Below are 55,766 nucleotides of genomic sequence, written 5' to 3'. Positions count from 1 at the left end.
ATTTAGAGCGTTTCAAATAAAACTGTAGCTATTTTCTCTGGGATCTGGTAGTGGGTAGTGATGAAAACGCTATCGTTGGATTTGAGACGGCGGCTCGTGGAGAGCTACGATGAAGGCAAGTGCACGCAGGCCGAGGTGGCTCAGCGTTTCCGGGTGTCGTTGGGGATGGTGAAGAAGCTGATCCAGCAACGGCGCCGGACTGGCCTGATCGAAGCCCGGCATCGGTTTTCGGGCCGCAAGGCACGCTTATTGCCTGATCATGGGCCGGAACTGAAGGCATTGGTGGGGCAGCATCCGGACTTGACCTTGGCCGAAATCAAGGAGCGTCTGGACTTAGGCTATACGGTCGGAGCGATCCATTGGGCTCTGGACAAGCTGGGGCTGACATATAAAAAAAGACGCTCCATGCCTCCGAGCAAAACCGCCCCGATATCGCGCAAGCCCGCCGCCGCTGGAAGCGCAGCCAAGGCGGCCTCGACCCGGCGCGGCTCGTGTTCATCGACGAGTCGGCGGCCAAGACCAACCTGACCCGGTTACGGGGTCGCGCCCCTCGGGCGCCAACGTCTGCTCTGCCATGCTCCGCATGGACACTGGCACACCACCACGATGATCTCCTCGGGCGCCTGGACGGCACCACCGCCTGCATGAGTGTTGAGGGCGCGGCTAACACCGAGGTCTTTCAAGCCTATGTGCTCCAGATCCTCGTCCCCTCCCTGCGTCCCGGAGACATCGTCATCATGGACAACTTGCGCGCCCATAAAAACGAGGACACCCTCAATCTGATCCGGCAGGCCAAGGCCCAAGTCCGCTTCCTGCCGGCTTACTCCCCGGACCTCAATCCCATCGAAATGATGTGGAGCAAGCTCAAGGCAATCCTGCGAAAGATCCAGGCACGAAACTATCCCCATTTACTCGACGCCATCGCTAACGCATTGGCGGACGTATCCACCAACTGTAAGGCCCGGTCGGCTTTGGGAAAAAATTTGGTAGGTTTGGGAAAACGCCCCTGCTGGAGGGAACCAGGCAGGGGCGTGAGAAGATGGCCTGAAAGGGCAGTTCAGTCAGGCTGCACGGTTATTTCCGAGATCGGGAAGAGGGAGTAACCGGTCTGTGGCGGCGGCGAGGGATGGGTGGAGGATGAGCAGTTCGCCGGAGACTTTTCCACCGGAGTTTTTGTTCAGGGAGTAGCGGATGGACATCTCGCGGTAAGGCAGTCCGGCAAATATCTCACGGCAAGCCGGTGAGTCATCGCAGGTCAGGAGCCAGGTGCCGCGAAGGCGATCGAGGCACCGGCGCACGCGGGCCATGTCCTCCGGCTGGAAAGGATGGTAGGCGGTCTTTCCGCACTGCACATAGGGCGGGTCGAGGAAAACAAAAGTATCCGGGCCGTCATAGAAGGCCACTACCTCTTCGAAATCCCGGGACTCGATCATGACATGACTGAGGCGCCGGGCAAGCCGGTCGATCAGCTTGCCGTGGCGCACCGGGTCGAAGCCGTGATAGGAGTTGCGGTCGCGGCCCCATGTTTTCCCCTGTGCCCCGAAAGAAGCCACCTTCAGCCAATACCAGCGGGCTGCCCGCTGCAGGTCCGTGTAGCCGGGGTTCATCAGCAGGTCGGCGAAGTCGCGGCGGGCGTTGCCTGGCCAACTGGCCAGCTCGGCCAGGAGGGCATTCCGGTGCCAGCGCACATAGCGGTAGAAAGTCACCATTTCGCCATCGAGGTCGTTGATAACCTCACACCGGGCTGGCTCCTTGGCCAGGAGGACAGCGGCCGCGCCGCAGAACGGCTCCACATAGACGCGGTGAGGCGGGATTGCCGGGAGAATGTGTTTAAGCAGGCGGGTTTTTCCGCCTGGATGCGGGAATGCGGGTTTGATTGGAGTGGGTTGGCTCATGAAGGGATCGGGTCAAGAGTGGCGGCGGCGATGAAGGCGGTGTCCAGGTCGGCCTCGGTCATCTCGAGGGCTGCGGCCAGCATCAGCACGAGCGGATCGGCCCGAAAGATGACGGTCGCGCCGCTCCAGCGGGCCTGCGCGACCTTGCGCTCGGTCTCCTCGGGGATCGCGGCCAGGAGCGCGTCGATGTCGATCCCCATCGCGAGGCACTGGAGGGCGAATTGAATCTTGCGCACCGAGGTCGGGACGACGGGCGGCTCCACCACGGGGGCGGCGGCAACGGCGGCGATGTCGGCGGCGCTGAGAGCGATCACCTCGCTCGAGCCGTCCTCCAGGGTGGCGGTCAGCTCGCCGGCGTCCAGGTCGAGGGCGATGGCCACGGCGGTGGCGGGTGGGCGCTGGCCCTCGGGCAGGGGACGGTCGGTCTCGCCCCCGGGAACGGTGAAGATGAGTCGGGCGTCACCCGGGGCGAGCAGGTCAATGCGGTCGAAGGTCATGTTAATCGAGTTGGATGTTCAGGAGGAGGTCCACGTCGGCCAGGCTGGCCGGGGTGACGGTGGCAAGGGTTGCGTGGGTGGTGCCGTCCGAGCGCTGCACGAGCAGGTCGGCCCCGCTGGGGGCGAGCCGGATGCGGCGCAGGGCGGCGTTTTGCGCCCCGCTCAGGGCAACGGGAGCGCCGTCCACCACGAGCGCGGTGACGACGCAGGCGGCGGGCAGGATGTCCCCGGCCCGCAAGAGGTACATGCTGGACGAGGCATCGACCGCGCGCGCGCGGATCGCGTCCCGCCCGGTCAGCGCGGTCCAGGTGCAGCCGCTGGCAGCGAGCAGGCCGTCGTAACGGTGCGGGCTGCGGTCCCGCAGTTGCGGGCCAAGGCGACCGGCCTGGGAAGCGCTCCAGGAGCCGATGGCCCCGATCTCCCACACCCGAAAATTAGCCACGGCGAATTCCAGTTCCACGCCTTCGCTATACTGCCCGAAGCCCACTGCTAAGGTATTCGTACCCGCACCCGAGGCTAGGCTGATATACGGCCCCTCCAACACTACATGTACCCAATTCCCCGGTGACGGGTGTGTGTAATAGTAGGTACCTCCTATTGACGTACCGATCCCATCTTGGTAGAACTGAATTCTGCTTTGCTGCGTGGAAGTCTGTGAGGCCGGGACGTAGAAGTCGAATTCGACCCTCCATTGTTTCGTGCTGGTGTTTGGGGCAAAAGACAGGGAGTTTAGACGCAGGCGGACGGCAGAAGCTGGCGCTGACGAATACTTAGTAATCTTGAGGACATTATCATGGGCAACGGTTCCGTCAGACACGCCATTCTCCACGGAATATTCACCGTAGGTCGGGGTGTAGTCGTAAAACGTTTCTGTCGAAAAATCCGATACGTACCGGGGCAGAGGGTTACCCCACCGATACACTGGGGGCACTCTCGGCAGGGTTGGCTGTGGTGCCGTGATGGCGGCGATTTCTGCCGCCGTAAGTGCGACATTGTAAACGCATCCTTCCGAGACGTACATGCGCAGGAAGTAGCCAATCGTGCCGCCATTATTCATCGCGCCGATGGCCGGGGCGAGCCACGGGGTGTTCGCCAGATCGACACCGGATATGTCGGCGGTGCCGAGCAGGGTGGCGTCCCGGTACAGGCTCATCAGGTTGCTGGAAATATCCACTGTCACCGAGAGCCACATCCAGCCCGAAGGTTCGACCGGGATATAGCCTGTGGGTGTGGATATGATCGCGCCATTGACACCGTCACCGAGGGATATCGTGATCTGACCGGAGGACTGGAGCGACCAGTGGTAGGCTGATAACCCGTCCTCGCGGCTGCCAAAGATGCGGCTGCCCGCGCTCGGGCGGCCGGGGAAAAAGACCCGCCACATCACGGTGGAATTTCCCCGAAAAGTGTCAGCAAGTCCTGCGGGCAGAGCTACTGCGGCGCTCACGCCGTCCAGGTGCAGCGCCGACCCAAACGGCCGCGCCGCAATCTCGGCGGCGCGGGCGTCGCTCACACCGTCGAAGGCATCGCGCCAGGTGCCGGCGGCCCAGGTGCGTTTCTTGGCCAGCGAGGTGTCGTAGTACTCGACGCCCTCCTGCAGCGGATTACCCGAGTTATCGGTGGTGGGGGCGGCAGCGTACGCGCCCAGGTAACGGGTGTTAAAGTCCGCCCGGACGCTCTCCACGGCGACGCGATCGGTCTCCACCTGAGTGACCATCCCGGCGACATCGGTCTTGTCGGCCGCGACGGCGGCCGTGTTGGTGGCCACCTCCTGGCGCTTGTCTTCGACCTCGGTGAGCATCCCGGCCACGGTGGTCTTGTCCCCGGCAACGGTGACGGCGTTGGCTGCGACCTCCTGACGCTTGGTCTCCACCTCGGTGGCGATCCCGGTGACATCGGTTTTGTCGGTCGCGACGGCGGCCGTGTTGGTAGCCACCTCCTGGCGCTTGTCTTCGACCTCGGTAAGCATCCCGGCCACGGTGGTCTTGTCCCCGGCAACGGTGACGGCGTTGGCCTCGACCTCCTGCCGCTTGGTCTCCACCTGAGCGGCCATCCCGGCGACATCGGTCTTGTCGGCCGCGACGGCGGCCGTGTTGGTAGCCACTTCCTGCCGCTTGTCTTCGACCTCGGCTTCAGCGGTTTCGGCGCGGGTGGCGGCACCCTCGGCCCGGTCGGCGGCGTCCACCGCAGTGGAGATACCTTCGGCGGCCTCCTGTGTCTGCGCGAGCAGCTCGGCCGCTTCATCGCGCAGGGCCTGCCCGGCGTTCTGAATAGCCGCATCGGCCTGGTCGGCCGTGTAGTAGTTTACGCCGGGGGTCTGCTCAATAACGGAGGCGAGCCCGCCGCCGTCTTCACGCACCTGCATGTCGGTCACGAGGAAGGTGACCAGTTGGCTGGGGTTGTCGATCGTGAGCGCGGAAATGATGAGCCGGTACGTGTTCGCGGGGAACTGTGTGTCGGCCTTGTCCAGGTCGAAGGCGACGTGCTGCTGGGCGCCCGAGGCCCAGGTGTCGCCGGTCAGGGTATCGTCAAACACGTCCACCGTGCGTGCGTAGACCGGGGGCGTGTTTTCCGTGGGCGGGTTCTTGCCCTGGTAGGGCTTAATCTCGTAGGTGAGCGAGGCGAGGTTGGCCACGGAGAGCAGGGCCGCGCCGTCGGCGAGGCCGAGCTGCACGCGCAGGGTGCTCCCGCGCCAGAGGTACAGGATGGGGCGAGTCTGGTACGGGCGGCTCTTGTCCAGCCGCAGGCGGTGAAGGGAGGGTGTGACGGTTTGCATGGTGCGTTAACGGGTGACGGTTTGATCGCTCCGGCCGGTCTGGCCGGTGCTGTCGGTACCGACAGCGGACAGGGTCCAGGTGCCGGTGGACGGAAAGTTGACGGTGCCGCTCCACTCATGCGTGGCGCGGGGCGAGAGGCTCTGGCGCAGGACTTCGGCATAGCCGGTGCCGTCGCTCTTGATGATGGTCAGAAGCACTTCGGAGAGATTGCCGGTGCCGTCGAGCCAGCGCAGGTGGACGGCGAGGTCGCCGCCGCTGGCCGTGGCCGGGAAGCTCGCGGGCGAGATCCACTCGACGCGCGGGGCCGTATTGAGCCCGGCCGGGATAGCGTAGGCGGCCTGTGGCACGTAGGTGGTCGCATCCGGCTGGAGCGCGAGTTCAGCCAGCGACTGCGCGGCGGCGGTGCGGCGTTGGCGTTCCTCCCAGGCAGCCACGGGAGCGTAGCCTTTGCGGGCGGTGTAGGCACCGAGCCGGAACCAGCCCGGGGTGCCGGTCGCCAGCATTCCGGCGAAGTCGTTATGAGCCAGCCGGGCCATGAGGTAGCGCGGAATCACCCAGCCCTCGACTTCTTCCCAGGACGCGGGGAACGGGCCGTCCGTGAAGGCGAGCGCGGCAGTACCGAGACGGCCGCGCAGGACGCTGGCCTGGAACGTATCGGTGGAGACGAGCGCGGGGGCCGAGGCGATGGAGAGCACCTCCAGATACTCCAGGCTATCTTCGTCGCCGTGGCGGAGGATGTCACCGGCCTCGTCTTTTTTCAGCAGGATGAGGAGCAGTTCGTCGTTGCGGCCCTCGGTGGCGCCTCCGGCCCAGGCGCGCAGGTACTGCTCATCGCGGCGCGGATCAGCCCCGTCCACCGGATCGAGCAGGCGCACGCGCACGGTGGACGAGCCGGAGCCGAAAGAGGCGGCCAGGCGCACCGGCAGGGCGAAGCCGCTTTGGCGGGCCACGGTGGGAAAGTCTCCGCCCGCGCCGCTGTCGTAGGCCACCTCCAGCCCGAGGGCGAGGCTGTGCGGCCGCGCCGCCAGGGCAATGACCGGCGGGGCCGAGATCGGGTCCAGCGGCGGGAGCGCGAGCAAGCGCGACCACATGACCGGCGGCACCACATCGGGCGTGCCCGGATCGGCGCTTTCGGCGGCGGCAGCCGTCTCGAGCACGCGGGCACCGGGGTCCAGTTCACCCTCGATCTCGACGGCTGAGGTGGCGTCCTTGGGGCGACGCACCTTGAGCACGCGCAGGATGGCTGCATCCTCCGTGCCGGGCAGGCCGAGCGGGACGCTCAGATAGTCCCCCGGCTGCACGAGGTCGCCGGAAGGCTTGAGCGCGCGGGGGTAGCGCACCGAGCCCGACCAGGAGACCACGCGGCCCACGCGGGCGAGTTCATCCAGGCCGGAGCGGATCGCCTGGTCCGCCGTGATCAGCCAGGGTCGCTTGACCGTGGTGCGGCGCAGCACACCGGCCTCGGCAATCGCTCCGGCATCATCCACGCTGAGGGTCGCCCCTTTGTGCAGCGCCTCGGAATCGGTAAACTCGACGGCCACGGAGTTGGGGGCGTCTTCCTGATCCTCAAAGTTCACCACGGGCGGCTCGGTCAGGTCATCCAGGGTGAGTTCCATCACGCCGGTCAACGCCTCGGCATCGCGCACCCACCGGCCTGCCTGGACGAGCCCGGCGGCGGTGACGCGCAGCCAGGCACCCAGCGGCGTCAGCAGGTCACTGAGCAACGCGCGGGTCTCGGTCGCATCCGTCACGAGCGGAGAAACCGCCGCGAGCGATCGTCCGGCCGGGGCGCCGGTGATCTGTTCGGCCTGCAGGGCATTGGCCAGCGCCTGGAAGCTCGGCTGATCCAGCTCGGAAGCGGCCCGACCGAGCCAGCTCTCGGAAGTGATGACCTCGGCGGCGAAGACCGCCGCGTTGCAGGTGCGGCACTCGTCCAGGGACGCGGACGCCGGGGTGCCGGTAACCAGGCTCTGCGCGGGCGCGGCCAGACAGATGAACTCGGCGTTGTAGGCGTTGGTGGCCGCGCCGTGGTCGAAGTTGATGAAGACGCAGTAGGCCACGCCGGGGTACGGCGGATGGTAGGCGTACTGGTTCAGCGTGGGGTCGGCGGGCTGGTCGTCCGTCCCCCAGTAGATGCGGAGGGTACCGTGGGCGGTGGAGATCGTCAGCGGACCGGTGGAAGAGCCGCGCAGGACCGGCCCAGTCCAGACAGCCTCGCCGTTGAGCAGGATCGCCTGCAGGCCGTAGAGCGGCCCCCGGCTGATCACACAGGCGATGGTGCCCATGTAGTGCGGCACGCCCTGGTCATAGCCTTTGCTCGATCCCATTACTTTTTCCCTCCCCCGGTGCTGGTCGGTTCATACCAGACAGACTGCCCGTAGAAGGGGCAGATGACATAGCGGCCCGCGACCTTGAACTGGCCCCGGCCCAGCGGCAGCGGGCGACCATCCTCGGAGACGGCGAAGGCTTCGTCGTAGGCCGAGACCGTTTCGGTGCGCGAGGGCTCCGGCGTCTGGTCATTACGCTTACTGCCCATCGCAGCCTCCTTCCAGCGGGCGCCAGGCCGCGCGGACGCGCCCCTGCAGTTGCGGGTCCAGCAGGCTGGCCAGGTGGGTGGCTCCGCGCAGGAGCACCTGCAGCACGGCCCGCTGCTCACCGCCGAGGTAGAGGGCGATGTGCCCGATCCCGAAATCGCACAGCAGGATGTCTCCAGGGCAGAGCGGCTCGTCAGGGCCGACCGGGGCGAAGCGGGCGGGCCGGGATTCCAGCCAGCCGCGCATGGCCTGCGCGAACTGGCGGCGGCCGGTGTCTCCGCGCTCGGGCACATCGTCCATCGCCACCCCCGCCTCAGAGAGGACGGCGGCGGCCAGGCGATGGCAACTGACGCCGCAGCCCTTGACCGCGCCCGATTGCACATAAGGGGTGTCGAGCCAGGAGGCGGCGATGGTCATGAGTTTGCCGATGCGCTCGGCGCTTGAGAAATAAGGTTGCGCGGTCATTTTTTACCGGAGGACGAAGTGGTCTGGCTGACGGCCACGAGGGCCGGGTTGGATTTGGGCAGGTGGGGAAAGCCCCGGAAGCGGTGGCGGTTCGCGTAGGCGGCGCAGGCCGTGAGGGATTTGTCGCAGCCGGGGACGATGCGCCAGCCGGGCGCCGGAAAGACGGCGGGCAGCGCGGGCACCCGCACGGCGGGGGTCACACTCAGGCGGCGGCTGGGCGCTCCGGACCGGCCGGTCGGTACCATCAGGGCGGCTTCGAGCACATCGTGCAGCTCGGCCGCTTCGGCCGCGCTGACCTGGCCGCTCGTTACATAGGAAACGCCGAGTTGCTCGGAGGATTCAACAGAACCTCCAAAGAGATAATGCTGATCGTGCCATTGCCCATTGTCCTGCGTGCCGGTGCGCGGGGCCGTAGCGAAGAGCTGGCCGCCGTGAAAGAGCTCGCCGTAGGGGGAAGAGAGCGAGGCGGTGCCATACCAGTGGCCAAGGCGGGCGGCGGCGGGCGAGAGTGTGCCCGAGGCGTAGACACTGAAGCCCCCGTAAGTAAACGTGACCGCGCCCGTACTGCGCACATAAAGGTAGGCCCCGCTGCTGTCTCCGATCAAAGACACGGCCCCGGCCAGCCGCCACATCCCCACCCCGATGTTACGCGGGCGCAGGGCGGCGGGCAGGTCAATGCGGAGATAGCCGGAGGTGGTCAGCTTGCGGATGCCGAGGGCGTCTCCGACGTCGTTATCGGTCAGGTTATACATCGTGGGCCGGGGCCAGCCCAGCCGGTTGACGAGCGGGGTGCTGGCGGCGGCCAGGTTGGTCCCGAGGAAGGGGGCCAGGTAGATGATCTTGCTCCAGGCCGAGGTGCCCCGCAGGGAGGCTGCGAGCTGGTTGCAAATCGCCAGGGTATCGGTGCCGAGCGTGCCGCCGTAGGCGAGCGCTTCGCTCTGCCAGGCGCTGGCGGCCGGGTCGAGGGTGCCGACCGGGGGGATTGTTTCATCGCGCACGGCCTCGGAGGCGGCAATGCGGATGCGGCGGAAAGTCCCGTCCGCCAGCGTGCGCTCGATGTAGCCGTGGCGGTAGTAGTCCCGGGGGCGGACCGGCCACGTGGACGTGCCCGCCGCCACGAAGTGCAGCTTGCCATCCGCCGAGGCTTCAGCCAGGTCCGCCTCGGTGGAGACACTGGCCAGGTCCACCCCGCAGGCGGAGCCGCCGAAGGGCGCCCAGCAGCGCTTGGAGACGATGGCGACCGGCCCCTTCAGGTCGAAGAGCGCCGAGGGGCCGCGCACGGGCACGGTGGCCGTGGCGCCGGAGTAGCGGGCCGTGCGGGCGCGGCCGGAGAAAATGAGCCGGGCCGCCGAGGGGGCGGCGGTGTTACCCTCGAATATCTGCACGAGCAGTTGGGGGGCCGAACGGTCGGTGCGCCAGCGCTCGAAGGGAGACCCGTCCCAGGAGCCGAGCGCGAGGGACACATCGTGGCGGGCGAGGTTGAGCTCCTGCTCGATGTCGCCGTGGTCGATCGGACGCGGCTCAAAGGTGCCCAGCGCACCGGCGTCGATCGCGCTGTCGTGCGAGGTGAAACGCCAGGTGACCACGCCGTCGCTGACGAGGTATCCCCACCAGACCCCGCCCAGATCGCCCACGGTGGAGCCCTGGGTCTCGCCGTCGGGCAAGGCGGCCTCGGCAGGCAGCTCGACCAGCTCGATGGTGGAGGTCGCCACGGCGGGCGTTTCCCAGGCCACGCGCAGGACATCCCCGGAGAAGCGGCACAGCCACAAGGCGCTGACCGGCGTACCGGCGGCGAAGGCGCCCGGCGCCCCGGCCAGGGTGAGCGTCTGGCCGGAGCGGGACTGGATGCGCCGGGCGACGCTGTGTGAGCCGTCCGAGATCCAGACCGCCGTTTCGCTGTCCAGCGGCGCGGCCTCATCGAGCGTCACCACCTGTGAGCCGGAGGAGGATGCCAGGGCGAGGGCGGCCTCGTGCCACTGGCCGGGTGCCCACAGCAGCCCGGCGCTTCCGCCCCGGTCCTGGAAGAGAGCGACCAGCCGGGCGGTCTCCTCTCCGAGCGGAGTCAGGGACGCCTTGAGGCGGCGGGCCGGGGTATGGGCGACGAAGTACTCCACCTCGGCCCGACCGTAGCCGACCCGGTCACGCTCGATGCGCAGCTCGACGCCGCCGGAGGCGACGGCGCCGCCCCAGTCCGGCTCCAGTTCGAGCAGGCGCGGCGTAGCGGTGCCCAGAGACGGGCCGCTGGCCAGCGTGGCCACGGCACGGATGGCGGTCTCGGCCGGGCCGCTCTCGGTGACGCTCCAGGAGTACTGCGCTCCCCGGGCGGTGATTGCCTCGGGGGGGGCGGGGAGCTTGGCGAACCGGCCCCACAGCAGCGGTGCCACCCGGCAATCCCCGCTGGCGGCGAACCCGAAAGGCTCGGCCTGGGTGGACGGCGCCACCTCCCACTGGGACCAGTCCGGCTCGAAGAAGACCCGCAGGCTGCCGCTCCAGGAGGAGGTGCCCAGATCGTCCAGGGCGGTCTCGCCGGGCCAGAACGGCACCAGGACCGGCTCGTTGGCGTACTGGCCGAGCGCCACCCGCATGGCGGCGTGCCCGGGGCCGTCGAGCAGGGATGACCACGCCAGCGTGAGGACGGTCTGCGCGGCCAGGCGGCGGCGGTGGCCGCGCGCGGACAGGCCGCTATCACTGGCGGTGCGGGCGGCGAACTCGCCAGTGACGGCGGTGGACCAGTCCGGCTCGGCGGCGAGCAGGCGGCAGGCGGTGGAGGAAACGGTGACCGGGTAAAACATGGAGCGTGTTGGGTGAAGATGCGTAAAGACGGACTCAGCTCACGTCCTTCATGACGCCTTTGACTTTGTCGTACAGGAAGCGCGACCCCTCGGATGATTCCAGCCAGGCGCGGGCGTTGGAGGACTTGTCGAGGATCGCCACATTGACGGCCTGCGCCCCGGAGGCACCGCCGCCGCTGCCGCCCATCGCCGCCCCCGTCCCGGCCGGATCGGCCGGACGCGTCAGCGAGTGGGCGACATCCCCGGGGAGCGCATCGAGCAGGAGCTGGCCGGTGTTCAGCCCCGCGATAAAGGTTTCTCCGAAGGTGCGATAGGCGCGGTTGTTGAGCACGGCCTCGGTCCCCTTTTCGTTCACGCGGATGAGCTGCTCGCCCCCGCGCACGACGCCCCCGGTCTCGAAGGCCCCGAAGGCGGCCATGATCGCGGCCAGAGCGACCGCCCCGAAGGCGAGCGCGATCCCGAAGGAGCTGATCCCGGCGGCGACGGCCCCGGCGCTCTTGGCCGGAAGCGTGGCCGCCTCGGCGGCGTTTTCCTTGGCCACGCGGGCCACCCGGTGGGCGTCGGCGGCGGTCTCGATCGCAGTCATGCCGGTGAGCACGAGCGCCTTGTTGACGAGCCACTGCACACCCATTTCAACGACCGTGCGCAGCATGGTGTTGAGGATGGACTGGCCGATCTGCGCGGCGGCCGCGCCGAAGCTGAGCGTGCCGTTGATCCAACTGCTGATGCCGTCCGTGATGCTGGAGACGGCGGAGCCGAGCGTGCTCTTGATGCCCTCGGCCACCTGATCGGCGGTCGTGCCCACCTGCGCGAGATACTCGAGGATGCCACCCTGGCTGCCGTCCGAGAGGGACTGGAAGTGCTGGATCGGGTCATCCAGCGCCTGGTAGTTCTGCTGGGCCTGGGACAACCTGGACGCGCCCGCGCCGGTTTTCAGGTCTTCGAGGAACTGCTGCCACTGGGCGATCTGCGCGAGCGCCTCGGCCTGTTCCAGCGGAGAGGCTGCCGCTGCCGCCGCCGCCTGGTAGCCCGCGATGATCTGCCCGATCAAGACCTGTTCCTGCTCCAGGATGCGGACGGCCGTCGTGCGGTCGCGCCGCTGTTCGGCCAGTTGCCGCTCGGACTGCAGGCGGTTGAGCTGCTTTTCCAGGATCGCCTGGGAATCGGCCACGGCCTGCTGGGCGCGCTTCTCCTGTGTCAGACGATCCTCCAGATCGAGCCGCTCCCGGATCAGGTCGCGGGCGTCGGCCCCGAGGTCCGCCTCGGCCTCCATCTCCCGCAGACGGCGGCGAATCGCGTCCGCCGCCTCCTGGTCGCCATCGGCCTCAAGCCGCTGAGCCTTGGTTTCCTCCGCGTAGATCTTCCGCTTGCGCTCGAGCTGCGCTTCCTCCGCCGCTTTGCGGTCGGCTTCGGCCTTCTTAACCTGGGCCTCCAGCGCATCTTGGTCGAAGTTGGATAAATTGGTCAGGTCCTGGGCATTCCCCGCCCCTTGCGCCTGATTGTTACGGACCGCCTGCTTGCCCTCGTCCAGGATGTCCTGTCCGACATCCAGCCACCAACCAGCCTTGGCCTTGGCCCGGAGATCGACAGCCGCGTTGTCGGCGATGAGTTTGCCCGCAGAGTCGGCCAATTGTTTTTTCGCCTGGTCAAGCGAGTCCTTCAGGCCGGTCGGGTCGATCGTGAAGCCGATTTTGCGCCCGAGCGCATTGTCGAATTTGTCGGCAACCCAGACGAGAAACTCCAACACGACGACCTTCAGCGCCGTCAGTGAATTGGAGAAGGTGAGCTTTATCCAGTTCCACCCCTTCTCGACGTTCGCGTCGAAGTGAGCCCACCACGCCGCAATATCAGCCATGATCTTCGCCACCCAGTCCTTGATCCGGGCGCCGCCGACCTCCAGCTCGTTAATCATGGAGCCGATGAGCCAGCCAACCATGAAGGCGACAAAGCCGAGCCCGGCCACAGCGACCAGACGCAGGGCCGTCGCCGCCAGTCCGCTGGCCGAGGTAATTGAGGCGAGACTCCCTTTGATGAGGCCATGCTTGGCAATGGTGGCCGTGAGCGCCCGCCCGTACTGGGCGATCGTCGTGCCGGTGAGCAGCACAAAGGCTGTCCGCAGCGGGTTGACGGCCATCTTGACCAAAGTCATCGAGCCGGAGAGTGCGCCCCAGGCCAAGGCCAGTTTCAGCACAGTCGGGGTGACGGCCGCGAGGACAGGGACGAAAGGTTGGACGACCCCGGCCAACTGCCCGAGGATTTGTGCCGTCTGCCCCAAGGCGGGGACCAGCACCTGGATAAACGGCAAAGCGACAGCGCGGGCGATGTTTCCTAGCTTCTCCGTCTCGCGGCCATACTGGACGAGCAGTTGGTGTTCCTCCTTGTTGACGATGGCGGCGCGGGCGGCCCCTCCAGAGGTTTTCTGGAACGCCTCAATCATGGCGGTGACGCGATCCTTGCTCTGGTCCAGCTCGATCCCGTAGCGGGCGAGTTCCTCGCGGCCGGAGGCGAGCTGCTCGCCAAAGAACTGGGCGGCGGCCTCCCCGGCCTGGCGGTGCTGCTGTGCCCAGTCGAGGATGGGTTCGGCGGCGGCCTGAGCCTGCTGAGCGGACAGGCCGAAGCCGAGGGTGATGCGCTGCACGGCCTGGACCTGTTCGGCGCTGAACTTCGTCACCTCCTCCAGGGCATCCGCCTGGGCGAGCAACTGGTCGCGGTACTGCACCTGCCCCGTTCGCCGCAGGGCCTGCGTCAGTTCGTTCTGGGCCTCTTCGGCAGCGCGGGCCTCCTGGGTGTAGCGGTAGAGGGCGGCGGCGCCCAGGACACTGCCGAGCTTCGTGAGCATCCCGCGCAGGGCGGCCTCGCCGTTCTGGATACGGGCATTGAACGCTTCGACCTGTTCCATGCGCGCCTTGTAGGCGGACACGAAGCGGTCGAGGCCGTTCAAATTGGCCTTGAAGTCGAGGATGACCTGAAGTAAGTTATTCATATGTTTGCCGGACTGCTAATGCTGCCCCTGATCGTGCCCCTGCTGGTACTGGCGGTGGCGTTGATCCTGAGCCTGCCCTCCAGCCTGCTGTGGCTGGCCGGGAGCGGGTTGGCATTGGTGGCGTTTGGAGTGCTCTGTGATGTGGTGCGCGCCCTTTGGCGGGCCGCTCAGGGCCGCCACGCCTAAAGGCGCGGACGGCCCCGGTCGGACTTTCTGAGCTCGTTGACCTGGGCGGCGAGGAGGTCGAGATCGAGCAAGGTGCAGCGGTCGAGGTACTCGGCGGAAAAACCGGCATCGACCAGCCACACGTAGAGCCGGGCCATCACGACGTCGGGGTCTTGCCCTTGACGGCGGTGGGGAGACTTTGGGCCGGAATCAGTCCGGCGATCGTGTTTCCGATTGCGGCCCAGCAGTTTTTTAGCTCGGCGTCGAGGTTGACGGCGATGGCGGCGGCGAGAATCTCGCTGGCCTCCAGGGCGTCCAACTCGCCGAACTCCTCGGCCTTGAGGGCGGTGGCGCCGGTGACCAGGCTGACGATCAGCTCGTCACTGCCGGCGATCAGTTCAGGCAGGCGGTCGGCCATCTCAGCCACGGTCACCTCCAGGGCGGTGACGTCCGCCCCGATACCTTTGAAGAGGCCGGAGAGGACGCCCCCGAGCTGGGCGAGAAAGGCGCGGGTGGCCTTCCACTTGAGGCGGCGCACCTCGATACGGCGGCCGTCCGCCAGTTCCACGGTTTGAATCTTTTGCTTGATAGTCATGATCGAACTTATGAATGGATGAATTTATGAATCAGTGAAGCCGCTGCCGGGCGCGGTTAGACGGCGGCGTCGGCGGTCCAGGTGATGGCGCCGGGCTTGTTGGACTCGATGAGGATGTTCGACTGGGAGAACTCGCCGCCACCGAAGGAGAGGTCACCCTCGCGGGAGATCGTGGCCGGGAAGTTGTCCTCGGACTTGAGGGCGACCTTGCCGGTGGCGTCATCGGGGTCGGGAATCCACAGGGTGACGGAGACACGGGCGCTGCCGGTGAGCGAGCCGCCGAAGATGTCGAGCAGGCGTTTTACCTCCTGGACATCAAAGACGAAGCTTTCATCGGAGCGGGTCGTGACGGTGCGCTGCTTGCGCAGGACGCCCTTTTTGTCCGGACGCTCGATGTGCTTCTTTTCCTCGGAGAGCTTGCTATCGACCTTGGTGGCCTCGAAGACGGCGGCCGCGCTGAAGGTGGCCGCGCTGAGGGCGCTGGTCAGCGTGATGGCAACCCCGCCGGGCGTGGGCGCGAGCTTGAAGGTATTCGCGGCGGCATCGCGCACGTAGTAAGTGGTGCCGACGGTCAGGCCCTCGCCGCCGGTGCCGGAGTCGAAACGCAGCGGCGTGCCGTCGGTGAGGGTGTGGCCGGTCTTGGTGAAGACCCCGGCCGTGGTGGCGGCAACCCCGGTGATCGGCGTGGCCGCGAAGGCGAGCTGGATGACGCTGAGCCCGGCAAAGATGCTCTTGGCGGCGTCGAAGGGAGCGGTTGGTAATGGCATGATTTATCTGGTTTGGTTGTTGATCTGCCCGGTGTCAGGCCGGGACGGTAAAGCGGGGGAATGTGCAGGAATTCAGCATTCGGAATTCGGAATTTATAAATTTCACGCAGAGCGTGAGGGGGGCGGAACGGTGATAAAGACGTGGGTGGCGGCCGTGACGTGGTAGATGACCTGGCGCGGATCGGGCACCAGCATGAGGGGCATCTCGGGGTCGAGCGTGAGGGTCACGTTCTCGCCGCGCTGGGCCTGGCTGGCCGGGAGCCCGTTGGGTTGGCCGGAGATGCCCACGGCGATGGCGGTGGCGGCGGCCAGCGCGGGCTTGCCGGTGTGCTTGGAGCGGTTGATCAGCGCGGACTCGGCCACGTCCACCACGAGCTTCAGCTCCCAGACCTGGCGGTTGTGGGCCACGCGCAGGAGCTTGGCCGAGGGGGTGACCACCACGATAGACAGGCCGAGTTTGGAGAGGGCCGTGGCAATGCGGCCGGGCATGTCGCCCTTGCGCTCGGTAATGACCTCGTGCCCGTGCAGGTAGTCGATCGCCTGGATATGACCGGCGACCGTGTCCTGCACGGTGAGAAAGGCTTCGTAAACGGGATCGCTCATGAACGTTTGAGAGTTTGAAAGTTTCGGGTTTGAAAGTTTGAGAGGGGTCAGAGGGCGGCGCGCTCGAGGAGGAGTCCGACGTATTCCTCCCCGGCCTCCAGGGCAGCGCCCAGGAGGCCGTCTTCGGTCGGAAGGACGGACGGGTCGGGCTGCTGGACCACGCGCTTGACCAGCCAGAACAGGACGCCGCCGCCCGGCTCCTGGAGCATGGCGAGCGGGTCGCCCTTGGCCGTCGTGCGGGCGCGGATGAGGATAAAGGCCAGGTTGGCGTGCTCGCGGGCACGGGTGCCGTAGGCTTCGGTGCGGGCCGGGATGCTCAGCCAGTCCGCGAATTTCGGGACGATCACGCCGCCGTGGAAACGCTGGGCGATTCCGACGTGGTTGATGCCCACGGCCACGCCGGTGGAACCGTGCAGGCGGGGGTTCTGGACGGCGGCGGCGGCGTTGGCGTAAAAGTGGGTGCGCTGGCCGCCGAGCTGGTTGGGTCGCTCGCGGTCGAGCTTACGCAGGTGGCGGCGGATGAGGTTGGCGATGGCGCGGCCCATGACGCGCTTGACGGAGGGCTCCGTCACCCCGCGCGTGATCCTCAGCAGCGGCGGCCAGGTGTCGATCGAGGGGATGGTGACCTCAAGCATCGGACGCCTCCGGGTTAAAGTGAAAGACGCCATCGGGGCCGAAGCGGCCCACCCCGCTCTTTTCCAGCTCCTCGCGCAGGCGGGCGCTGGCGACATCGGGGGAAGCCTGGAGCCCGGCGTTGAAGTCGGAGCGCCGGGGCTGAATCCGCGTGTCGCGGTCGATCAGGCCGAGCGCCATCGCCTCCCGGCGCGGCACGTCCTCCAGCCCCATGCCCGAGCCCCAGTCGAACGGCTCCCAGGGATGGCCGAAGATGGACAGCGCGGGCCAGATCGGATGGTTCTTGAGGGCGGCCATGCGGCCGGTGCCCGCATCCGTCGTCCCGGCGGCGCCCACCTGGGCGCGGGCGGCGTTCCAGCGATCGGGCCAGTCCGTACGGGGGTTGCGGCGGGCCTCCACGCGGACAAACTCCTGGGCGGGGAAAGCGTCGAGCAAGGCCGGGTCCTGGCCCTGCTCGTCCCAGCCGTAACCCTGCGCCTGGCGCACGTTGATGCGTAGTTGCAGGTCGATACGCTTGCGCGAGGAAAAGTCCTTCAGGCCGCCCTCGGTGCCGGGTTTGGGCTGGTAGCCGGTGCGGGCGAGGAACTGTTTCAGGCGCAGCCGGGCCGTCGCCGGGTCGATCTTCCCCGTCAGCACATCGTCCACGCCCTTGTCCAGGACGGAGAGGTGCTCGGCACTGCGCACGCGGGCCGCGAAACGGGCGCGTGCGCGCAGGCCGGGGTCCAGTCGCTGCAGGTCCGCCGTGCCGCCGGAGGTCGGCAGCAACGCACGACCCCGCGAAGCGGCGAGCGCTTCGGCAAAGGGCTGAGGGCGGGTGAACTGGATCATGGGAAAGATTGGCAGGGATTCGGAATTCGGAATTTATAAATGGGGAATCATTGAATCCGCGCCGTGCGCGGATCAAATGCCGTCCTGGGAGGCGCGGCCGAAGCGGCGGGAGTCGGCGGCGATCATGGGGGGAAAGACGGTGGCCTGGACGGTGGGGGCGGGTTCGGGATTGTCGGGCTCCTCGGGGGTGATCTCCCCTTTGGCGATGCGTTCGAGATAGCGGTCATCCTTGTCCCATTCCTTGCGCTCGTCGTCGGAGAGCGGCATGGCGCCCATCGCGTTGAGACGGCTCTGCCCCTCGCGCAGGATCATGCGCAGGGCCAGCCGCTTGAGCGAGGGCGGGACGGAGCCGGGCGTGGCCGAGAGCCGCACCCGACCCCCGGCCGCGATTTCCTGACGGATGCGCGAAACGCTGTCCGTGATGATACCGGGCAGGGGGTCTTCCTGGCCGTCACCGAGCGCGGCCGTGCGCAGGGCGTCCACCAGGGCGGCGGCCTTGGCGGTGTCCAGGTGAGCGAGTTCGATGACGGTCCAGGCGGGCATGGCGGGCTACTTCTTGGCGGGTTCCTTCGAGGCTTTCACCTCCTCGGCCTGCTTGAAGCGCAGGGCGGCGTCGAGGACCGGCCCGGCGGGCAGCTCGAACTCCGAGTTTTTCGGATAGACCGTGCCGGAATAGGCAAGGCCGTGACGGGCGAGAACTTTTACTTTCATAAGGAAGAGAGTTTGAAGGTTTGAGAGTTTGAAAGTTGTGCCGTCGCCCGCCGCCGGGAAGCGGCGGCAGGGCGAGCGGCCAACGGTTAGGCGGTGAGGACGGACTCGAGCAGGTAGATGAAGTCCGGGCCGGTGAGCTTCTCATCGGTGTGGTGCTCGGAGCGGTGGACGTCGGACTTGATGTTGTCCTCGCGGTAGGTCTCGATGCGGGAGCCCGCGTCATCGCCGCCGCTCTCCTCGGTCCACAGGAAGGTGCGGGCCGCGTTGGGCGACTCCAGGTCCTGGGAGTTTTCGGAGACCGAGAGGATGATGTCGTCGCCCCAGAGATAGCCGATGGAGAGGGCCTGCCCGTCCGCCGCCGTGTTGACCTTGGCGGCGGCGATGCGCACGCGCTCGATCTCGAAGGCGACCCGGAGCATCTCCGTGGTGATCGGGCCGTTGTGGGTCGGGTACAGGGCGCGGATCTTCGGGTGCAGGGCGAGCTTGTCCACCACGGTGGGCGTGAGCGTGAGGAGGTTCGGGGCGATACCGCCCTCCACATCGATCACGCGCCGGGCGGCCTTGACGTCGGCGATCGGGTCGGAGTTGGCGTAGTCGTCCCACTTGGCAGCCGGGGTGGCGCGGTGGGTGACGGCGGCGCTCTTGACCAGGGCGCGCACCCGCAACTCGTGGTTGACGAGAATGGTCTGCGCGTTGCGCTTCACGGCGGCGTTGTCGGCGTCGATCTGCTTGGCGTACTTCTTGCGGTTCTCGTCGGGGACGGGCGTTTCGTGGCCGTAGTTCTTGGTCGAGTACTTGTCATCCGAGAGCGAGGGCACGGAGCGCGGGTACGGGGTACCGGGCGCGCGCGGCTTGAGCGTCGGCATGTTGACGAAGTTCTCCCGTCCGAAGACCGGATAGTTGGCGGACTGCTCGCCGGTGCGGAAGATCGGCGCGATGTCGAGCCCGACATAATCGCCGGGGTTGATGAAGTAGGCGTTGAACAGGGCGCTCAACACCGGGTTAAAGACTGCGTTGGATTTCATGTTCTATAATAGAAGGAAGGTTGACGGGTGGAAACGGGGGCGCGGCTACGCCCCCGGAATGGTCTCGACCAGCGGGATGATCTCGATCAGGTCTCCGGCCGCACCGTTGGTGGCGGGCGAAACCTTGACCCCGAGCGAGCGGGTACCGGCTGCGGCCGTGGTGACCGTGGCGCTGGCGGCGACCCCGGCCACACGGGCACCGGGTGCGATCGCGGCCGACTGGCGCACGACGAGGGTGCCCCCGCCCGAGAGCAGGCGCACGGCGATCTCATCGGAATCGGGAGCCAGGCGGCTGTCGAAGACACCGATGGCCAGGGCGCTGCCGGAGAGCAGCGCGGCCTTGCCGGTGGCATCGACGGACACCAGGTGGTTTTCCTTCCCCTCAAGGGAAGCGATATTGGCCGCCGTCAGGGTGATGACGGGGCCGAGCTGGTAAGTGGTCTTCATAACGATGTTTGAGCGTTGCGGGTTTGAGAGTTGAAGAGGGCTCAGGCGCGGGTGGTCAGCCCGGCGACGTACTCGTTGTACTCCTCGGGATGCTCGCGGGCGGCGCGCAGGATGGCCTCGTTGTGTGTGAGCTGCGAGTCGGCCTGCTTCAACTCGCTCACGCGGTTCATGAAGGGCTGATCGGCGTTCTGGTGGCGGGCGGCGGAAGCGGAGGCGCTTCCGCGCTGGTGCATCGGCTGGTAGCCTTCGGGCCGCTTGATCCCGGTGAGCAGCGCGGAGGTGCCGTCGAAGTCGGCCTCCAGGCGGTTCTTCCAGGCGGTCTTGTCGGCCTCGGGGATGATGTCGGCGTGGCGGTCCAGCTCCTCATCCACCCGCTTGGCCAGCAGGCGCTTGTTCTGGGTTTCGAGCGCGGTCAGCCGGTTTTTGAACTCTTCGTTCTCGGCGGCGACCTCGGCGGCCTCGGCAACCTGCTCGGCGGCCGTCGCGTTACTGGACTGCAGCGCCTTGACGGCGGCCACAATCTGTTCTTCGGTCGCATCCGCCGCGAGGGCGAGCAGGCCGATCAACTGAGTCTGGAGACTTTCATTCATGGTGGTATCGGTGTTGATGTTGGCAGCGGCGTCGGCGGCTGCGGGAAGATCGTCGGTGGCCCGGTTCCAGAAGGGCACGAGGGCGTCGCCCAGGTTGGGCGTATTCGTGAGCCCGGCGTCGTTGACGGTGACCGGGCGGAAGCGGTTGCCCCCGAGGGCCTGTGTCTGGTGCGGGAACCAGACCGGGGAAATGAAGCGGTAGCGCTTGTTTTTGATGGCGGCCTCGCCGGTGTCGGACCACTCGCCCCTGGCCCAGACCCCGTTGGGGCGGCTCTCCATGTCCGTGACCCAGCAGGCGGCGTCGGAGGGTTTGTCGGAGCTGTGCGAGAAATGGTCGAAGTCGATCAGCAGCCGGTAGTCGGGATTCTCCGAGCGCTTGCGGTTGAAGTCGGCCACGATGGCGTCCAGGGCGGCGGCGTCCACCACCTGCTGATAGCGCACGCGCACGCCGTTTTCCCGGCGGGAGATGGGAAACTCCCCGCAGGGGACGAGATGGAACCAGTCGTCGGGGTCGAAATCCCCCGCGCGGTTAAGAAAAGGAATGGTAACGGAGTTCATGGTTAAGATGCGTTTCAGAAATCATTGCAAAGGCAGTGCAGACGGCACAGGAGGCGTTTTCCGGGCGAACGCGCCCCCTCATGCCCCCGCGCCCTCCTGCGCGCCTGTGGGCAATTTTTCGGGGGTGAGGTCTCCGCGCCCGGAAACACCGTTAGCGAAGGCCGTGGCGAGGATGTTCTCAAAGGCGGTTTCCAGGGGGCGGGACGCCTCGTCTCCGAGGCACTGTTTTTCCAGTTCCGGCAGGTCGGAGCGGAGCTGCTCGAGCGCGGCGGTAAAGGCGGCCTCGTCCTCGATCTGGAGCACCTGCTCGACCCGGGCGATGAGCGGGGCGAGCGCCTGCCGGTCCGCCCTGGCCAGTTCATCGGCCGCCGAGGCGAGGAAACGCTCTTCGCGCACCTGATCGAGCGCGGCAGCCGGGGCGCGGTTGGCGAACATCCCGCCCCCGGTGCCGGGATAACCGGGCATGGCGGGCGCGGCCACGCGGCGGCGGAGCTTGAGCCCGGTCTTTTCGGAGATCTGATTCTCCTCCGCCTCCAACCCGGCGCTGGCCAGTTTGACCAGGAGATCCCCGAGGGCGTCGATCGACTCCTCCTCGGCGGCGGCGAGCGAGAAGTACGCCGCCTGTTTCTGGCCGGGGAACTCGCGGTGCAGGTGCGGCTTATCAAGCTGCTGCTGAAGGAGGCTGGAGATGACACCGGCCTCCGCGATCGCGATGGCGTCGAAGGCCGCCTCGTGGACTTTGGCCTGCTCGGAGTTGAGGCCGGTGGGCGCGGTCAGCATGGAGAGCAGCCCGCCGGTTCCGGCCAGGACCACCTCCTCGCGCTGTTCGTCCTTGTGCGCCTTGAAGGGCACGTCTCCCTGGGAGCCGAGCGCGACGGACTTGATGTCCGAGCCGGGCGGCAGGGCGCCCCGGCTGTTGCCGGTAACCTGGTTGATGATGTCGAGCCACTCGCGCACCTGGTCGGGCGGGGTGTTCTGGGAGAGGATGCCGAAGATGGACGGTATGCCGAAGTCCTCCAGAAAGGCGTCCCAGTCCTTCTGCGCGAGATTCTTGCGGATATGGGCGATCAGCGCGATCTCGTTGACCGGGTCGTCCACTTCCCTAACCACCCAGTGACGCGGGTCGATGATCCTCCCGGTGGAAGTACTGCCCCGGCCGGTGGAGTCATAGACCCATTCCCAGGACTGCGGGTGGCGCACGCAAAACCACTGCTCGACCGGCTCCAGCCAGATGACGGGCAGCGCCGGATTGTTGGCGTAGTAGTGTTTCTCCAAGTGCGCGTATCCCCGGAAGGTGGCCAGCGCCAGGTGCTCGATCGCCTGCGGAAGGTTTTCTATCTCGTCGTACATGGCCCGCAGGCTGTCGGCCTGCTGCTCGGCCTGCTCGGCGGTCATGCCGGGAGGGAGGCGGTCGGGGATTTTAATATCCCAGTCCAGCTTGCCCAGGGCGGTGAGGCGGCGCAGCTTGAGCCCCTTCACGGTGGAGTCGCGCTTCTCCACCATGCGGTACAGCCACATCAGGTCGGCGCTGCGGCCACGCTCGGCCTCCTCCATCAGGCGCACGGCACGCGGCAGGTCGAGCCCGCGCAGCGGGTTCGTGTAGTCGCGCTGGCGGGCATGGCTGGCGCGATGCAGCGGCGGCAGGAACTCGGTCGGGGCCGCGAGCGGGCCGGGTGCCGAAGGCGTCAAAGCTGTGTCTGGGTTATTCATCCGATCAGGGTGTGGGTGCGTTCACGACGGGCGGGGGTGGTGTAGGTATTAGGGCCGGGGGCAAACCATTCCGGCTCGAAGCGCGTGCCCGAGCCCATTGCATGGAGGGAAAGCGCACCCGCCCAGGCCATGTCGCAGTGGGAGTGCTCGTTAAGCGGGTTACGCGATTCACTGAAGGTCCACTTGCCCTTATTGCCCGTCTTGCGAAGAGCGTAAAAATCGCGGGCGATGTCCTCATGGTCCGTCGCCGCCGGGAAGCGCTTGCGCTGTTCCTGCAGGGCGACCATCAGTTCAAAGCCCATGTCATGCTTCGTACCCCGGAAATTAACGGGGGTAAATCGGCCAACAAATTCCTTGGCGGTCTCCCAGCATATCTGGCGGCCAAGGCCGGTTTCATCCCCGCAGCCATTAATAGCGGTGACGTTGCGCAGAATGGTCCAGAGGGCGAGGCGCAGGAAGTGCCAGTCTTCTGTCCGGCAGGTGAGCAGCCCGGCCAGACTCTGGGCATCGCCCTGCACCTCGTCCACGTAGATGCAAGCCAAGTCGCCGTCCCCCGAGGCGGCCACGTCAAAGCCGAGTGAATGCCGGGTAACCGCACTGAACAACTTCTGGAAGGAGCCTTTCAGGTAGGCGGCAATGGATGCCTCTCGGGTGAGCTGGGCGGCGGTGTGGAACTCCCCGAACTCGCGGATGACGGCGTGGTTCTCAAAGTGCAGGCGCTCGATCGTGGTTTCTTCCTTGCAGCGCTGGATAACGGGCCAATCCACAATGGCGAACTTCCCGCCGACCGGGTTGCACATGTATTCCTGCTGGTAGATTTCATCCGTGCGGGCGCGCTTCCTGGCGTCGGCGATGAAGCCTTCGCGGGACATCTGCTTCCCGGCCACCTCGTTGATCTTCTCCACCAGCCCCTGGGAGACGGCGTCCTCGAGCGTGACCTTGCGGTAGTACTCCCACGGCCCCTTGCCTGCGCGGGCCTCCTGGGACATTTCGCAAAAGAGCGTACCGTCGCCCCAGTGCGCGGACCAGATGGCGAGATCATAGCCCCAGGTGACACGGCCCTGCGCCGTGGCGTACAGCATCTGCTGGTTGGCGTGCTTGGCGAACTCGTCGAGGCCGACGTCACCCCCGTAAGCCTGCATGGCGGCCGGGTTGCTCGTGAAGGCGATGATGCGCGAGCCGTTGTCGAACTTGATGTACCCGATCTTCACCTCTTCGGTGAAGGCCGTTTCCTTGCCGTCCTTGTCCAGGACCGGCACGCGGATGGTATCCTCACCGTGGGAAATGACGGAGCGCACCCGGTTGTACACCTCCACGAACTTCATGCAGGTCTGCACGTATTCGATAGCGGTCGGCCAGTCCTTGGTGGCGAAGAGGTAGTCGCGGTTCGCGTAATGGAGCCGCTTGCGCACGTTCTTGAAGCTGTCGGCATAGGTCCAGCCGATACGGACCGACTTCTCGATGAACGAAAGCTGCGACTCGTCCAGGATATACTCCTGCTGATAGGGAAGGAAATAGCGGGAGGCGGTGCGGTCGGCATCCATGTCCCGGCTCGGGGGCGTCACGATGGCGGTCATTTCCCGGCCCCCTTCCCCAGGAGGATTTCATCAACGGCGGCCAGGGCGAGCGCACGGACCTCGTCGGCGGACTTGGCCTCCGTGGTCATGGACTGCTTGAGGGCTTCGGCCTTTTCGCGGCGGCGGGCCTCCTCGGCCTCGACCTTCTGCAGCTTGAGTTCGAGTTCACGCACCTGCAGCTCCAGCTTCTGCGCATCCTGCTCGGCTTTCTTCTCCTGCAGTTCGAGCTTGTCGCGCTGCAGCTTGAGCTTGGCGGTGTCGCCCACGATCTTGAGGAGGGTGGCCAGGTCATTGACGTCGGCCTCCTTGGCCACGGCTAGCTGGAAGGCCCGCTGGCCGACCGCCTTCAGGGTGGCCTCGTCGAAGGCGTCCTCGCCCTCGCGCATGGTGTCCACGATCTGGTCGGCGAAGCCGCGCGCCTTGCGGAAGCGCAGCTGGTAGCACTCCAGCGCCCAGAAGTCGGCCAGGGCGCCGTCGCTGGTGCGCACGCCGAAGCGCTCCTCCAGGCGGCTCTTGGCCTCCTTGTAGGACACGCCCTCGTCCACCAGCCAATCGACCAGGGCAGTCTTCTGCTCGGGCGGGAGGTTGCGCAGCTTGGCGTCGCTTCGGGGTTTGCGGCTCATGGTCGGAAAAAATCAGTGGGTGCGCAGCCAGAGGATGCCCGCATCGAGAATCTGCCACTGGCGGCCGGTCTCGGTGTCGATGCAGGCGGCACGGCGGGCGCGGTCGATAGCCTCCAGGGCCGCGTCGAACTCGGAGGTGCTGAGCCGGTGCACGGCTTCGGTGACGGAGTCGCGCAGGTGCTCCTCCTTCACGAGGTACGGGGCGGCCTCTTCGAGGCAGCGCAGGAGGGCCTTTTCGGCCACGATCTGGCGGGTGGTCTTACTCATGGTTCTGCTTTTTGAGCGTGGTCAGGACGAGGTCCAGGCGGGTGTTGGTGCCGTCGATGGAGCGCTTCAAGTCCTGGAGAAGCTGGTTCTGGTGGGTGTTGGTGACCTCAATGGCCGAGAGGCGCGCCTCATGGCTGGTCAACGTGCCGTGCATCTTTTCGCGGGACTCCTTGGCCTTTTCCATGCGGCGGTCCAGTTCGACCTTGAGGGCGGTGTGCGCACCGATGGGCGTGAACTCCTTTTCGAGCGCGACGCGCAGAGGCTGGTCGAGCTTGTCCCGGCCCATGAGCCGACGCACCTGATTCATCCCGGCGACGAGAAAGAAGAGGCAGGCGAGCCAGACGGCGACCTGTTCTCCGGTGACCGGAATCGTGACTTCGGCAAGTGGCGGCATCATGGGCAGGGCAGCGAACGGTTACTTGGCGGTGCTCGCGCTCGAGGTGGCAGCGGCAGGCGTGACGGTAAGACCGCTGGGGACATCCGCCGTGGTGTAGCGCTTGAGCAGGCCGCTCACCGCATCCACTACCGCGCCGCCCTCGGCTTCCTTGGCCTTGCGCAGCGCCTTGGTCAGCGCCTCGTCAATGACCGCACCCTGCTCGGTCTGGTCGAGCACGTTGCGAAACGTGTCTACCCCGATGACCAGCGACTTGGCCGTGGCCTGCGCGGTGGAGTAACGTTTCCCCATCCACAACGTGCTGATGCCGAGTGCGCCCGCCGCGACCAGAGAGGCCAGTTGCCCCCAGACGGGGATGAAGTTGAGCGCGGCCACTGCGGTCTGGGCCGTTTCCGAGACAGCGACCTCGCCCGCTTCCACCTCCGTGGGGGTGATGACCGGCGCGGCGCTGCCTTCGCCGTAGCTGGCGGGGAACTGGGTGCGGAACACCTCCTCCAGCGCCGTGACCCGCGTGGATTCGTCCATGCCGATCAGGGTCTGCGCCTGCTCATCGGTGAAACGCAGCGAGTTGCCGTACTGGTCCGAGACCTGGTAAACGCCGCCCGAGGTGGTGTAGAGAAAACGCCCGACGGCGTTGTCGTCCGGGTCGCACCCGGTGAGGCAGAGCCCGCCGATGGCAAGCCCGAGGATAAGGATGAGTTTTTTCAGTTTCATAGGAGTGTATTGAGTTTTGGATACATCAAAGGGTGCGGCGGAGGAACGGTTCGGGCTGGCCGCCGCGCCAACCAAGGATGCCGGGCCGGGGGGACAAACAGCACACCCCCGGCGCGTCAGGGACCATTCCCGGCCCTTATGTCTGCTGTGGTCGCGGTCAGCTCATTGGCGTGAGCAAGCGGGGAAAGCGGGAGCGCGCCGAGCAGGTCGGCGGCGAGGCTGCGGGCGACGGCCAGCGGGAGACGCACGTCGATCGCCTCCCCGGTGACCAGGAGCAGGCGCACCGGGACCGCCGGACACCCGGCGTGGCGCTGAAACCCGGAGACCCGGTATCCGGCGACCCCCGCGCCCACCGGCGTTTCGGGGCGGCGGGACTGCACGGCCGCCCGGTAGGCGGGGCAGGCGCGGCGGAGGAGCGAGGCGTCGGGTGCTGACATGACCCGAGAATAACAAATAAAAAAACGCCCGCCAAATTTCCGGGCGAAGGAGGCCAATGGAGCGAAGCGTTCCAACCGCTCACGCCCTCATGGGCCTGCCCGCCCGGGGCGCATTGAGTCTTAGACGCACGACGCGCAAAAAGCGAGCCGGAAGATTTGGGCTGGTGTGCGACGGCAGGATAGTTTTACTATGATGAGAAATCCTACCTCATGAGTACCGTACAAAAAGCAGCCGACGGGTTCAGTAAAGTTGTAACCCGTGTCTTCTTCTTCTTTGTGGTCTTATTCATCGTTTGCGCCGTCGGCGTGAAGCTCGATGAGAAAAAGACCATAGCCGAGGGAAAAGCTAAAGCTGAAGCCCGTGCCAAAGCCATCGCGGACGCCGGTCCCTACGGGCTGCCACCAAAAACGGAATGGGGAGAAGTCCCAGCCGTCAGGAAGTGGATCGATCAGCACACCTACGATGCGCGTACAACCGACTGGTGGGGCCCGCACAAGGTCGCCTACGTCAAGAATGGAGAGAATATCCTGTGCTGGCGTGTCAGCGTGGCCTATGTCGCCCGACGGGAGAACGGCGAGTTTTACGGGATGCGGCGGCTCTTCTACCTACGCCAGAATAAGATAATCGGGACCGAACTGGCTGACTAGTAGCGTTTCCATCCGTGCCTCGCCCAGTGGACGAAGCGAGCCGGTAAAAAGACCAGGGAGCACAAAACTAATAACGCATACTCTCCCAGGGGCCGCACTGCAAATAGGCGTCTCTGCCCCTTTGAATAAATGCCCTTCATTCCGCGTAATGTATCACATTTTATTTGTTCGCGTAAAGGGCATTATGCGGCGGATGGATACAAATGATACCCATCCTAAAGTAATCAAATTCACGCATCCCGATCCGTGGCGGAATGCCTACGCACAAGCCGGAGAAGACACCGAGCGATTGCGCTTGCTGTGCAGGCTGCTATTGGGAGAACGAGAGTGGCACGTCCTACACTGGATGCGTGAGGGGTTCCCTCCCCCTGAAAAATATACACCACCGGACTGGCAATAGATCAGGCCACCCCACCAGAGCCCGCGTTGCGGGCTCTTTTTCCAGGGCCGTGTGCCCCCGGAGGTCCGTTCGGGTCTCCGTCAATGACCTTCAAGGAGTGAGTTTGAGATTTTGTATGATAACCTTTTTCAAGGCTACCATCTCGGATTGATCGTGCTAGGCGTATTCTCTCTTCTTCACGCTTTTTTAGTTTATCGGCGGCCGGGAGCATTTCAGCCAATTTTGCCAGCTTCGACGCGTCTGAAAGGAGGCCCTCTAGAGCAGACCGCAGTCGATTCTCGAAGCCTTTTACGTCACCAATACGCTTTGATAAGGCGTCTAACTCATCATAAATCACTCGGAAAAAAGCGTGACGATGCTCGCTCGGCAGAGCTGACAGCAGTGATTCCAACCGTGGCTCAGAGGGCACTGACGGGGATAGCGTTAGACTGCTTTCTAGCGATTTCAATTTCGCTAACGCCTTTTTAGTTACTGGATATTTGCCACTACGATACCCAAAAAACATCTCCTTTGAGATGTCGGCCTCTTTCGCTAATTCCGTGAGTGAAAGATTTTTCTGACCGCATAGCTGGTCTGATAGGTCAGAAAACTCTTTTTTTCGGTCAGATTTATCTTGCATCGGTCAGAATTTGAGTCAGATTTTCTTCAAATTATGACCCGTCCAAATATTAACCTCAAGCGCCGAATGTTGGGCGTTGTCACACAGACGGAAATCGCCCGGCTGCGCGGTTGCACCATCGAACACGTCAACTCCGTCCTCAACGGACGCCGTCGATCCAAACGGCTGGAGTGCTTCATTGAGGCTATCATTGATGAGCGGAAACCCGCTGTAAGTCGCTAAGATGCCCGCCGTCCGCACAGCCTATCTCGATTTTCTCCTGCCCGCACGTTCGCACGTGACGGCGAAGGAGCTGGCGGGAGCGTGCGGGTACTCGGCGCGGCACATCCTCTCGGCGATCGAGTCGGGGCGGCTGGGGGCGTTTCAGGTGCCGGGCCGGGGGACGGCCACCAACCTGCACACGCGCATCCCGATCGAAGTGGCGCGGGCCTTCCTCGTCAGCCACAGCACCGGGCTGGACGACGTACTGGTCGTGGACCAGTTCGCCCGGGCGCTGGCCCGGCTTCCCCGGCCGCTCCTGGCCGCCGTCCACGCGGAGGCGGCGAAGCAACTGCGCCAGGGGCATTCGTAACCCGTTTTATTAACCACAAAGAACACAGAGGACACAAAGATGAAGGAAGCACAGACAGACAACGCCATCGCCGAGAGCGGAACAGCCGCACTCCAAGCGGACGCGCCTCTCCGGCAACTACGTGAAACGGCTCGCTTCACGGCACAACAGCACGTCGTCTCGCCCCTCACGCTGGCCCGCGAAGCGGCCCAGCGCTGGCGCGATCGCCAGAGCGAATATACGCCGCCACACGCGACGGACTACACGACCGGCTGGGTGATCGTCCATCACGGGGCGGGCGCGGGTTGGACCCGCAGCCTCGACCACCGCCCCTGCGCCTGGGTGCCCGGCTGCCTGGCGGTACCCGCCGACGGCGGCCCCGTCTATATCGCCGTGGGCGGCAATGACCAGGACGGCGCCCAGCGCTGGGAAATCCTTCCCTAACCCTCAACGAAAGAAAGATATGTCAATAACCAAAGACATCCAGCAAGCCGCCAAATTCCTTGCCCAGAGTGAGTCTGGACGGAATGCCCTTGAAGCACTCGAACGCCTATTCAGCGGGCGGCGGCTCGATTGGCAGGACCGATTGTGCTTACAGCTATTGATCCAGCATCACTACGAAGAAGATCCATTAGTCCGCACCCCTAATGACGCCTCGAAAAATGCGGTTTTCAGGACGCTAAAAGCTATCCGCAAAGAGCGGATCAAACGCTGGAGGGCCGAGGAAGCTAAAATCCTTAAAGAACTTAGGCGCAGTCAAGTATGACACTGTTTCGGAAATTATGGGGCTGGTGGGCCGCTCCGAGAGAGCGCACCTGGTTTTACTACATCCCCGATACTTGCACCGGGGAGAAGCTGAATGCGGTTCTGCACGAGGCCATTCAGAAATTTGCCGACGGTGATCGCGCTCGGGTCCTGTGGTCACCGAGTCATCCTGAGCATCCCGGCCGTCCCCATTACTGCCCGCACTGCGGCGCAAAACTCAAATCCCAATCCGCATCCCTTCATGGCAAATCGTAAAACATCCACCGTCACCCCGACGAGTCCTTCCGACACGGGCATTCAGTATGTGCCACTGTGGAAGCTTGTCTTCGACCCGGAACTGCAGATGCGCGTCGGTGAACTCGACCAGGTCCATATTCAGAACCTCGCCGACATCCTGCGTGAAGAGACCAAAGCCGAACTGACACCGTTAGTTGCCTTCACCGCCGCGCCCGATGATCCACATTGGATGGAAGAGGACGACGATCCCATCCGCTACTACGTGGCGGATGGCTTTCACCGGGGCGCGGGCTACCGCGTCGCCCGGGGCGACGACTGCCTCGTCCCCGTGGTGACACCGGGCGGCGGACGGGCCGCCGCGCTCCTGTACGCCTATGGGGCGAACGCCGACCAGAACACCAAGCCGCGCACCCGCAAGGACATTCGCAAGGCGGTCAAAGAGGCCCTGCGTAACCACTACTTCGCGGCGACACAAGACAAGGTGAAATTCACCAAAATTTCCTTACGCCCTAACGGCGAGCGCTTTACGCATTCTCACATCGCGGAAATTTGCCGCTGTGACCGTTCAGCGGTGACCCGCATCGCCAAAGAGCTGGAAGCGGAACTGACGCCTGCGGCCCCGGCGCCGACGGCGGGGCGTGGCAGGCCGAGCGGGGGCGGCGGCGGAGCGGGCCATGAGCAACTGGACTTCTGGGCGCGGCTGCGGGACGGCTACAGCCACGCGCTGGCCGCCGTGCGCGAGACGCGGGACGACCAGGAGTTTCTCTCCGCCGTGGACGGCGACCCGCTGCGAGCGGCGGAGGAAATCCGGGCCATGCGCACGGCCCTGATCGACGAGTGCCGCGCCCTGCGCGAGCGCGAGATGGCGATCCGCGCCAGTGTCGCGAAGGCGAAGCGGTAATTCTTAACCCTCAACACTAGAATCATGGAAAATCATTCCCACACTCAGAAAGTAAAGACGGATTCAATCCTGTTCACCGAGTCAGGATCGGCGGCGATGAAGGCCACGGCCCTGATGGAGCCGGAAGCATCCTTATCGACCTTGCATATAATCGCTGAGGAGCGGACGGCGTGCTCTAGCAAGTCCAGAAGCGTGAGTTCAGACCAATCTTCGCTTGGGGCGTCTGATAAACCCAAAGCTCTCTGACATTTGGCGATGTCCTTCTCGTGCGTCAAACACAAGGCAATCGCCATACGCGGGCCGATACTGGCCCGAACCGATTCATATTTGATGCCGGTTGGCTCCTCCAGCGCTTCATCACGAAGCTCGGACAAGAGGATATTTCCCCAGCGTTCATTCACCATCTGCACCAAGCGATCCATCGAATCCATACCGTCGAGCAAATAACCATCCGTCCCAAACTGCAATCACTATCAACTGTATTATGATCTCCGACCTCTCCCTCATCCCCGCCGCCGAGACCTCCCTGTCCGCGAGCAGCGCGCCGTTGGCCCAGCCGACCGTCGCGCCGCTGGCCGGGGCGCAGTTGCTCGGCTTCGCCGTCCCGGCGGCGGAGGCGGCGGACTTCCTGCGCCAGCCGCTGGAGGTGAGGATCGAGGTGCGCAACCTGCTCACGCTCTTCACCGTCATCCACCGGGCGGACCGGAAGATCGCCGCCTGCAAAAAGCTGGCCCGCGAGACCGCCTGCTCGTGGAAAACCCTCTACCGCAAGTACTGCCTGTACGTGAAGGGCGGGCAGAAGGAGGACGCCAGCGGGCGTCCCAGCGGGGCGTACTACGAGCCGCATGACTGGCGCTGCCTGCTCAAGCGCTACAGCAACGGCGGCAGCGGCCTGCCGGAGGCATTCGTGGAGTACCTGGTCAACGAGTACGCGAAGACCACGCGGGAGAAGGACGCCTTTCGCAGCCTGCATCAGCGGCTCGAACTGGACTGGCTCAAGGGTGTATCCATCCCCGGATACGGCACGGCGGACGAGTGGTACGCGGCCCGGCACGAGCCGCGCCCCTGCCGGGAGTTCCTGCACCCGGCGGAGCGCCCGCGCGGGTGGTCCTACGAAAACCTGCTCACCGTGGTGAACAAGGCGCTGCCCCGGGCCGAGCACAAGCGGGCGGCGCAGGGGCACCTCAGCCGGAGCGCGAACCACTTCTCCGCGCAGTTGCGGCGCGACCGCTCGCAATTGCTGCCCTTCCAACTGCTGACGATGGACGACGTGCGACTGGACCTGCAGGCGCTGATGTTTGTCGATGGCAGGTGGCAGGTCGTGTACGTGGAGGCGCTCTTCGTGATCGACGTGGCGACCGGGTACATCCTGGCCTACGGCCTCAAGGGCGCGGCCACGCGGGGCGAGGACACCGAGCAGGGCCGCAAGGCCGGGACGAAGATGTCCATCAACGGGCGCGATGTGCGCCACATCGTCCTGCAGACCCTGCGGCGCACCGGGCTGGCCCCCTGGCCGATGACGCTGCTGTGCGAAGGCGGCACGGCCAAGCTCGACCAGGCGGACGAGGTGGCCCTGCTCACGCAGCTGACGGGGCGCTTCGACCTGGAGTCCACCGGCAAGGGGCGGGGCACGCTCCTCAAGTCGGGCTTCCGCGAGGAGTGGGGGATGCCCCATGTCAAGGGCTGGGTCGAGTCGCTCTTCCGCAAGGTTCACACCATGCTCAATCACCTGCCCGCCACCACCGGGCGGCGCTATGACCTCTCCCGGGGCGACCTGCCCGCACGGATCGACTACACGAAGGCGATCATCGCCCGGGCCGAGAAGCTCGTGCCCGGCCCGCTCGACCCCCGGCAGCCGATTTTCCAGCAATTACGCCTGCCGGTCCTGACGGTGGACGAGGTCAACGGCACTGTCGGTGAAATGGTCCATGCCCTGAACTGGCGGATCAACCACAAGCTGCAGGGCTTTGACCAGGTCTTTGAATGGCGCGACGCCGCCGGGCAGTGGCGCACGATGGACGAACTGAACGCGCTGCCGCCGGAAGCCCGCACCGGGATCGACCTGCACGCGCGCATGGAGGCTCCCGCCGAGCGCCTGCAGCGCCTGCTGATCCCGCACATGGACGGTTTTGAGCGTCTGCCCGAAGAGGCGCTCCTGCCCCTGTACCTGGAAAAACGCCTGGCCACGGTGAACGGCGCCAGGATCAGCATCCAGGCGAAGGAACTGAGCACGGAGCCGCTGCGCTACCGGCTCCCCGAAGACGAGGGGCTGGAGGAGTACGAGCGGCGGGAAAAAGGCGTCCTCCTCTATCTGGACGCCGACCTGGCGACCGCGCACCTGACGGACGCGACGGACGGCAGCTACCTGTGCGCCCTGGAGCGCGAACTGCCCACGGACATGACAGACCAGAAGGCCATCCTGCGGGACGGCGGCGCCGTCCACCGCGAGCGCGAAGCCGAGCTGGACCACGTGCGCGCCTACCTCACCCCAACCGAGGAGGCCCATGCCGCCATGCGCGAGCACAATGAGGATGTCCTGGAGGCCGCGACCGTGCCCGGCGTTTCCCTGGCCCGGGCCATGCGCGAGGCGAAGGCGCGACCGGCCCCGAAAAACCCGCGAGCAAGCAGCCCCTTCACCCGCAAACCGGACCCGGCGCTGAACGCCGAGCGCGCCCGCCAGACCGCCGCGCACGCGGCCATCGCCCGCGACCTGATCGACTGACCCTTTCACAAACAACGAGGCCCGGTGCGTAGCAGCGCGCCGGACCCCTTTAACAACATAAAATAAGGAACTATCGTATGTCACAGACATCCGCAGCAGCCGCCGATGACGGGGGCAAGCAAAATTACCGTTCGGAAAACGGGAAAAAACAGGTCATCCTGCGCGATGACCACATCCTGCCGCGCCTGGAGATTTACCCCGAGGAGGTGCGCGACGGCGTTTACTGGCTCGCGGGCTACGTCCGCGAAGAGTGCGGCCGCGACCTGAAAGTGCTGGAGGCCAAGTGCAAGGCGCTCGGACTCTCCCGCAGTTGCAGCCACACCTATTTTACCAAAATCCTCAATTTCACGTACCCCTTCGCGGCGGGCCGCGAGGACATGCGCCAGAACTTTCTGGCCACGGTCGAAGCCCTCCAGGGCGACGCCGAGACCTCCGCGCGGGCGGGACGGGTGCCCTTTTCCGAGAGCACGGTCTGGCACCAGATACGCGATTACATCGACGTGCGGCGCGTGCGAGACGCGGTCTGCCGCTTCGGCCTGGTGGTCGGGGCGACCGGCTCGCAAAAGACGGCCTGCTCGAAGCACTATCGCGACCTGTACCCGCAGTATGTCGCGTATGTGGACGCCCCGGCACGCCCGGTCATGAGCGAGTTCATCACCGACCTGGCCGCCTGCTTTGGGGGGCCGGTGGGAGAATCCCGTTCGAAAAAAGAGCAACGCATCGCCGGGGCCGTGAGGGCCAACCGGACGATCATCGTTGAAAACATCCAGCGGCTGCACCGCGAGGACAAAGGCTGGCAGCAGCCGATCTTCGACTACCTGACCAAACTCCAGGACGCCACGGGCTGCACGGTCATCATGACCTGTACGGTCGATTTCCTCAAAAAATTCCAGACCGGCACGGATGCCGGATACTTCGAGCAGCTCGAAGGCCGATGCGGCGGCGCAGAGGAGTTTCTCATCCTGGACGAATGGCCCTGCCGCGCTGACTGCCTGCAGGCCGCGAACGCCTTCGGGCTGGTCGATGCCGAGCGCTATGCGGCAGAGCTGGAGAAAATGACCCGCCGACGAGGCCGCATTCGCATCCTCTACAACCGGCTGCAAAAGGCCGTCCGCCTCGCGCGCGCCGAAGGCGTGCCGCTCACCTATGACATCCTGACCTCTATCTGAGCACTATGAAACCGCACACCAACATCTTCGCTCACAAAATCGAAATGCAGAAGGAAGAAGGCATGGCTGTCCTCGGACTTTACGACCTGATGAAGACGCTCCTGGCCGAAGCCAAAGAAGCTCCCGATCTGGCGGGCGGCGTTCCTTCGGTCGGATTCCTCAACGACCCGGATGGCTGGATATTGTCGCTTTGTCTGTTTGTCGATGGTCAGCCTGCCAAGCCGATTTTCGCGGTGCGGGCAGACTCCCCGCAGGAACTTCTCGGAAAAATCCTTCATTGCCGGGCGGAATCCACCCGGCAGGCGGGCAAACCCTCTAACAACTGATTGCCATGAGCAAAGCCTTTGAAGATGGCTGCTGGGCAGCCAGAAACGGCCTCCGGCGCGAGGCCAACCACTACGCAGACGCCACGGCCCGCCAGCACTGGTATCGCGGCTACGACGGCACGCGGGCCGGGATGATGCGCGAGGCGCAGGCCGAGCCGCCGCCCGTGAGCGGCCACTATGTCGAGATCCCGCTGGCGGTCATCATCGTCGTGGCGGGGACCGTGATCACCATTGTCTCGCTCCTGAGCGGAGGTGGCCAATGAGCCCCGCGCATATGACCGGCCCCGACGCCGAGGGACAGTGGACCGCCTGGGACCGGCGCCCGGGGGAGCGTATCGTGATCCAGACCGCCGACGCCCGGCAGGCCGGGCGGGCCATGCGGCAGGTGCTGGCCTCGGACCTGTGCGGCCGGGGCGGCGTCGAGCCGGGCGGGATCGCCGCCCTCAACGGCGCGGGCCGCGCCCCGGCCGCCCTCGCCGCCGAGACCGAAAGGAGCGAGTCGTGAGCGCGTTATCCCGTTACCTGGACCGTGACCGGCTCCGTTTCTCCTGGACCCTCGACCAGACCGCCATCGAGCGAAAGATGGCCACGATCCGCGAGGTGGTTTGCCGCGAGACCGGGATGAGCGTCGAGGTCATCATGTCGCCCATGCGGGTGGCAGACATCGCGATCCCCCGCATGCTCGCCATGTACCTGTGTCGCGAGCTGACCCGCGCCCCGCACCGCGTGATCTCTGAATGGTGGGAGCGAGACCGTACGACCTCCATGTACGCGGGCAAAGTCATCCCCGGCTACGCCGAGAAAGACCCCGACTTCGCCACCCGCGTGGCGGCGATCCGCACAGCCTGTGAAAAGGCGCTGCACGAGCTTTCCAACTCTCAACCCCAAACTGAAACAACCAACCAAGGATAACATCATGTCACAGCAAACCAGCAACCACGGCCGGGCACCCGGCAAAACGCAAATCTCCATCAGCCTGCCCGCCGCCCTGGTGGCCAAGATCGACCGACTGGCCGAGGAGGAAAACCGCAACCGCAGCAACTTCATCGCAACCGAGATGGAGAAGCTCTGCACAACCTGCGAGGGCAAGTAGCGATGAGCACTTCTGATACGCCGAGGACAGACGCTCGTGTGGGCGAAGTCTTTCAGCCCCGGGAGTCGGCTTACGCCGACCCCAGGGTGAGCGAAGGTTACACCGAGATCGTGGACGCCGATTTCGCGCGGGGCCTTGAGCGGGAATTGGCGGGCAAACACGCCTTCCCCGATCCGCTGAGACGCAAATTCATCGACGCCGTCCATGGGGCTTCCCAGTCCCTGCTCGACGGTGTCGAACGTCCGAGCGACCCCGAAACCGCCGCCGACTATGATGCGATCCGGGCGGGCCTGCGGCGGATCGAGGAGGGCTGGCCAGATGTCTGGAACAAGGCTCGTGACAAAATGCCGACCGGCCCGATCTGCCCCGTCCTGGGAATCACCAGCGAGGGCAACTTCGCCATCGCCTGGGGGGCGAAGGTGACGTTCCCCGACCGCGAATCCAACCTGTGGCTGAACGCCGACGCCGAGCCGATCAGCATCACCCACTGGGTGCCGCTGCCGGATAAACCCGACATTGAAGACTGAGTCATGAGTGATCCCGCACTTGAACGCCTGGTGGCCGAGTATGGCCCTTGTCTCGCGCTGTCAATCCGTCAGCCGTGGGCATGGGCTATCCTCCACCTGGGAAAGAACATCGAGAACCGCAGTTGGCCGACGAAATTCCGGGGACGGTTCTTTATCCATGCGGCGAAGGGCTGTACCCGCGCCGAGTATGAATACGGCATTTGCTTCGGGCGCTGGGCATCCAACTCAGACAAATACCGGCAGAAACGCATCCCCGCCCTGCAGGACATGGACCGGGGCGGCGTGGTCGGCGTGGCCGACCTCGTCGCCTGTGTCGAGAGTTACTCCTCGGCGTGGTTTGCAGGCCCCTACGGCTTTGTCCTGGAGAACGTCCGCCCCGTTCCCTTCGTGCCCTGCAAGGGGCGACAGGGGTTCTTCTATCTCTATTAATATGAAAACAACCACCACACCCAAACCCCGCCGCCGCGCGGCCATCGCCAACGACCTGGAATTTGAACAGGAGCTGGACACGGTGGCCGCGCTGGCGACGGGCAAGTCGCAACTGGAGGCGGAAAAAGCCGCCGCCCAGGATGCGCTCAACGAACGCTTCGACGCGCAAATCAAGTCGGTCGAGGCGGAAATCAAGGCCGGAGTCAGTCGGTGCGCGACCTATGCGGACAAGCACCGCGAGCGGCTCTTCGCCGGAGGGAAGGAACGCACGTCGGCCACGGCCCTCGCCGTATACGGCTGGCGGGCGGTCCCGCCCGCTCTCAAGACCCGCTCGAAGGTCACCTGGGAAAAGGTCACCGCCAAGATCAAAGAACGATGCTGGCGTTCCTTCCTGCGCGTGCGCGAAGAGCCCGACAAGGAAGTCCTCGAGCGCCAGAGCGCCGAAACGCTCCGCGAGCTTGGCCTCAAGTACGAGGGCGGCGAGCGGTTCTTCGTCCAGAACAAAGGGGAGGCGTGAGCACTCCCCACAACCGCATTAAAACTATCATGCCAAAAGTAGATCTCGAACTCGTCAAACTCGTCCTCCAGCGCAACGAGCTGGATGTGCGCCAAGTCTCCCAGATCGTGGAAGACATCAACGTCGAAATGGCCGCGATGGTCGATGACCAGGAGAAGCCGCCGCCCGTCAAGAAACAGTTCGTTATGATGGTCTCCGATCCCGAGGGCAAGCTGGCCGGGCTGAACATGGTCGGCTGGGTGCTGCAAATCCCCGAAGAGGACAGCCCCCACGTCGCCAACGAACGGCTGATCAAATCAGCCTACGCCTACAACGCCTCCCCGAAGGGCCGCCGCATCCCGGTGCAGTCCATCGGGGAAACCTGCGAAGTCGTCACCGGGAAGGTCACGAAGGAGAACAACGTCTGGATCAAAACGAAGGAGCCGATCCTCCTCGTCACGACCGACAACAAGCTCCCGGCCGTCTGAGCATGAACGGTTCCCAATCCACACCGCCTGCCGAGGGCACTGCGTACCGCCGTCGCGGGGCTACCCTCGGCGGGCGTGTGCTGGCTCGCCAGCACACCCGCCCCGTCGTCCAACGCTATGGACTCGCTCACATCTGCGAGCTGACTCTGGCCGCCCCCGGCGACTGGGAAGTCACCGACCCGGCGAGCGGGAAGGTCATCGGCCACTATACCCCGAGCCGGTTCGCCCGGCTCTTTGAACCCATCAATGAATAGCCATCATGTCACTGAACGAAAAACAACTCGCCATGTACCGGGCCGAATGGGGGAAGGTTCGCCAGATGCTTCGTCGCCTGGGCGTTTCCCCGAAAGAGGCCGACGCGGCCCGGATGGGCATTCACCGCCGCATGGGCATCCTCAACAAGGACGGCGACCCTAAGTCATCGGTCGAGCTGACCAATGCCGAGCTGACACGCGTGCTCGCTGCATTCTGGTGTTACACCACCTTACCAGAAAACAAGGTCATGGCCATGCTCCGGCAGACTCAGGCCAGCCAGGTGGCTATTATGGGACGGTGGCCTTGCGAGCAGATTTTTCTACTCATCCATGAGATCGACCCGGAGGAAATCGAAAAGGAGGGTATTCCTAAATACGTGGAGGGAATGTTCTACCAGATAAATGGCGGCTGTTACCTGGGGGGAGCGAACCCCGCGACCGGCAACGCCGAGCAGTGGCATAAGGTGATGCTCGCCAGTTGCTATCGGTATGATCAGGTGGTGAGGCGGCTCCTTGGGGAACAGGGCAACCGCCACGGCGTGCGCTACTGGCCCCACAATCACCAACGCATTCTGGCCGACCTGCAGGAGGCCGGGGTCATCGACCGGCCCGAGGAGCCCGATTACGCCGCCCCCGACGAGAACGAGGACGTGCCGTTTTAGCCGAAAAAAACATCACGAATCCGGTCCAGATCGAGTTGACTCCTCCCCCCCGTAGAGCGGTGGTGTGGACGCTAAAGGGACGCTCCCCGAGGCGCTTAAAACACAACACCTAAAAAGGATAGAATAAAGATGACTACTGTAAGTATTGACGCCCTCAAACAGGCCCCGGTCGAAGATTGCTGGGGATTTTACGGCACCCTGCGGATGAGCGATCACCTCTCGCCCGAGGAACTCCAGCGGGCCTGGGAAATCGCCTTTGACGCCATTTGCGAGGTACCCGCGCGGGGCAACACGATCCTGACCCGGAACTTCCTGCGCAGCCGCTACGGGCGGCACTTCGCGGACATGACCTGCAATTTCGCCGGGACCGTGGCCGAGCGCATTCAGCAGGCGTCCGGGGAATACGGCGTACGCAAGATGCTGGACCGGCTCATTTGCGAAGGCGGCCTGCGGGAGCTTTTCGAGGAAGACCCGGCGCTCGTATGAACCGGATCGCCAGCGAGAATTTCAAACGGCGGGGGAAACCCTGCCGTTTTTTTCGTGGCGTGCAGGCGCAGTTCAACGGGATTGAAGTCGGGTTTCAATCGTCCTGCGCTGGTGCAGCTCCGTCCGATCGGTCGGCGAGCGTTACCCAAACCTATCGCAATATGCCGCGTCTGGCGCGTGGAGTTCCCAATCGGGTCGATTCGGGCGCGGTACTCGTAAGTCATTGGTACTCGGGCTATCGCGGGATAATTCGGCTTGGCGCACGGTACCCAAGGCCCACTCCTTCATTCACAACGATGTCCGGGGCTGGTTTACCCATTGCGGATACAGTTTTATTTGAAACGCTCTAACTATGCCCCCGCCAACCTTGGGCAGGCGAAGAACATGGCTAATGCGGCTTATCTGGAAATGGAATCTAAGGGGGAGGGAAGCACGGGAAGTGAAGTGGCCTCCATGGTGGCTAATTTTTCACAGGATCCCGGAATTAACTACGCGCCGCTTAATCTTGGCCAGCTCAAGGCGCTTGCCAAGCCCTTCTACGATGTCATGCATTCGGCGGAGGGTTTTACGATCGTGCTGGCGGACGGCACGGTTATCCAAGAGCAAGAGTACCCTTGGAACCCCACAATGCCGCTCTCTGAAAACTACGCCCCCGCCAACCTCGGCCAGCTCAAGTATGTGTTTTCATTTTCGCTTGCTGACTGGCCATCGTCCTCAGACCGAGATGGTGATGGAATGGATGATGAATGGGAGCAGTTGATCATATCCGCCGGGATTACTGATCAGAATGGCGATGGAGTAATTGATGTGGCAGACGTGACAGCCGGTGGTGATTTCGATCAAGATGGTTTAACGAATAAGGAAGAGTTTTTGGCCGGCACAAACCCTGACTACGAGGGGCCCTATATCGGATATGAAAATGGATATAAGGATTTATATGACGGTTTCGACTACGCCAGTTTCGATAACTCAAATGGCTGGTTGTGGACGGAATCTCTGTTATTTTCGATGGGAAATGAAGACGATGAAAATTGGCTGATTGTTAACGCCAATGGAGGGGGAAGTCAGGATGAGCCTCGGCTTTATCAGGAGTTTGCCGGTGGTGCGAGGGAGGTTTATGTCAATTTTTCGTTGAAGGCCGATAGCGCGGGAAATTTACCTGAGATACGCATTAATGATTCGGTTAAGGTGCGGTTTTCAGATGCCGGAACCATTGAAGTTTATAATGGTTATGATTCATATCCGACTGGCGGCGAAGAAGGCCGATGGATCCAGGCAGGCACGCTGAATGGGGCCAACCAGTGGCACGAGTTTATCCTGCATGTCGATTTTAATAATCATTGGGTTCTCTATGTAGACGGCTTTTATGTGATGGGAGACTTCGGGTACTATCGGGAGCAAGTGGATAAGTTGGCGACATTGGCCTTTATCTCTGAGTCCGGAGACAGCTATTTATTGGATGAGGTACGTGTCAGAGACGACGATGATTATTTCGAAGTCGTTGATCAGGATGGGGACGGATTAATCTTAATATCCGATTACGGAGGAGAAGATATTGACGGAGATGGAGTGCTGGATGATGCCGAGGATCTGGATGGTGATGGTCATCTCGATGTGGCGGAAGATGCCAATGGCAACGGTATTTTGGATGATGGGGAAGATCTGGATGGCGACGGTAATTTGGATGTCGCCGAAGATACGGATGGTGATGGTCATCTCGATGTGGCTGAAGAATTTGCGGCTTACGATAGCGCCTACGATAGCGACTTCGATATGCTGGGGGATTATCTGGATCCTGATACCAGCGACGGAGATAACTTGGGTGACTATGTGCCTTTCCCGCTAAAGATTGTATTTCAAAACTATGCGCTTGGTTCGCTTGACGGTCAGTTTAAGTGGAGTGCTGACGAGGAGGTCGAGGTGGTCGCTTTCGGAGGCTCGGGCAGTGACAGCTCATATGGACTTAATTCGCTGATTACGGGCGAAGGCATCGCGCTGCTGAATACTGCCACCTATGGTGTAGATACACTCTATGTAAACTTACATGCTAAATTGAATAGGCGGGATCTAACGGGCATCGTGCCCGATGAAGGAGACATCTATGCCTTCAGCCCAAATGAAAGTGGATATATAAACGCCTGGGTTGATGGTGAGTGGACGGTCGACTCTTCTGATCCTCTCGCAGATGGATGGCATGTCTGGAGCATAAAGATCGATTTCCAGGCGCGTACTTGGAGCCTGAGCGTTGATGGTGTCGAGCGTTTGAGTCAGGTCCCATTTATCAACCCCGCTAAACGCTCATTGGAAAGAATCCTGCTGACTCATTGTACGGTCGATTATTTGTCGGTGGCTTACGATGAGTTGGGAGTGGATCGTGATGGAGATGGAATGCCTGATGTTTGGGAGTATGTTAATTTTGATGATTTATACCAGCGGGCGAACGACGATTTCGACGCCGATGGCTACACAAATCTGGAAGAGTATGCGGCAGGTTCCGACCCGATCGATGCCGATGAGAATGGAGATGGGCTGCCTGATAGTTTAACGATTCCGACTGGTGCATCCTTTACTGAGGTGCTGCCGTTTGAGGAGGATTTTGAGGACTTTGCCCTTGGGGATCCTATTGATATTGGGAACGTGGGAACCGTCAGCGATCACTGGAATCTTGAAGGCGATGCACAGGGGACGATTATCAACGCCATTGAGCATGATGGGGGGAGTGGACAGGTATTGGAGCTAAGCACTACGCCCGGTCCAGGAATGATCACTCACTATTTTGACTTACCCGAGGTTGAGTCCGTATGGGTAGACTATTATTTAAAACCTGTCTTCTTACCATCAATTCCGGATGCGCCAACTGCTGTGAATAGCATCGCAGTCTCTTATGTGGCGGATGGAGATGTTGGGCGTCTTTACTATTACCGCGGTAAAGACGGCTGGAAAATGGCAGATGCTGACCCCGTTGGAGTGGGTGAATGGGTTCGTATTGCTATCCTTCAGGATATCGCAGGAAAGGTCTGGTCTCTGTATCAAAATGACAAGCGCGTAACGCACCGCCGGGCTCTCTCGAGTTTTGCACCAACGTTCTATGTCTGGGCATTCGATGCCGTCGACTCCGGCTCCGTGCTATTGGATGATGTCTCGATAACTCAAACCCGGCCATTGGGTCTAGATGACGATGCCGACGGATTGTCGAATGAAGAAGAGGACGTGGACGGGGACGGGATTGTGGATGTCGAAGAGGACATAAACGGCAATGGGATTCTCGACCTGAACGAAGACTTGGATGGCGACGGCCGAATGGATGTCGCTGAAGATGCCAATGGCAATGGTGTCTTAGATCCGGGGGAGGATTTTGACGGTGACGGGCATTTGGATGTAGATGAAGACCTCAATGGTGATGGTGTTTTTTGGGCATCGGAAGATGTCGATAGAGATGGCCGATTGGATGTAGCCGAGACCGATCCGCAGAACTGGGACACAGATGGTGACTATATCAGCGATGGGGATGAACTCGCACAGGGGTCGAATCCTTTGAGCGGAAGCAGTACCGGCGATTTCGCGAGACTGCCCGTCAAGTTCGGCTTCGATCAGACACCACTCGGCGCGATTGACGGCATCGAAGGCTGGCACGCGAGTGGTGCCGTAGTTGTCGAAGACGCGAATGATAGCTCAAACCACTACCTGAGTATCGGCGGTGGGAGTTCTTTGACTAGCGCCGTCCACCCCTTGGTCCCTTCGACACTAAGCAATGATATCTACATGACCTTTAAAGCCATGCTGAGAGCAGCCGATTTGTCATCGATCGACGTGTCCACACTGGATGCTGGACAAGCGAATGTGGTTCTAGCCCTAAACGGGTCGGGTCAGCTCGTGGCCTATGACGATTACAATGACGCATGGCTGACCACTGACACAGAAATCGATTTCGAGGCCGCTTGGCAGACCTTTAAGGTATACATTAATACATTTAGGGGAACCTGGAGTTTGAGCGTTCAGGATGAAACGTTGTTTGAAAACGTTCCCTTAAGAAAACGAGGAGTGCCCTACCTTGGGTATTGGAGCTTCTATTTTGCACCCCTGCAATCAGGGGATCACATTTTGGTCGATGATATCATCATCTCTCATGAGGAAAATCCTGATCTCGGTAGTACTGTACCGACCTTACCGGTCTATCAATCGTTTGAGGGTTTTGAGGCAGGTAGCGATCTAGTTGAGAATGACGGTCATTGGAAGCTCACTGGGGCGGGCGCAAGTGCTACGATTGTCGACACGAGTGACTACGATGGCGATGGTTCGTCGTTGGAATTGGCTGCCGGGACTGCGCCAGCCAAGCTGTCATTCGCTGTGGAAGAGGCTGTTGGCTTTATTACAGTTTCCTATGCCCTGAAGCCTATTCTACTTGCGACGGTTCCGACACCCGACAAAACTTTTCCTGCTGATTTTTACTTCGATCAAAGCGGTGCTCTTTACCTAAGCAATGCTGATCACTGGTGGAAAATCGAGGGCACGACGTTTGATGTCCAGTCGTGGTATCTATTCCGGTTTGTCTACGACATAGCTGCAAATACTTGGCGATTGGATATCGATGATCAAACAGTGGCGATGGGTCTGTCCGTTACGGGATCGATGGAAAATTACAACGCCTTTGGTATTACGCACCGCTCCGGTATACCCTTGGCGATAGATACAATATCGATTGAACCCGGGGCGCCGCCGCTCATTGAGTTCGAGGGTATTGCCACGTCCTCAAGCGGAGAGGCTGTTCTTCAGCGGTACTTTGATTCTGATACGCGTATTTACCTGAACGCCACTGTTTCAGATCCAGATAGTTCCGGTTTTGACCAAGTGACCTTTTATGAGATGGGCGGAAACCTGGAAAATGTTCATGCATACATCTTCCAAGGTGAAGCGAGTGTGACTGTATATTCGAGTGATTGGAATAATGGCCCCAGTGGAGATCAGGTGTTGTACGCGGTTGTCTCGGATGATGATGGCTTTGAGACAATCAGTTCGACTATCACTGTAAACTTCTCGGAAGATGGCGATGGAGACGGCCTTCCCGATGGCTGGGAGAATGATTATTTGCTTGGAACAGGTGTTAGTAACGGGGGAAGTGCTGATACGGATCTGGACGGCTACACTGATGCGGAGGAATTGACGGCTGATTCGGATCCAACAGATTACTTTAATGTGGGCCATCCGACCATGGCGATTATTCCGACGCTGACGGTTGTCAGCGGCGATGGGCAGGGGGAGGCGGAAAGTGGTGTGCCTTTGGGTGAACCAATCGTTATCCGCATGGCCGATGCTAGCGGTAATGTATTAGCGAATGCGCCTGTCTACTTGAGCCCACAGAGTGTCGGTGCGCTCATCGGTTCTGACAGTGGAATGAGTGATGGTGAAGCTCCTTTTTCTGCCACGACAGACGCTAACGGGGAAGCCACCTTTTACATCCAGCCCTGATGAACATTATTCTTGAACGCTTTTTCTACGCTATGTCTGCTTGTTTTTATCTCTTTTATCGGATTTTGACCTGCTTGGTGTTACTGGCATTGCCATGGTCGTTGCATGCGACCCCAACATGGAATATGGGGGGAGCGGTGGACGATCCCGGAAACCTGGGGGACGGTGAAATTCCGCTAACTGACAATCCTGCTGTGCCTGGGTGTGCAGGAGCGCCAAGGGAATTGACGGGTATGGGATTCACGTCAATAGAATTTAATGAAGAGAATGGGGAGGTTGTTATCGATTACCAATTTGGAGGCTCTGACTTGGCTGTTGAGTATATGCTTCAATATACAGATGGTGATGGATATTTCGGTGATGGTGATTCAGATATAAATGAGGCTGAAGATGATCACTATTGGAAGGAGGTATTGTTGTATGGTTTTGCATCTACGGTGGATTCTAGGCCTTATGGTTCATCAGTTGATGTTTATTATGGGGTTAATGTGCGTCGTCATTATCGTGTTGTAGGGTTTGACGAATATGGGGATGTTGTGTGGAGGTCGCCTATTGGTGGAGTTATGCATTTTCAGGTTTATGACGTGCTTAAAGTGTTTAGCAATATTGATAAGGACAATGATGGTTATTTTGTTGACTCAGACATAAGTGTCAGCGAGCGTGTTAGTAGTATGAATTTTCCCGTGAGGGGTAGTTCTCGTGGATATGATCAGCCGTCTGGAGGTGGTGATATGGAAACTATTGAAAAGGTATGTAGCATCTGGACTCCGAGGTATACTGAGCATATTGGTTTGGATAGGGTTATGATTAAATATTTAGAGCATAAAAGTTATTTGATGGATATGGTTGATGGTTATGGTCATGTGTGGAGGGATAGGCACGGCTATGAGGTGCTGGGGGATATTGCTGATGTGAGTTTTAATGGCTACAATACATTGCCAGATATGGGTGAGTATAGGTCTTGGGAAGACATTGATGATAGTTGGTCGGAGTGGGTTGGAAGCTCGACGTGGATACGGGATTTTCGTGAGTTACAGGTTGAAGCTCTGAACTTTGATGTAAGAGTGTCCGATTTTAGAGGTGAATTGGGCGTTTTAGAAAAAGCGCTGTTTAACTTCGATGAAAAGGATATAAGTGTTCGAATTGATGTATATGGAAAGCCCTATTCGTATGATTATTTTAACCTAGACTATCGTGAGCCTATGGGCGGGCTTGCGTATTTTGAAAATGTCACGAGGAGCTCAAAATTGGTTGTTGAGTGGAGTGATTCAAATTTAGACGTTTATGGATATGACCCTAATGCTGAAACTGTTAGGTATTTGAACTCGCCATACACATTGAATGGAAGTCAGGTCTCTTCTTTTTCATTTACATGGAAACTTACTCCATCGTCGATTCCATCGGATGCATCAACCGTTGTTACATTTAAGTACTATCTTCCCACGGATAACGGTTACCTTTTGGCACAGACAATAGAAAAGGAGATTGTTTTCATAGAGCGCGAGAGCTCACCTCCTCCATCGCCTAACTACTATAACATCCCGATCAGCGATGCAACGGGGCCGCGTTACCGGAAGATAGCCTTGAATGGGCGACCGATAGCGGATGAGCGGCCTCAGGATGCCAACCAGAATGACGAAGCGAAGGAGGAAACCTACATTGATGCCTTCAATCTGGGCTTGGTTCATGGCGTTACGGATATTTATGTGCCGATTCAGGGCAGCGACTTGACGCTTTCGTTGCGGCGCAACCTCACGAGTGAAATTTTTTGCGAAAACAGTGGGCTGCGCCCGACCGAGGACCCGGCCAAACCCTTTGGCGCCTGCTGGACGAGCAATGTATGCTCGTATGTGAAGGTGGTGACTCCCCAGGGGCCGGATATCGATCAATATGAAGAGCCCGTGAGGGCTACCGTCATTGATGAGAACGGGCAGGCCTTTTCCTTTGTCAAGTTTGGTGACGGTTGGCTTCCCATGCCGACCTCCAGCCACGAGGCTAAGTCATTCATGACCGAACTTGAAGAAGGGGACGATTACTTCCTGTTCCGTCACAAGCACGGGAGCGTCCTGCGCTTCAATAAGCTGAGCGCGACACAGGAGGTCATGCGAGATCGTGTGGAAGGCAGTAAAAGCCAGGACATATGCAGCTATGCGCGATTGGAGACGGTTACAGACCGCATGGGATATCAACTTGCCTATACCTATTCGGACGGTGACACAGAGGGGCTGATACCAGTCAAGATTCAGGCCTGCCGACTTGGAACCGAAGAAACGGTTGGCACGCCTATCCCCGGCCTTCAAATCTGGCTGCGTCAGGAGGGAAATCGTGTTACCCGAGTCTGGGACCCCAACGGCAACGAGATCGATTACGCTTACGGGACGGTTAGTTATGACGTTTTCGATCCTCGGGTAGCGGCTAATGTGACGCAAGATATGGCTGTACTGAGTGAGGTATCCTTTGCTGATGAAAGTACTTCCACGTATACCTACGAGCATGTGACGGAAGGGGATTATACTCCGCGAAACCCAGAGGACTTGGAGGATGTCGCTCCTTACGAGGATCCGGAGAGCTTGGCGCCTTGCGACTCAATTACGCAGCATATCGATTACGAACACATCAACCTGGAATCTATTACCGACGCCAACGACCAGACTTATACATTTACCTACGGCTTTGATCACTCCAAGGAGACTTTTGTGACAAACTCTGTTGCCAGCGGGTATTATATCCAGACGGGAAACCCGCGTTATGTGAAAAAGGTAGAACTGCCGATCGGTGAGAGCACTTTCGAACTGGGGAACAACGAAGCCGGCAGGCGCATGCGTATCACTACCATTGCCGAGGATGAGGACGGAGAGGACCTCATAACGGATAACAAGACCAATTCAGTGACGGATGCTGAAGGTTTTACCACGACTTATAAGTTTGAAAATATTCAAATTGAGGTGCTCAAGCAGTTCCACCAACTCTACCAGCAGGGAGATTCTATCACCCGCTACAAGGACCCTCGCATTCTCTATTATACGACGATGCGCGTCCAGCATGGAGATTTGGGCCAGGAGGTGTATACGTTTAGCCCCAGCGCAGGCCTCGCTCTAGCTTCGGCAACCGATCTGAGCGGAAATGTGCGGAACTACTATTATACGGGTGCAGGTAACGGTATCGACGTGCCAACGGCACTTCAGGCTGTCTGGCCAAATACTTACAGCTACTATGATGATCCGACCAGTGAGAAGCAGTCGGTAACGGGTGTGGGCACGCTCCACAAATATTTTGCTTACGATCCGACCTATCGCAAGATGGTTAGCTATACGGATCCGGCGGGAAATGTGACTGAGACCATCCTGGATAAGGACTGGGAGAACGTTCCTGGGATGCCAGAGATGGAAGATATGGGGCGTCCTATCGCTGTCCGGGTATATGCTGCCGGTGGGGGAATGCCGGTCGACCAGATGGAATATGCCTACGGCAATGCTGGCTGGCCCGGCTTCAAGACAAGTCAAACCCATATCGGGCAACAGCCCGGGGATCCGGCGTGGAGCGGGAACCTCGTCACCGGCTACGCGCCTGATGCTCAGGGTCGTGTTGCTTCGGAAACAATATATCCGACTGCGGATGCCGATGGTGGAGCAGTTGCTCCCCTAACGACAACCTACCATTACGATTATAATGGAAATCTGCGCCTGGCTACAGACCCAAAGGAGCATTCGACTGGATTTGCCTATGACGCACGCAACCGTTTGACACGGACAACATTCCATGATGATAGCTATATTGAGTATACTTATGACAAGCGGGGAAACAAGGTGCTGGAGCAGGATGCAAATAGGCACCTGACCGGTTACCAGTACGATGTGCTAAACCGCCGGATCAAAGTGGTCCGGGATATGGATGGGAACCTTAGTTTTGATAGCAGTTCCAGGACTTTAACGGGAGTGGGGGCTGAGACGGACCTTATTACCTTGAATGCCTATAATCTCGTTAATTCGCTTCTTCGCACATCGGTTGTAGATGGCCCCACTACGCGCTACACTTACGACGGAATCCAACGCGTCAAAAGTCAGAGCCAGCGGGCCGCAGAAAATCCCGGTCTGACCGAGGATATTGTTACGACTTTCGTTTATGGAAAAAATTCGGGCGGTTCGGTTTTTAACGTGTCGGGCTTCAAGCCGACGCTCAGTGTTGGTCCACGTGGGTACCGAACAGTGGTTACGTACGACGAGCGTTACCAGCTGATCCTATCGCGGGTCGAGTATGCTCAGGGGCAATTCGCAGAAACCAAAACACTTTACGATAAAAACGGTAATCCGAAGTCGGTGACCGATCCATTGGGGCACACGACGCTTACTGACTTCGACGCGCTCAATCGTCCGACCCGGGTGACATTCGCGGATGCAACTTTCATCGAGACTTCGTATACGAGTACGAGGCTGGCTTGGAAGGTTGTCGATGAGATGGGGCGGGAAACGGTCACCGAGTACGATCGTGCAGGCCGGCCCATTGTTGTCCGGCAACCGCCGGTGGGGTACATTGACGAGGGCGGTAGTTGGCAGGAGGCCGGTGGGGCGGGCACCGGGCCGTCTGTAAAGACGTTTTACGATGCGGCGGGCAACGTTTCCAGAATGAGGAATCCGCGCGGCAACGAGTGGACCTATACCTACGATGCTAGAAATCGCCAAACAGAAGAGCATCAACCCTCTGTCGCCTATATTGACGAAGGCGGTGCGTCCGCAGGGGCGGCTCAACCCACGATTATTACTGGTTATGATGACGTTGGCAATATTACCCGTGTGACAGACCCGCGCAATAACACCAGCGTTACGGAGTACGACGCTGCAAATCGGCCGGTATATGCATTCACTCCGTCGGTTGAGTATTGGGATAACGGGCTCACGACGAACTATCTGGTTACGGAAAGTGTTTACGATCAGGCGGGGAATATTACTGAGACTTGGCAGGGCTACGCGGGAGCCCAAAGTGGCGGCTCCGTTAACCGGTCTCGTCGGAGCGCTTTAAACAGCTACGATGCTCTGGGGCGTCTGCTGGCGACGACCGATGCGGCGAACATCACGGTGACCAACAACTATGACGCTGAGGGTAACTTGATCAGTGTGAGAGATGGCGAGGACCAGACCACGACTTTTACCTACGACGGACTGAGCCGTAATCTGACGACAACCTATGGTGGGGGGGATACGACCACCTTGGTTTACGATGCCATGATGCAGACCGCGCGCATCGACGCCAATGGCCATCGAACGGACTATACCTACGATCTGCGGAATCGGCTGAAGGATGTGCTCTATGCGGGGGCCTCGGAGGAGAACCGCTCATACACCTATAATGGTGTCGGCAATATCCGGGCGGTTACAGAAAACAAAGCCTCGGACACGGATGTTGAATACCAATACGACGCCCTGAACCGAGTTGTTCTCGAGACTTCGGCTGGAGTCACACACCGCTACCGCTACGACCTGGCAGGCAACCGGCGGGAAACGGTTTATGATATTTTGGGGAGTAATACGCTAACGCTAACCAGTACTTACGACGCCCTTAACCGTACCAGAACAATTACTGAAGGGGGCCGGACCACCACCTATCGTTATGACTTGGCTGGTAATATTCGTGAGACCGAGCAACCCAATAGTGATATTATCAAAAGCACCTATGATAGCTTGGGCCGGAAAAAGGCCATTATTGGGCCGGGGGTAGTGGGCAGTGAGTTGTATGTCACGACTAACGCCTACGACCTGTTTGGCAATCTCAAGCAGATTGGGGAGACCTATCCGGCGGGGAATGTGACTGCGCGTACGGTAACCAACACTTATGACGATGCGAATCGGCTCTTGGTTGAAGCGATCGATTGGGAGGTGGGTGGTCCGGATGATACTGTGACGACCTATGCCTACGACGCTGCCCATAACCGTACTGGCAAAATAGTTGCAGTAGATGGTGTTCCCACGTCCAACATCACGTATTCATACGCTAACAATACGCTGAATCAGTTGGAGTCCTCGACTGATGCGATTAGCGGTTCGGAGACGACCTATACTTACGATGCCAACGGCAACCGGAGCGGTAGCGTCGCGAATGCGGCCGCGGGCGGGAAGGTCCTGAGCTACACCTATGACCGGGAAAACCGTCTGGTCAAGCTGATGGAGGGTGGTGGGGAGAAGCACTTGATCGATATTTATCCCGGCACGGACGACCAAGAGCATGCCGATCTCGCCATCCAGGCAACGTATTACACCTCTACGCCGAACGCGGTCTACCGCTACGCTTACGACTACCGGACGCGCCGTGTACAGCGGGATGAATCAGGGGCGGGCGGATTAGCCACTGTGGTGTCCTTCTCGGGGGGCACCTCCGTGCAGGAGTACGACGGAGGGGCAGGGACGCCTTCGGTCGAATATATCCGCGGTAGCGATTACGGGGGCGGTATCGGGGGTCTGCTTTACAGCTTGCGTGGCGGCACTCCTTCTTATAAGCATTACAACAGTCGGGGCGACGTGGTTGCCGCGACCGATGGTAACAGTTCTTTGACTTATCAGGCGGCCTATGAAGCCTTCGGGCGTCACGGCGACACCGCCTCCTCCGAAGAGTATATCGCTCCCGGTGCGACCCTTGACCGCCAACGCGCTAACACCAAGGACGAAGACCCGACCGGGCTCCTGAACGAAGGCTTCCGCTACCGCGACCTGGAAACGGGCACCTTCATCACCCGCGACCCGCTGGGTTTCGTTGATGGCCCCAATCTCTATTCCTACGTTGTTCAGAACCCGTGGACCAAGTTCGACCCAAGGGGGCTGAGTTGGTGGAGTGATGCGTATGCCGGATTTGATCAAATGGCGTCTAGGATGGGGATTCCCACTCCAATAACTATGATGAGGCAGTACCAACACGCACGTGATGTCCGACAGGAGGCGATTGGTGCGTATAACCTCATGAGAGAAGGTGGAAATGGCCGATTGGAATCGGGACTAACTGCCGCTGGAGTAGGATTTTCTCGTGAGTCTGGTGCGATGGATTGGTATGAGGCAGTTCAAGGTGAGAAAATCGTCAAAAATCAAGGCGGGGAAATTTCAACTACTCCGATTACAAACCCTGTGGAGGTCGCAGAGAAGAGCCTGACGGGAGCAGCTAAAATGACATTCACGGGGGTGATGGGGGCTAAGCTTATATCGAGTTTCAAGCCGACGACTGCTCCTGAGGGGAGTTCTACCTCCTTTTCTTCATCGGCTGAGACGAAGGAGTCGACTACAGTGACGGTTTCACGGTGGGGACGTGAAGGACTCAGGCCAGGTGATTTTGTAATGGAAGGTAAAGCCTCTTTAGCGAATTGGCTGAAGTCAGGCAAATGGCAACCTGGGGCTGGTAATGAATTTGCTCGCCCATCATCAGGGCAAGAGTTTCAAGTGCCTCGAAGCACATTAAAACCTCCTAGCCAAGCGGCTACAGCAACATGGGCAGATAAAGGTCCTTTTGGGGGGGTGAAAAAAATGCTTGGCCAAAGAGCTTATGTGCCTGAAAAAACTCCAGAGCCTATGCCTGAGAAAATGGCCGACCCCAAGGATTGATTATGGATATCATACAATGGATTGCTTCAGCTGTTTTACTCTTATTTGGTGGTTACATCGCCGTTATGAATTGGGCTGTGTTTGTGAATAATCATGTCTTAAAAAAACAATGGGCATCTGCTATTCCCTTTATTGGTGGATTCGTTTTGACTATGGGAATCGTTTTGTTGCCTATTACCGGGAGTTGGAAATATGCATGGATCCCTCTGCTATTGGATTGGGGAAGTGTCCCTGTTGTTATTGCGTCATTGGCCTGCTGGTTGAGTCAACCCGGTGAAAGAAATACTGATAAAGATTAAGGGGCTGACCTAGCTAAGGACGTAAAACATTCTTAGTTTAGTCGCGCCTGAAAAAGCCCTCCGTACGTAAACCCCGAAGGGGTCAGGGAGGGGCGCTGAGGGCTGCAGCCGACGGGGTCATGTCAATAATCTAAATATTGATTTATGCCGGTGTTTGTGCTGGGGTGTACGTATGGCAAGGGCTGTTCGCTTTCAGTTCGCTGGTGCGTGCGGAATTTCTCGGCCAACTGCATCTGCCCGACAGCCTGAAAGGGATGAATGCGTACGCAAAAATTTTGGCATTGGCCGATGAGTCAGACCCTGTGAAACGGGAACTCCTGAGCCGGGAATACTGTCGGGGCTGGCTGATCGGTGACGGGGCGTATCGGGAGCAGGTATTGGAGCGCATGAACAAGCTTGAGTTACGGAGGAGCCATTGCGGTGACGATGTCCGCAACCTCAATGAATATCGTTGGGAGCAGGCACTGGTAGAACAACTCAAGCAGCACGAAAAATCGTCAGAAGATATTGTCCGCGCCCCCAAGGCCGCCGATTGGAAAATCGCAATCGCCCGGCACATGCGCACCCACACCCGCGCTACCAATCCCTGGCTGGCAACAAGGCTCTCCATGGGCCACCCCTCCCGCGTCAGTAACTTAATATACAGCAGCAATGTTGAAACGTAAGCGTCCGGAGTGTGTCCTGCTTGAGTTGCCTTTGTGAGGGTGGATTTTTCTCTCTGGTAACCCTTGGGGTTTCCCACTGGTTACGATTTGGATTCAGGCTTGGGTTGCTATTGGTGACCATTTGGCAGGTGACAGAGCGCTGATGTCGTGCTGGTTGGTCATATTGGGGAGGCGCGAGAGGATGTTGCGCAGGTATTGGAAGGGTTCGATGTTGTGGCGCTGGCAGGAGACGACGATGGAGTAGATGATGGCGGATCGTTGGCCGGCCTCGGGGTGTCCGATGAAGAGGAAGTTTTTCTTTCCCAGGGCTGAGGGGCGGATGGCATTTTCCATGAGGTTGTTGTCGATCTCGGCGATGCCGTGTTTTTGGAAGGCAACGAGCTGGGGCCACTGGGAGATGGCGTAGGCGCAGGCCTTGCCGAGGGCGGACTTGGGGAGGGCCTTTCGGCTGGCGAGGGAGATGACCTTTTGCAGGCGGGTCAGCGTGATCTCATTTTCTCGCTGACGGCGGCGTTTGCGCTCGTCGGGGACGAGGTTTTCTTCGCGGTAAGTGGCCTCGCGTTCGTAAAGCCTGGCCATGAGTCGGAGCACGAGGGTGGCTTCGCGTTTGTTGGAGGCGAGGGCGTCGTAAAACTTGCGCCGGACGTGGGCCATGCAGCCCAGGGCGATGACGTCCTTGTTGCCCGAGGCATAGTCTTCGTAGGCGCCGTAGGCATCGGACTGGAGCAGGCCGGTGTATCCGTCCAGCAATGACGTCAGCTCGCCGTGTCGGCGAGAGAGCCGCCAGTCAAAGACGACGTCGCCGCCGGGCCGCGAGATGGCCCAGAGCCAGCCCTGTTCGGTTTTGCCTTTTTTGTGGTCGGAGTCGCAGTAGCGCACCGGCGTCTCGTCCGCCTGGATGTAGGGGCCCGCGAGCAAGTCCGTTCGCATGTAGTTGTAGATGGGCTTGAGCCACTCGGCTACGGCCTCGACCCAGTCTGTCATGGTTTTTCGTGACAAAGGTGCGCCCCACATGGACGAGGCTTTTTCCTGGCGGTAAAGCGGCTGGTGCTGCACGTATTTGCTTAAAACGATCCAGGCCAACAGGCCCGCCGAAGCGTAGCTGCCGTCGATCACGCGCCTGGGCGCGGGGGCCACCACCGGCGGCTGCGAGCGGTCAAGCTTGCGGCGATACCTGGGGCGAACGAGGCGGCGTTTAAACAGCTTCGGCGGGTGGATATCGACTTCAAGGGTCTCTTCTTCGGCGATCTTCTCAAAGGCTTCCGGCTCGGCCTGCACCTCCGGCGGCTCAATCACCACGGTCTCCTCCACCGGCAGGTCCTTGAAGCGCTCAGCAGGCGTTTCATGTTTGCCCGCCTTGGGGGCACGACGTTCGTAAGCGATACTTTGTTTTTCGACCGCTTCGAGTTGGCGCTCCAGGTCGTCCAGGCGCAAGCGCAGTTGAGCGCTGTCGAGCTTCTCACTTTTGCCCGCCCCGAAGAGCTGCTTTTTGAGCCAGTCCACCTGCTCGCGTAAAACCGCAATCACGCCGTTTTGCTCATCGACGATGCGCCGCAACTGTTCCACATCCGGGGAGCCCGCGTCGCTGTCCATGCCTGTATCCAAAACATGATACGATGGCCGTCAAGACAGTGTTGAGAACCGTGCTGATTTTAACGCTCGTACCACGCCTTGAGCGTCCCCTGCTTCAGGTCGATGCCGTTCATCAGCATGGTCATCGCCGCCGGGGTGATCGTCAGCTTGCGTGTGTCGCTGCCGATCGGCCAGCTCAGCCGCCCCTGCTCGATGCGCTTGGCAAACACCCACACCCCCGTCCCGTCAAAATACAGCAGCTTTAGGCGGTTGCGCGTCTTGTTCGTAAAGGCGAACAGCGCCCCGCCCTTGGGATCTTCGCCCAAGTGGTCCCGTGCCACCGCCCACAGCCCGTCAAACTGCTTGCGCATGTCCACCGGCTCCACCGCCACAAAAACTCGCAGCTGATGGGGCAAGCTCAGCATCGCAACGCCTTGACCAATGCCGCCAGCGACTGCGCATCGCCCCCGCGCAAGATCAGCCCCTCCGGCAAACATACCTCCAACAAAGAGGCCCCGCAGGACGGCACCGTCATCTCATGGAAAAGAGGTTTAGACTCGACGCCTCCACCTGCCTGACTGCGCTCGCGACGCTGCTTGAGCCAGTACACCAGCGTGTTGTAGGCCACTCCCTCGCGCCGCGCAAAGGCCTTCTGCGTCAATCCGCTCCCATCGTAGCTCTCAAGTAAACGCTCACGCTCCTCACGACTCTCGATCCGACGACCCCGACTGTCGCGCTTCGCCCCCGTATCCACCAACTCCAAATCCATCCACAAATCTTACACCAGACTGCCTGCTTTGAAAAGTGGGACCAAGCCCGGACGGTTAC

58 protein-coding genes are annotated in these 55,766 nt (G+C 61.5%); 27 read left to right on the top strand and 31 right to left on the bottom strand.

The features are described from left to right. The first annotated feature begins 60 nt into the window (after nt 1-60). Nucleotides 61-528, top strand: coding sequence for a transposase (locus H5P28_RS00390; protein WP_185673748.1), 468 nt, complete (start codon nt 61-63; stop codon nt 526-528). Beyond that, nucleotides 432-1,103, top strand: a complete 672-nt coding sequence (locus H5P28_RS00385; protein WP_343075460.1) for an IS630 family transposase — start codon at nt 432-434, stop codon at nt 1,101-1,103. The genes H5P28_RS00390 and H5P28_RS00385 overlap by 97 nt, the downstream gene beginning before the upstream one ends. Here H5P28_RS00385 and H5P28_RS00380 read toward each other — a convergent pair. Genes H5P28_RS00380 through H5P28_RS00345 form a run of 8 tightly spaced genes read right to left on the bottom strand, consistent with a single transcriptional unit; the run spans nt 1,062 to nt 13,943 of the window. Further along, nucleotides 1,062-1,895 (bottom strand): DNA adenine methylase, encoded by an 834-nt coding sequence (locus tag H5P28_RS00380; RefSeq protein ID WP_185673747.1) that lies wholly within the window; start codon nt 1,893-1,895, stop codon nt 1,062-1,064. The two genes, H5P28_RS00385 and H5P28_RS00380, sit on opposite strands and share 42 nt — an antisense overlap. After that, the gene (locus H5P28_RS00375; protein WP_185673746.1) at nt 1,892-2,392 is read right to left on the bottom strand and encodes a hypothetical protein; all 501 of its coding nucleotides are present in this window, start codon (nt 2,390-2,392) and stop codon (nt 1,892-1,894) included. Before H5P28_RS00375 ends, H5P28_RS00380 begins: the two co-directional genes overlap by 4 nt. A gap of 1 nt (nt 2,393) precedes the next feature. Next, on the bottom strand, nt 2,394-5,168 hold the full coding sequence (locus H5P28_RS00370) for a LamG domain-containing protein (protein ID WP_185673745.1): 2,775 nt from the start codon (nt 5,166-5,168) through the stop codon (nt 2,394-2,396). 6 nt (nt 5,169-5,174) lie between these two features. Continuing rightward, entirely contained in the window at nt 5,175-7,496 is a 2,322-nt protein-coding gene (locus tag H5P28_RS00365; protein WP_185673744.1) for a hypothetical protein, read from the bottom strand. Beyond that, nucleotides 7,496-7,705: a hypothetical protein gene (locus H5P28_RS00360; protein WP_185673743.1), complete on the bottom strand. Its 210-nt coding sequence runs from the start codon at nt 7,703-7,705 to the stop codon at nt 7,496-7,498. The genes H5P28_RS00365 and H5P28_RS00360 overlap by 1 nt, the downstream gene beginning before the upstream one ends. Further along, nucleotides 7,695-8,168: a C40 family peptidase gene (locus tag H5P28_RS00355; protein ID WP_185673742.1), complete on the bottom strand. Its 474-nt coding sequence runs from the start codon at nt 8,166-8,168 to the stop codon at nt 7,695-7,697. The genes H5P28_RS00360 and H5P28_RS00355 overlap by 11 nt, the downstream gene beginning before the upstream one ends. Beyond that, on the bottom strand, nt 8,165-10,960 hold the full coding sequence (locus tag H5P28_RS00350) for a phage BR0599 family protein (protein ID WP_185673741.1): 2,796 nt from the start codon (nt 10,958-10,960) through the stop codon (nt 8,165-8,167). The genes H5P28_RS00355 and H5P28_RS00350 overlap by 4 nt, the downstream gene beginning before the upstream one ends. A gap of 34 nt (nt 10,961-10,994) precedes the next feature. Continuing rightward, nucleotides 10,995-13,943: a coiled-coil domain-containing protein gene (locus tag H5P28_RS00345; RefSeq protein ID WP_185673740.1), complete on the bottom strand. Its 2,949-nt coding sequence runs from the start codon at nt 13,941-13,943 to the stop codon at nt 10,995-10,997. On the opposite strand from H5P28_RS00345, the gene H5P28_RS00340 reads away from it, so the two are divergent. Continuing rightward, on the top strand, nt 13,944-14,129 hold the full coding sequence (locus tag H5P28_RS00340) for a hypothetical protein (RefSeq protein WP_185673739.1): 186 nt from the start codon (nt 13,944-13,946) through the stop codon (nt 14,127-14,129). It abuts the gene before it with no gap. On the opposite strand, the gene H5P28_RS00335 is transcribed toward H5P28_RS00340, so the two are convergent. The 18 genes from H5P28_RS00335 to H5P28_RS00250 form a co-directional block, all read right to left on the bottom strand. Further along, nucleotides 14,126-14,266: a hypothetical protein gene (locus H5P28_RS00335; protein WP_185673738.1), complete on the bottom strand. Its 141-nt coding sequence runs from the start codon at nt 14,264-14,266 to the stop codon at nt 14,126-14,128. The genes H5P28_RS00340 and H5P28_RS00335 overlap by 4 nt on opposite strands. Continuing rightward, on the bottom strand, nt 14,266-14,703 hold the full coding sequence (locus tag H5P28_RS00330; protein ID WP_185673737.1) for a hypothetical protein: 438 nt from the start codon (nt 14,701-14,703) through the stop codon (nt 14,266-14,268). Before H5P28_RS00330 ends, H5P28_RS00335 begins: the two co-directional genes overlap by 1 nt. Nucleotides 14,704-14,759: 56 nt before the next feature. Next, complete coding sequence (locus tag H5P28_RS00325; protein ID WP_185673736.1) at nt 14,760-15,470, bottom strand: hypothetical protein; 711 nt, start codon at nt 15,468-15,470, stop codon at nt 14,760-14,762. Between the two features lie 102 nt (nt 15,471-15,572). Then, entirely contained in the window at nt 15,573-16,073 is a 501-nt protein-coding gene (locus tag H5P28_RS00320; protein WP_185673735.1) for a hypothetical protein, read from the bottom strand. A 47-nt stretch (nt 16,074-16,120) separates the two neighbouring features. Further along, nucleotides 16,121-16,708 carry a hypothetical protein gene (locus H5P28_RS00315; RefSeq protein ID WP_185673734.1) on the bottom strand — a complete coding sequence of 196 codons (588 nt, stop codon included), beginning with the start codon at nt 16,706-16,708 and terminating at the stop codon, nt 16,121-16,123. After that, nucleotides 16,701-17,534 carry a hypothetical protein gene (locus H5P28_RS00310; protein WP_185673733.1) on the bottom strand — a complete coding sequence of 278 codons (834 nt, stop codon included), beginning with the start codon at nt 17,532-17,534 and terminating at the stop codon, nt 16,701-16,703. Before H5P28_RS00310 ends, H5P28_RS00315 begins: the two co-directional genes overlap by 8 nt. A gap of 72 nt (nt 17,535-17,606) precedes the next feature. Beyond that, a complete protein-coding gene (locus H5P28_RS00305) occupies nt 17,607-18,077 on the bottom strand; it encodes a hypothetical protein (RefSeq protein WP_185673732.1) in 471 nt (156 codons plus the stop codon). Between the two features lie 6 nt (nt 18,078-18,083). Next, on the bottom strand, nt 18,084-18,245 hold the full coding sequence (locus tag H5P28_RS00300; RefSeq protein ID WP_185673731.1) for a hypothetical protein: 162 nt from the start codon (nt 18,243-18,245) through the stop codon (nt 18,084-18,086). Nucleotides 18,246-18,331: 86 nt separating this feature from the next. Continuing rightward, the gene (locus H5P28_RS00295) at nt 18,332-19,270 is read right to left on the bottom strand and encodes a major capsid protein (RefSeq protein WP_185673730.1); all 939 of its coding nucleotides are present in this window, start codon (nt 19,268-19,270) and stop codon (nt 18,332-18,334) included. A 45-nt stretch (nt 19,271-19,315) separates the two neighbouring features. Continuing rightward, nucleotides 19,316-19,717, bottom strand: a complete 402-nt coding sequence (locus H5P28_RS00290) for a hypothetical protein (RefSeq protein WP_185673729.1) — start codon at nt 19,715-19,717, stop codon at nt 19,316-19,318. Between the two features lie 41 nt (nt 19,718-19,758). Then, a complete protein-coding gene (locus tag H5P28_RS00285; RefSeq protein ID WP_185673728.1) occupies nt 19,759-20,865 on the bottom strand; it encodes a phage protease in 1,107 nt (368 codons plus the stop codon). A 78-nt stretch (nt 20,866-20,943) separates the two neighbouring features. Beyond that, nucleotides 20,944-22,575 (bottom strand): phage portal protein family protein, encoded by a 1,632-nt coding sequence (locus H5P28_RS00280; RefSeq protein ID WP_185673727.1) that lies wholly within the window; start codon nt 22,573-22,575, stop codon nt 20,944-20,946. Further along, nucleotides 22,572-24,140 (bottom strand): terminase large subunit domain-containing protein, encoded by a 1,569-nt coding sequence (locus H5P28_RS00275; protein ID WP_185673726.1) that lies wholly within the window; start codon nt 24,138-24,140, stop codon nt 22,572-22,574. The genes H5P28_RS00280 and H5P28_RS00275 overlap by 4 nt, the downstream gene beginning before the upstream one ends. Before the next feature lie 8 nt (nt 24,141-24,148). Further along, entirely contained in the window at nt 24,149-24,775 is a 627-nt protein-coding gene (locus tag H5P28_RS00270) for a hypothetical protein (RefSeq protein ID WP_185673725.1), read from the bottom strand. A gap of 12 nt (nt 24,776-24,787) precedes the next feature. Continuing rightward, nucleotides 24,788-25,042: a hypothetical protein gene (locus H5P28_RS00265; protein ID WP_185673724.1), complete on the bottom strand. Its 255-nt coding sequence runs from the start codon at nt 25,040-25,042 to the stop codon at nt 24,788-24,790. Continuing rightward, nucleotides 25,035-25,439: a hypothetical protein gene (locus H5P28_RS00260; protein ID WP_185673723.1), complete on the bottom strand. Its 405-nt coding sequence runs from the start codon at nt 25,437-25,439 to the stop codon at nt 25,035-25,037. Before H5P28_RS00260 ends, H5P28_RS00265 begins: the two co-directional genes overlap by 8 nt. Nucleotides 25,440-25,457: 18 nt before the next feature. Continuing rightward, nucleotides 25,458-26,150 (bottom strand): hypothetical protein, encoded by a 693-nt coding sequence (locus tag H5P28_RS00255; RefSeq protein ID WP_185673722.1) that lies wholly within the window; start codon nt 26,148-26,150, stop codon nt 25,458-25,460. A gap of 116 nt (nt 26,151-26,266) precedes the next feature. Further along, complete coding sequence (locus tag H5P28_RS00250; RefSeq protein WP_185673721.1) at nt 26,267-26,587, bottom strand: hypothetical protein; 321 nt, start codon at nt 26,585-26,587, stop codon at nt 26,267-26,269. 210 nt (nt 26,588-26,797) lie between these two features. Between H5P28_RS00250 and H5P28_RS00245 the strand changes: the two genes are divergently transcribed. Beyond that, on the top strand, nt 26,798-27,235 hold the full coding sequence (locus H5P28_RS00245; RefSeq protein WP_185673720.1) for a hypothetical protein: 438 nt from the start codon (nt 26,798-26,800) through the stop codon (nt 27,233-27,235). 401 nt (nt 27,236-27,636) lie between these two features. On the opposite strand, the gene H5P28_RS00240 is transcribed toward H5P28_RS00245, so the two are convergent. Continuing rightward, nucleotides 27,637-28,254, bottom strand: a complete 618-nt coding sequence (locus tag H5P28_RS00240; protein WP_185673719.1) for a hypothetical protein — start codon at nt 28,252-28,254, stop codon at nt 27,637-27,639. A gap of 66 nt (nt 28,255-28,320) precedes the next feature. Between H5P28_RS00240 and H5P28_RS00235 the strand changes: the two genes are divergently transcribed. The 5 genes from H5P28_RS00235 (at nt 28,321) to H5P28_RS00215 (ending at nt 30,707) form a co-directional block, all read left to right on the top strand. After that, on the top strand, nt 28,321-28,476 hold the full coding sequence (locus H5P28_RS00235) for a hypothetical protein (RefSeq protein ID WP_185673718.1): 156 nt from the start codon (nt 28,321-28,323) through the stop codon (nt 28,474-28,476). A gap of 1 nt (nt 28,477) precedes the next feature. Beyond that, the gene (locus tag H5P28_RS00230) at nt 28,478-28,825 is read left to right on the top strand and encodes a hypothetical protein (protein WP_185673717.1); all 348 of its coding nucleotides are present in this window, start codon (nt 28,478-28,480) and stop codon (nt 28,823-28,825) included. Between the two features lie 39 nt (nt 28,826-28,864). Beyond that, nucleotides 28,865-29,248 (top strand): hypothetical protein, encoded by a 384-nt coding sequence (locus H5P28_RS00225; RefSeq protein ID WP_185673716.1) that lies wholly within the window; start codon nt 28,865-28,867, stop codon nt 29,246-29,248. A 19-nt stretch (nt 29,249-29,267) separates the two neighbouring features. Beyond that, on the top strand, nt 29,268-29,570 hold the full coding sequence (locus H5P28_RS00220; protein WP_185673715.1) for a hypothetical protein: 303 nt from the start codon (nt 29,268-29,270) through the stop codon (nt 29,568-29,570). Nucleotides 29,571-29,810: 240 nt separating this feature from the next. Then, nucleotides 29,811-30,707, top strand: coding sequence for a hypothetical protein (locus H5P28_RS00215; RefSeq protein ID WP_185673714.1), 897 nt, complete (start codon nt 29,811-29,813; stop codon nt 30,705-30,707). A 44-nt stretch (nt 30,708-30,751) separates the two neighbouring features. On the opposite strand, the gene H5P28_RS00210 is transcribed toward H5P28_RS00215, so the two are convergent. Then, complete coding sequence (locus H5P28_RS00210) at nt 30,752-31,138, bottom strand: hypothetical protein (protein ID WP_185673713.1); 387 nt, start codon at nt 31,136-31,138, stop codon at nt 30,752-30,754. A gap of 53 nt (nt 31,139-31,191) precedes the next feature. On the opposite strand from H5P28_RS00210, the gene H5P28_RS00205 reads away from it, so the two are divergent. The 18 genes from H5P28_RS00205 to H5P28_RS00120 all read left to right on the top strand — a co-directional run bounded on the left by H5P28_RS00205 (nt 31,192) and on the right by H5P28_RS00120 (nt 53,366). Continuing rightward, nucleotides 31,192-33,429 (top strand): hypothetical protein, encoded by a 2,238-nt coding sequence (locus H5P28_RS00205; RefSeq protein WP_185673712.1) that lies wholly within the window; start codon nt 31,192-31,194, stop codon nt 33,427-33,429. A 77-nt stretch (nt 33,430-33,506) separates the two neighbouring features. After that, complete coding sequence (locus H5P28_RS00200) at nt 33,507-34,598, top strand: AAA family ATPase (RefSeq protein ID WP_185673711.1); 1,092 nt, start codon at nt 33,507-33,509, stop codon at nt 34,596-34,598. Between the two features lie 5 nt (nt 34,599-34,603). Beyond that, complete coding sequence (locus H5P28_RS00195; RefSeq protein WP_185673710.1) at nt 34,604-34,924, top strand: hypothetical protein; 321 nt, start codon at nt 34,604-34,606, stop codon at nt 34,922-34,924. Nucleotides 34,925-34,929: 5 nt separating this feature from the next. Next, the gene (locus H5P28_RS00190) at nt 34,930-35,187 is read left to right on the top strand and encodes a hypothetical protein (RefSeq protein ID WP_185673709.1); all 258 of its coding nucleotides are present in this window, start codon (nt 34,930-34,932) and stop codon (nt 35,185-35,187) included. Then, on the top strand, nt 35,184-35,429 hold the full coding sequence (locus tag H5P28_RS00185; protein WP_185673708.1) for a hypothetical protein: 246 nt from the start codon (nt 35,184-35,186) through the stop codon (nt 35,427-35,429). The genes H5P28_RS00190 and H5P28_RS00185 overlap by 4 nt, the downstream gene beginning before the upstream one ends. After that, a complete protein-coding gene (locus tag H5P28_RS19635) occupies nt 35,426-35,836 on the top strand; it encodes a helix-turn-helix domain-containing protein (RefSeq protein WP_185673707.1) in 411 nt (136 codons plus the stop codon). Before H5P28_RS00185 ends, H5P28_RS19635 begins: the two co-directional genes overlap by 4 nt. A 4-nt stretch (nt 35,837-35,840) precedes the next feature. Then, nucleotides 35,841-36,017, top strand: a complete 177-nt coding sequence (locus tag H5P28_RS00175; RefSeq protein WP_185673706.1) for a ribbon-helix-helix domain-containing protein — start codon at nt 35,841-35,843, stop codon at nt 36,015-36,017. A gap of 2 nt (nt 36,018-36,019) precedes the next feature. Continuing rightward, complete coding sequence (locus H5P28_RS00170; protein WP_185673705.1) at nt 36,020-36,544, top strand: DUF551 domain-containing protein; 525 nt, start codon at nt 36,020-36,022, stop codon at nt 36,542-36,544. A gap of 3 nt (nt 36,545-36,547) precedes the next feature. Next, entirely contained in the window at nt 36,548-36,973 is a 426-nt protein-coding gene (locus H5P28_RS00165) for an ASCH domain-containing protein (protein ID WP_185673704.1), read from the top strand. A 1-nt stretch (nt 36,974) separates the two neighbouring features. Further along, entirely contained in the window at nt 36,975-37,490 is a 516-nt protein-coding gene (locus H5P28_RS00160; RefSeq protein ID WP_185673703.1) for a host-nuclease inhibitor Gam family protein, read from the top strand. Nucleotides 37,491-37,519: 29 nt separating this feature from the next. Next, entirely contained in the window at nt 37,520-37,957 is a 438-nt protein-coding gene (locus tag H5P28_RS00155) for a hypothetical protein (protein WP_185673702.1), read from the top strand. A 2-nt stretch (nt 37,958-37,959) separates the two neighbouring features. Further along, entirely contained in the window at nt 37,960-38,211 is a 252-nt protein-coding gene (locus H5P28_RS00150) for a hypothetical protein (RefSeq protein WP_185673701.1), read from the top strand. 5 nt (nt 38,212-38,216) lie between these two features. Then, a complete protein-coding gene (locus H5P28_RS00145) occupies nt 38,217-38,873 on the top strand; it encodes a hypothetical protein (protein WP_185673700.1) in 657 nt (218 codons plus the stop codon). A gap of 129 nt (nt 38,874-39,002) precedes the next feature. Then, nucleotides 39,003-39,359 carry a hypothetical protein gene (locus tag H5P28_RS00140; RefSeq protein WP_185673699.1) on the top strand — a complete coding sequence of 119 codons (357 nt, stop codon included), beginning with the start codon at nt 39,003-39,005 and terminating at the stop codon, nt 39,357-39,359. 336 nt (nt 39,360-39,695) lie between these two features. After that, nucleotides 39,696-44,825 (top strand): Ig-like domain-containing protein, encoded by a 5,130-nt coding sequence (locus tag H5P28_RS00135; protein ID WP_185673698.1) that lies wholly within the window; start codon nt 39,696-39,698, stop codon nt 44,823-44,825. Then, nucleotides 44,825-52,402: an RHS repeat domain-containing protein gene (locus H5P28_RS00130; RefSeq protein ID WP_185673697.1), complete on the top strand. Its 7,578-nt coding sequence runs from the start codon at nt 44,825-44,827 to the stop codon at nt 52,400-52,402. The genes H5P28_RS00135 and H5P28_RS00130 overlap by 1 nt, the downstream gene beginning before the upstream one ends. Nucleotides 52,403-52,404: 2 nt before the next feature. Further along, complete coding sequence (locus H5P28_RS00125; protein WP_185673696.1) at nt 52,405-52,701, top strand: hypothetical protein; 297 nt, start codon at nt 52,405-52,407, stop codon at nt 52,699-52,701. A gap of 137 nt (nt 52,702-52,838) precedes the next feature. Then, nucleotides 52,839-53,366, top strand: a complete 528-nt coding sequence (locus H5P28_RS00120; protein WP_185673695.1) for a hypothetical protein — start codon at nt 52,839-52,841, stop codon at nt 53,364-53,366. 93 nt (nt 53,367-53,459) lie between these two features. Here the strand turns inward: H5P28_RS00120 and tnpC are convergent, their stop codons facing one another. Genes tnpC through tnpA form a run of 3 tightly spaced genes read right to left on the bottom strand, consistent with a single transcriptional unit; the run spans nt 53,460 to nt 55,707 of the window. Then, nucleotides 53,460-54,959, bottom strand: coding sequence for an IS66 family transposase (gene tnpC, locus H5P28_RS00115; RefSeq protein WP_185673694.1), 1,500 nt, complete (start codon nt 54,957-54,959; stop codon nt 53,460-53,462). Nucleotides 54,960-55,018: 59 nt separating this feature from the next. Beyond that, a complete protein-coding gene (gene tnpB, locus H5P28_RS00110) occupies nt 55,019-55,363 on the bottom strand; it encodes an IS66 family insertion sequence element accessory protein TnpB (protein ID WP_185673693.1) in 345 nt (114 codons plus the stop codon). Further along, entirely contained in the window at nt 55,357-55,707 is a 351-nt protein-coding gene (gene tnpA, locus H5P28_RS00105) for an IS66 family insertion sequence element accessory protein TnpA (RefSeq protein ID WP_185673692.1), read from the bottom strand. Before tnpA ends, tnpB begins: the two co-directional genes overlap by 7 nt. Nucleotides 55,708-55,766: the final 59 nt, after the last annotated feature.

This window comes from Ruficoccus amylovorans (assembly GCF_014230085.1).
Lineage (GTDB): Bacteria > Verrucomicrobiota > Verrucomicrobiia > Opitutales > Cerasicoccaceae > Ruficoccus > Ruficoccus amylovorans.
The sequence above is the reverse complement of the archived record's forward strand: the minus strand, read 5'-3'. Positions and strand labels throughout refer to the sequence as shown.

Coding starts and splice junctions, on each gene's coding strand:
- H5P28_RS00185 (WP_185673708.1), top strand. CDS start 35,184: ATGAGCCCCGCGCATATGACCGGCCCCGACGCCGAGGGACAGTGGACC.
- H5P28_RS00125 (WP_185673696.1), top strand. CDS start 52,405: ATGGATATCATACAATGGATTGCTTCAGCTGTTTTACTCTTATTTGGT.
- H5P28_RS00160 (WP_185673703.1), top strand. CDS start 36,975: ATGAAAACAACCACCACACCCAAACCCCGCCGCCGCGCGGCCATCGCC.
- H5P28_RS00265 (WP_185673724.1), bottom strand. CDS start 25,042: ATGAGTAAGACCACCCGCCAGATCGTGGCCGAAAAGGCCCTCCTGCGC.
- H5P28_RS00330 (WP_185673737.1), bottom strand. CDS start 14,703: ATGACTATCAAGCAAAAGATTCAAACCGTGGAACTGGCGGACGGCCGC.
- H5P28_RS00215 (WP_185673714.1), top strand. CDS start 29,811: ATGGCAAATCGTAAAACATCCACCGTCACCCCGACGAGTCCTTCCGAC.
- H5P28_RS00260 (WP_185673723.1), bottom strand. CDS start 25,439: ATGATGCCGCCACTTGCCGAAGTCACGATTCCGGTCACCGGAGAACAG.
- H5P28_RS00360 (WP_185673743.1), bottom strand. CDS start 7,705: ATGGGCAGTAAGCGTAATGACCAGACGCCGGAGCCCTCGCGCACCGAA.
- H5P28_RS00230 (WP_185673717.1), top strand. CDS start 28,478: ATGCCCGCCGTCCGCACAGCCTATCTCGATTTTCTCCTGCCCGCACGT.
- H5P28_RS00270 (WP_185673725.1), bottom strand. CDS start 24,775: ATGAGCCGCAAACCCCGAAGCGACGCCAAGCTGCGCAACCTCCCGCCC.
- H5P28_RS00380 (WP_185673747.1), bottom strand. CDS start 1,895: ATGAGCCAACCCACTCCAATCAAACCCGCATTCCCGCATCCAGGCGGA.
- H5P28_RS00130 (WP_185673697.1), top strand. CDS start 44,825: ATGAACATTATTCTTGAACGCTTTTTCTACGCTATGTCTGCTTGTTTT.
- H5P28_RS00355 (WP_185673742.1), bottom strand. CDS start 8,168: ATGACCGCGCAACCTTATTTCTCAAGCGCCGAGCGCATCGGCAAACTC.
- H5P28_RS00165 (WP_185673704.1), top strand. CDS start 36,548: ATGAGTGATCCCGCACTTGAACGCCTGGTGGCCGAGTATGGCCCTTGT.
- H5P28_RS00375 (WP_185673746.1), bottom strand. CDS start 2,392: ATGACCTTCGACCGCATTGACCTGCTCGCCCCGGGTGACGCCCGACTC.
- H5P28_RS00190 (WP_185673709.1), top strand. CDS start 34,930: ATGAGCAAAGCCTTTGAAGATGGCTGCTGGGCAGCCAGAAACGGCCTC.
- H5P28_RS00290 (WP_185673729.1), bottom strand. CDS start 19,717: ATGAAGACCACTTACCAGCTCGGCCCCGTCATCACCCTGACGGCGGCC.
- H5P28_RS00175 (WP_185673706.1), top strand. CDS start 35,841: ATGTCACAGCAAACCAGCAACCACGGCCGGGCACCCGGCAAAACGCAA.
- H5P28_RS00245 (WP_185673720.1), top strand. CDS start 26,798: ATGAGTACCGTACAAAAAGCAGCCGACGGGTTCAGTAAAGTTGTAACC.
- H5P28_RS00280 (WP_185673727.1), bottom strand. CDS start 22,575: ATGAATAACCCAGACACAGCTTTGACGCCTTCGGCACCCGGCCCGCTC.
- H5P28_RS00345 (WP_185673740.1), bottom strand. CDS start 13,943: ATGAATAACTTACTTCAGGTCATCCTCGACTTCAAGGCCAATTTGAAC.
- H5P28_RS00335 (WP_185673738.1), bottom strand. CDS start 14,266: ATGGCCCGGCTCTACGTGTGGCTGGTCGATGCCGGTTTTTCCGCCGAG.
- H5P28_RS00295 (WP_185673730.1), bottom strand. CDS start 19,270: ATGAAATCCAACGCAGTCTTTAACCCGGTGTTGAGCGCCCTGTTCAAC.
- H5P28_RS00315 (WP_185673734.1), bottom strand. CDS start 16,708: ATGCTTGAGGTCACCATCCCCTCGATCGACACCTGGCCGCCGCTGCTG.
- H5P28_RS00235 (WP_185673718.1), top strand. CDS start 28,321: ATGTTGGGCGTTGTCACACAGACGGAAATCGCCCGGCTGCGCGGTTGC.
- H5P28_RS00365 (WP_185673744.1), bottom strand. CDS start 7,496: ATGGGATCGAGCAAAGGCTATGACCAGGGCGTGCCGCACTACATGGGC.
- H5P28_RS00250 (WP_185673721.1), bottom strand. CDS start 26,587: ATGTCAGCACCCGACGCCTCGCTCCTCCGCCGCGCCTGCCCCGCCTAC.
- H5P28_RS00170 (WP_185673705.1), top strand. CDS start 36,020: ATGAGCACTTCTGATACGCCGAGGACAGACGCTCGTGTGGGCGAAGTC.
- H5P28_RS00325 (WP_185673736.1), bottom strand. CDS start 15,470: ATGCCATTACCAACCGCTCCCTTCGACGCCGCCAAGAGCATCTTTGCC.
- H5P28_RS00225 (WP_185673716.1), top strand. CDS start 28,865: ATGAAGGAAGCACAGACAGACAACGCCATCGCCGAGAGCGGAACAGCC.
- H5P28_RS00305 (WP_185673732.1), bottom strand. CDS start 18,077: ATGCCCGCCTGGACCGTCATCGAACTCGCTCACCTGGACACCGCCAAG.
- H5P28_RS00285 (WP_185673728.1), bottom strand. CDS start 20,865: ATGAACTCCGTTACCATTCCTTTTCTTAACCGCGCGGGGGATTTCGAC.
- H5P28_RS00140 (WP_185673699.1), top strand. CDS start 39,003: ATGACTACTGTAAGTATTGACGCCCTCAAACAGGCCCCGGTCGAAGAT.
- H5P28_RS00205 (WP_185673712.1), top strand. CDS start 31,192: ATGATCTCCGACCTCTCCCTCATCCCCGCCGCCGAGACCTCCCTGTCC.
- tnpC (WP_185673694.1), bottom strand. CDS start 54,959: ATGGACAGCGACGCGGGCTCCCCGGATGTGGAACAGTTGCGGCGCATC.
- H5P28_RS00310 (WP_185673733.1), bottom strand. CDS start 17,534: ATGATCCAGTTCACCCGCCCTCAGCCCTTTGCCGAAGCGCTCGCCGCT.
- tnpB (WP_185673693.1), bottom strand. CDS start 55,363: ATGCTGAGCTTGCCCCATCAGCTGCGAGTTTTTGTGGCGGTGGAGCCG.
- tnpA (WP_185673692.1), bottom strand. CDS start 55,707: ATGGATTTGGAGTTGGTGGATACGGGGGCGAAGCGCGACAGTCGGGGT.
- H5P28_RS00350 (WP_185673741.1), bottom strand. CDS start 10,960: ATGTTTTACCCGGTCACCGTTTCCTCCACCGCCTGCCGCCTGCTCGCC.
- H5P28_RS00390 (WP_185673748.1), top strand. CDS start 61: ATGAAAACGCTATCGTTGGATTTGAGACGGCGGCTCGTGGAGAGCTAC.
- H5P28_RS00195 (WP_185673710.1), top strand. CDS start 34,604: ATGAAACCGCACACCAACATCTTCGCTCACAAAATCGAAATGCAGAAG.
- H5P28_RS00300 (WP_185673731.1), bottom strand. CDS start 18,245: ATGAAAGTAAAAGTTCTCGCCCGTCACGGCCTTGCCTATTCCGGCACG.
- H5P28_RS00370 (WP_185673745.1), bottom strand. CDS start 5,168: ATGCAAACCGTCACACCCTCCCTTCACCGCCTGCGGCTGGACAAGAGC.
- H5P28_RS00240 (WP_185673719.1), bottom strand. CDS start 28,254: ATGCAAGATAAATCTGACCGAAAAAAAGAGTTTTCTGACCTATCAGAC.
- H5P28_RS00210 (WP_185673713.1), bottom strand. CDS start 31,138: ATGGATTCGATGGATCGCTTGGTGCAGATGGTGAATGAACGCTGGGGA.
- H5P28_RS00255 (WP_185673722.1), bottom strand. CDS start 26,150: ATGAAACTGAAAAAACTCATCCTTATCCTCGGGCTTGCCATCGGCGGG.
- H5P28_RS00220 (WP_185673715.1), top strand. CDS start 29,268: ATGTCAATAACCAAAGACATCCAGCAAGCCGCCAAATTCCTTGCCCAG.
- H5P28_RS00340 (WP_185673739.1), top strand. CDS start 13,944: ATGTTTGCCGGACTGCTAATGCTGCCCCTGATCGTGCCCCTGCTGGTA.
- H5P28_RS00150 (WP_185673701.1), top strand. CDS start 37,960: ATGAACGGTTCCCAATCCACACCGCCTGCCGAGGGCACTGCGTACCGC.
- H5P28_RS00200 (WP_185673711.1), top strand. CDS start 33,507: ATGTCACAGACATCCGCAGCAGCCGCCGATGACGGGGGCAAGCAAAAT.
- H5P28_RS00320 (WP_185673735.1), bottom strand. CDS start 16,073: ATGAGCGATCCCGTTTACGAAGCCTTTCTCACCGTGCAGGACACGGTC.
- H5P28_RS00155 (WP_185673702.1), top strand. CDS start 37,520: ATGCCAAAAGTAGATCTCGAACTCGTCAAACTCGTCCTCCAGCGCAAC.
- H5P28_RS00145 (WP_185673700.1), top strand. CDS start 38,217: ATGTCACTGAACGAAAAACAACTCGCCATGTACCGGGCCGAATGGGGG.